We start from the raw sequence: 57313 nt of genomic DNA on the forward strand, positions 1-57313 counted from the left end.
GCGCAGGGCGGCCACATCGGCCACTGGGAGGCCACCAATGCGCTCCATCACCAGTACGCTGCGGCGGGTGTAATCCCAGATGATCTCCGGGATGTAGAGGAGGTGGCTGTCCTCGAAGTTGCGGTGGATCGCGGCGGCGTTCGCGCCCTCGCGGATCAGGTCCAGCTCGTCGGTGACGGTCTTTTCGTATTCGTCCACCACCTCGCGCGGGCGCAGGCGCTTGGCCTCGGACCAGTAGCGGTCCGCCAGGTCCGCGATCAGGTGCATCACCTCGAGATCCGCACGGATGGTCTTGAGGATGCCGGGGCGCACCACCTTCACGACCACCTCGCGCCCGTCCTGCAGCGTGGCCGCGTGCACCTGGGCGATGGAGGCCGAGGCGATTGGCGTGTCCTCGAAGGCGGCGAAGGCGATCTCGATCGGGCGTTCCAGCTCGGCCTCGATCACGGCGCGCGCCTGGTCGCTGGGGAACGGCGGTACCCGGTCCTGCAGGCGTGCGAGCTCGATCGCGATGTCGTCCGGCAGCAGGTCGCGCCGGGTGGAGAGCATCTGTCCGAACTTGATGAAGATCGGGCCCAGATCCTCCAGCGCGCGGCGGATGCGCTCGCCGCGCGTGCCTTCAGTGCGGCGGAACCAGTTCCAGGGCGCGAGATAGAGCAGGAAGCTGAGCGGGCGCAGCGGCTTCAGCGTGAACAGGATGACGTCCAGGCGATAGCGCACCAGGACCCGCGCAATGGTCCACAGCCGCAGGCCCCGGTACAGCGCGCGGCGCATCAGGCCTGCCGGTCGTCAGGTGCGGAGGCCGGTGCCTCCAGACGACGCAGCCGCGCATCCAGCCGGGCGACGTCGTCGCGCAGCGTGGCTACGTCTTCGGCGAAGGCCTCGAACGCACCGCCGGCCGGTAGCCATTCGAGCTCGTCGCGCAGGTAGTCGGCCGTGTCCTCGGCGGAGCGCCGGCCCAGGTGGCGCAGGCTGTCGCGCGCCTGGTCCAGCAGGTGGCGCAGCGGGCCGGCCGCGCCGGCGCCGGCAAAGCGCTCGAACAGGTCCTCCCAGTCGATCCCGGCGTCGCGCAGTGCGTGCTGGAGGTCGGAGAGCACGGTGGCATCGCCGGTGATGGTGAGCCCGGAGCGGTCGTCGCGCGCCATGGCGGCGGCCAGCGACAGCGGCGAACCCGACAGCTGTACATCCACCGGTCCCTCGACGCCGCCTGTAACCTGCAATCGATCCGCGGCCCCGACCAGCGACAGTGCGAGCCCCGGCGGCTCGATCGCAATCGCGATCGCACGCCCGGCCAGCCGCGCCCGGTCCTTCTTCGGGGCACTCGCCAGATGTTCGTTCAGCGTGGCCTCGATCAGGGCCGCGAACGGACTGGGCAGGGCGAAGGGTTCGGCCATGAAAATGCTACAGCTTGGTGCCGCGGTGCAGGGCGACGATGCCGCCGGTCAGGTTGTCGTATTCGACCCGTTCCAGTCCGGCGTCGCGCATCATGCCGGCCAGGGTTTCCTGGTCCGGGTGCATGCGGATGGATTCGGCCAGATAGCGGTAGCTGTCAGCGTCGTTCGCGACCAGCTTGCCCATCAGGGGGAGCATCTTGAACGAATAGACATCGTAGATCGGGCGCAGCGGCGCCATCGGTTGCGAGAACTCCAGCACCAGCACGCGCCCGCCCGGCTTGATCACCCGGCGCATCTCGGCCAGCGCGCGCTCCTTGCGGGTCACGTTGCGCAGGCCGAAGGCGATGGTCACGCGGTCGAAGTAGTCGTCCGGATAGGGGAGCTGTTCGGCGTCCGCCTGCACGAAGTCGAGGTTGCCCACATGGCCCTCGTCCAGCATGCGGTCGCGCCCGGCCTCCAGCATCGAGGCATTGATGTCGCAGACCACGATCTGCCCCTTCGGTCCGACCCGTGGGGCAAAGGCCCCGGCCAGGTCGCCGGTGCCGCCGGCCAGGTCCAGGATCTTCATGCCTGGGCGCACGCCCGTGCGCTCCAGGGTGTAGCGTTTCCAGATGCGATGGACGCCCATGGACATCAGGTCGTTCATCACGTCGTAGCGCGAGGCGACCGAATGGAACACCTCGCCGACCCGCGAGGCCTTCTCGGACTCGGGGACGCTCTGGTAGCCAAAGTGGGTCTTGCCGGATTCTTCTTTCATCAAGGTGCCGTTGTCAGTGCGTCTTGCGCTCGTGTCCGGCCTCTTTCAGCCGATCCAGGTAATCCTGCCACAGTCGCTCCTGGTTCGTGCCGAGTTCGTGCAGGTAGTCCCAGTCATAGATGCCGGTGTCGTGCCCGTCGGAGAACACGAGCTTCACCGCATAGTTTCCGACCGGCTCGATCCCGGTGATGTTCACGTCTTCCTTGCCGACCTGCAGCACCTCCTGGCCCTTGCCGTGCCCGCGCACCTCGGCCGAGGGCGAATACACGCGCAGGAACTCGCAGGGCAACTCGAAATGCGAGCCGTCCGAATACGTCAGCTCCAGGATGCGCGACTTCTGATGCAACTGGATATCGGTGGGTCGGTGCGTACTGCTCATGCGGCCTCCAGCATCCACGGTCCGGGATGGCCCCGGAAAGATCTTGCGCGACCGCCCAATAACGGCGGCCGCCAACGGACTGCGAGGATACCAGCCCTGCAGGCCAGCGTGGCATCTCCCCGCGCACCGCAGGTCTGCGGATCTTGACACCCTTTGGGTGGCGCGTCAGAGTCCGCAGCCTTATTCATGGAAAGGGAATGTCCATGACTTCGCCACGGATTGGCGTGCCCCCATCTCGTCAAGAGTCGGACGACGAATTCCTTGCGCCAGGTGCCTGGATAGGCCGCCGTGCTCTCCCGCGCCTTGCGGACGATTGCCGCGCAGAGTCGCAGGACCGCCGTTTTGCCTGGTGTTCAGCCCCAGGGTCTCCTGCTCGCATCCCCGAGGCCGCTTCTTTCCGGCCGTTCGGGAGGGTGGCCTCATGAGGTCTGCCCTGGTCACCGTTGTATTCGTGCTGGCCTGCCTGGGTGCGGTGTATACGTTGCTACCCGAGGTCCGGCATGGCGTGAACCTCTTCGCGGCCGAGTTCGTTCGGGGGTTCAAGCAAGGGTTTTCCTCGACCGCAGGTGGCGTCCCTCTTCCGGGGTGGTCTCCGGATCACTCGTCAGAGCTTTCATCCGAGGTTTCGACCGGGCGGAGTGGTTCGGAGCCGCGTTCCCTGGGCGATATCCGGGACCCGAGTATTCCGGCTGGTTCTGGCGCTGACGTTGACCTGAAGGGCTACGGCAACGTGCCGAACCTGCGCGTGGCCCTGGAGCGCGACGACAGCGGCCGTTTGCGCGAGCATGTCGAGGCCTTTCGAAACGAGACCGACGTGCAGGCGCGTGCCGCCCGCATGAACGCGTTGCTGTTTGAATGGGCCGGAGCCGCCGACGTCGATCCGGAAGACCGGGGGCCGAACATCGATGGCCGCAAGCTCGTCACCTTGGAGGCCTTCCTGGACAGGGGTTTCCGCCAGCAGGGCAGCCCCGACCCTCGCCCGGGAGGAGCATCGGAGTTGCACAAGGCCTTCGCGATCTTGAAAACGGCGATGTACGGCGAGCTCATGCGGCAGACGCACCTGGCGCCCTACTTCGATGGGATCACCTTTGCCCTGAACGCATCCGGTGCCGGCTTCGATTTTTCCGACACCACGAGCGCCCTGCAGGAAAGCTTCGAGCGAGACCCGGCTAGGGGGCTGACCGACCTGTTCGAATTCGAGCGGGCTGGCGGCGAGCGCCTGCGGGCGATGGGTTTTGACCCCTACCGCCTGATGCGTGACTGGCTGCTCGAGGCCGGGAGCGACCCAACTCTCCAGAGCGCGCTAGTGGCGCTGGGCTGGGACGGCGTGCGCATGGACGGACAGGGCACGGCCGCGCGCGAGATCGTGGTGGCGCATGAAGGTGACGCAACGCTGAAGGCCGGAGCCGGCGGTGACTGGTTGCTCGGGGGTGATCGCGACAATGTCCTGAAGCCCGGGCCCGGTGAAGATCTGTTGTACGGCGGCTCTGGCGAAAACATCTATCGCTTCGAAGTCGGTGCCGGCCATAACATCGTGGTCGAGATGCACGGAGACCGCAGCCGTAGCGTGCTCGAGCTGGGCCCGGACATCCGCCCCGAAGATCTCGATATCCACGCAGAAGACCACGAGCTGGTAATCGCCCACCGCAATGGCAAGGACAGCATCCGCATCCAGAACTGGTTTGGCGCCATCCATCCCGAGCGCCATCGTCTGTACGCCGTTCGACTTGCCGATGGGCAGAGCCTGGAGCTTCCCGAATGAACGCCACGCCAGGGCGTTCAGCGGCAACTTTGACAAGGCCGCCTGAAGCCGGCAGCCTTTAAAACCATCACTCATGGACAGGGAAAAGCCATGACCTCGCCACGGATCGGCGTAATGCCCAGAGTACCGCTTCGGTTTGTGCCGCATCGCGCTCCGATATTGTCGGCGTGGCGCACTCCCATGCGCTCCGGTGCACCGCTGGATTGGCTTCCGTTGCGTTTTAACCTAGCCGCGGATTTGCCCGGACTGGCTATTACCGCCCAAAGCCTTGGGAGGTCGCCATGGCGTGGCTGATTCCCTATGTGATCGCGTTCCTGACGGCCGTCGGGATCCTCTCCGAACGCCGCCGGGCAGCGTTCCGCGTGCGCATGATCTACGCGGTAGTGGTGCTGGCAGCGCCCCCGGCGCTGATGGCTATCGGGAAGGCCTTTTCCGGACCGGATTCCGCGGCGATCACCATTGCCGCGCTGATCCTGCTGGCCTTCGTGGTCGCGCCTTGGCTGATTGCCTGGCACTTCCTGCATCGCCATCCTCATCCCGGAACCGCCGACCCGGAGCCGAGGAGTTTCCGCCTTTCGGTCGGGGCTTGGCACCGGCACATCGTGTTCTTGGGCATCGTGGCCTTTGCTATCGTCGGCGTGATGCTGACCCACAACCCTATTACTCAATGGCTTCACGACTATGCAGGGACAGAGAGCCTTGATGGCAGCCTCCAAGACTCAACGGTTGGGATCCGCAAGGCCAACATCAATGGTGCGCCGATTGCGATTCCCTCAAATTATCTGGCCCTGGTCGGCATCGAATACAAGGACCAGAGCACCTGGGCGCCTCGTGACCCCGATACTCCCCGCCCGGACGAGCGGACGTTTGAGGACGATGCGCACGCCTTCTCGCTATACGTTCGCTGGCCGGACTTGGTGCCCAGAACTTCGGAGACACAGTCTAGTTATTGGACCAAGGACGAACCTGACGGGGACGTCTGGCTGTTAATCGGCGTGGTGGCGCTTTCCGGTTTTCTTCGCGATGGCCAGTTTTCGTATGAACTCCGCCGCGAGCATGGTGACTGGGCGCCCGTAGTCCAAGGGGTAATTGAGCGGCTCGACGAAGGTGAGCGCATAACCCGTGAGTGGGATGAGCAGAAAGGGCGTTACCGATATCTGAAAGACGTTCGGTACGAAATTAGAGGAATGGACCCCGCAACCGGGCTCCAATGGGCGGAGCCTGTGGGGCCTGGGACTGACAACTATGAATTATGGAATGAGACCCTTTACTGGAAGGGTGATCTCGATGGCGTCGTGACCGATTACTTCCGGTGCCAGACGGGCAATATGGTTAACCCTAGGTCCGTTCATAAGTGTCAATACAAGTTCACCATTCCTGAATGGGGGGTGCGTGTGGCATTTAGGTTTCCACGCGACAAGCTTCCCGAGTGGCGCAAAATGAAAAGCAGCGTGCGTGACCTTATTCTTGGATTTAAAGTAGACCCTTAATCTTTCAGTCTAGTAACTAGACCCTGCCAACAAGGAATGTGGCAAATGAGTAACGATGGCATTCATACTCCGATCACGCAGGACGAACTTGACCATGCCCGCAGCCTCTATGCGGGTGGCCAGCTCGCTGAGATGTACGATTATCTTTCTTCCTTTGGGGATAGGTATTCCATATTGGCCAATGGAGTTGTCGAGGGGGGTACATTGTCTGGTCAGGCCGCTTTGACCTTCATGGAGAAGGCAGCGGAAGACGAGGGTGTAGTTTTTGGAGGATATGAGCTTGACTTAATTCGCAGCGACATGGCGGATGAATATCTCATAACGCTCCAAGGGATTCTGGATTCATCAGACCAAGGCATCATCGAGCGCGAGATAAATCCTAGCGAGGCGCACGCTTTCCACAGTAAGGTCTTTGAAAGGAATGGTCTGGGCGCGGATGCATGGACGCTTCATATACCCTTCTCTCTTATGAGCGAGGACCAGAGAGAGGGTATGTGGCAAGCGGTTCTAGAGTCAACAGATCACTTTGGGAGGGAAGCAGCCCTTACGGTTGCTTTAGGCGCATGGATGGTTAATGCGCGGATTGGAACAGACGCCGCAGATGTCGAGAATATTAATGATTGGTGGGGAAGATTCCTAGAGGCCGAGGTGATAGCGGTGTTGGCTCTCACAGCAAGGGATCAGGGGTTGGAAGAAAGTCGTACATGGGGGAGCGATTTCCTGGAGGAAATGGGAGGGCCGGCCGGGATTTGGGAATCAGCGTGGGATTACTGGACCGGTGGTGGCTTCATTGGCGACATACGGGACTTCTTCAACCGCGGCGAGTCCCACGCCTCACCCATCATTCTGGATCTGGACGGCAACGGTATTTCCACGGTCGGTCTGGAGGCCGGCGTACAGTTCGACCACAACGGCGACGGGTTTGCGCAGGCCACCGGCTGGGTGGGGCCTGCGGATGCGCTGCTGGCGATGGATCTGACCGGGAACGAGGAGATCGAGACTGGCAGCGAGCTGTTCGGCAACGCCAGCGAGATCGAGGATGGCGTGACCGCCATGAACGGCTTCGAGGCGCTGGCCATTCACGACACCAACGGCAACGGCCGTATCGACCCGGGCGACGAGGCCTGGGGCGACCTGCGTCTGTGGCAGGACGTCAATGGTAACGGCGTGGTGGACGAGGGCGAGCTGCTGACCCTCGATGAAGTCGGTATCGGCTCCATTGACCTGGGCTACTCGGACTCCACCTACGTGGACGAGCATGGCAACGAGCACCGCCAGATCGGCCGGTTCGAGTGGGCCGACGGCCGCGAGGGTGAAGCGACGGACGTGTGGTTCATCCAGGACACCGCGCAGACCGAGGCGCGCGAGCGCCTGGACGTGCCGGAGGACATCGCCGTGCTGCCGGATCTGATGGGTTACGGCGAGGTGCATGATCTGCATCAGGCGCTGGTGCGGGACGACAGCGGGCAACTGCGCGAGCAGGTCGAGGCCTTTATGGCCGAGACGGACGTGAAGGCTCGTGAAGCCCGTATGGAGAAACTGCTGTACGAGTGGGCGGGCGTCAGTGACGTGGACCCGGAGGGCCGGGGCCGTCATATCGATGGGCGCAAGGTCGCGACGCTGGAGGCGTTCCTGGGGCGGGAGTTCCGCCAGCACGGCAGCCCGGACCCAAGGGTCATGGCCTCGGGCGAGCTGCGCGCCGGCTTCGACATTCTGCAGACGACCATGTACGGGCAGATGATGCGCCAGACCCATCTGGCGCCCTATCTGGAAGGGATGGACCTGGTCTTCGATGAAGACGGTATCCGCATCGACTTCGCGGGCACCACGGAGGCGCTGCAGCAGCAGTTCGATGCCGATCCGGCCCGTGGCGTGGCGGACCTTCTGGAACTGCAGCGCGCGACCGGCGAACAGCTCTCGCCCATGGGCTTCGACAGCCATGGCGTGCTGCGCGACTGGCTCGCGACGTCGGGCGACGACCCGGCGGTATTGGACGCCCTGGCCGACTTCGGCTGGGACGGGGTGCGCGCCGACGGTGAAGGTACGGCCGCCTCCGAGATCGTGTTTGGGGGCAACGACGGTGCGGAGCTTACCGCCGGTTCCGGCGGCGACTGGCTGCTGGGCGGTGATGGCGATGACGTGCTGCAGGCCGGCTCGGGCAACGACATCCTGTATGGCGGTGCCGGCAACAACACCTACCGTTTCGATGTCGGCCAGGGCCACAACACGATTATCGAGATGCACGGCGACAGCGGCCACAGCGTGCTGGAGTTCGGCCCGGAGATTCGCGCCGGCGATCTGGACATCCGCGCCGAGGGCAGTTCGCTGGTACTGGCGCACAGCAACGGTCGCGACAGCATCACCATCGACAACTGGTTTGGCAGCGCGGATACGGAGCGCCACCGCATCAACACCCTGCGCTTCGCGGACGGCCACAGCTTCGACCTGTCCCTGCTACAGCTCGGCTCGACCGCGGGTGACGAGCTGACCGCCGGGGCGGAGAACGCGATCCTGGTGGGCAACGAGGGTGCGAACACGCTGACCGGCGGTTCCGGCGACAACTGGTTGCATGGCGGCCGGGATGCCGACATGCTGGTGGGTGGCGAAGGCGACAACCTGTTCGTGGTCCGGCACCGGGATGATCAGGTGATCGCGGAATCGGCGGATGGCATCAACACCGTGCAGTCGCATGTGTCGTTCACCCTGTCCGACAACCTCCACAACCTGACGCTGCTGGGCCGAAGCGGGATCAGCGCCACCGGCAACGAACTGGATAACGTCCTGATCGGGAACTCCGGCAGCAACCGGCTCGACGGGGTGGCCGGCGCCAATACCATGATCGGGGGCCGCGGCAACAACACCTACGTGGTGCACAGCACCGACGACGTCGTGATCGAGCAGCCGGGCGAGGGGAACGACACGGTCGAGTCCCACATCGACTACGTTCTGCCCGAGAACGTGGAGAACCTGCACCTGCAGGGCAGCGAGGATCTTGATGGAACGGGTAACGAGCTGAACAACGAGCTCATCGGCAACACCGGCGACAATGTGCTGCACGGTGTGGCGGGCAACAACTACATCGATGGCCGTGGCGGCGCCAACATCATGATTGGCGGCGCGGGCGACGATACCTACGTGGTGCGCAGCGACGAGGACGTGGTGATCGAACAGCCCGGCGAGGGCAACGACACCGTGCACTCGTACATCGACTATGTCCTGCCGGAGAACGTGAACAACCTGACCCTGATGGGCAGCGCGGATCTCGAGGGCACGGGCAATATGCTGGACAACGTGATCATCGGCAATACGGGCGACAACGTCTTGCACGGGGTGGAGGGCGACAACTACATCGATGGCCGCGCCGGTGCCAACATCATGATCGGCGGCGCGGGCGACGACATCTACGTGGTCAACAGCGAGGACGACGTGGTGATCGAGCAGCCCGGAGAGGGCCACGACACCATCCGTTCCTCGGTCACCTACGCCCTGCCCGACAACGTGGAGGACCTGATCCTCACCGGCTCGGCCGACATCGACGGGACCGGCAACGAGCTGGACAATTACATCCAGGGCAACAACGGCGACAACGTCCTCAACGGCGTGTCCGGCGCGAACGTGATGGCCGGTGGCCGCGGTGACAATACCTACATCCTCAACAGCGAGGAGGACGTGGTCATCGAGAAGCCGAACCAGGGCACGGACACGGTGATCAGCCCGTTCGACTACACCCTGCCGGACAACGTGGAGAACCTGACGCTGGTCGGCGACGCCCGGGTGGGGCGCGGTAATGACGAGGACAACATCATCATCGGAACCGAGCGCCCCAATCACCTTTACGGCGTCAGCGGCAACAACGTGCTGGTGGGTGGCGGGCGCTCCGCCAACTTCCTGTACGGGGGAGACGGGGACAACACCTACGTGGTCAGCAACCCGGGCACGAAGGTGATCGCGCAGGAAGGTGGTGGCACGGATACCGTGAAGGCGGAGACCCACTTCCGGCTGCCCGATCACGTGGAGAACCTTACCCTGACCGGGGGCGGTGACTATTGGGGCCGGGGCAACGAGCTCGACAACACCCTGATCGGCAACGACGGCGACAATGTCCTGCGCGGCGAGGGTGGTGACAACTTCATCCACGGCGGTCGCGGTAGCAATGTCCTGTACGGTGGCGCGGGCAGCGATACCTATTTCTTCGAGCGCGGAGACGGGCACGACCGGATCGTCGAGCGCGCCCGCGACCCGGGGGAGGACACCCTGCTCCTGGGCGAGGATATCGCGGCGGACCAGCTCTGGTTCAGCCAGGACCGCCGTGACCTGGAGATCGAGATCATCGGCACCGACGACCGCATTACGGTCGATGACTGGTTTGGTCGGCACGGCGAAACCCTGGACCGGGTAGAGCTCTCGAACGGCGAGATCCTCGCGGCATCCGAGGTCAACCAACTGGTCCAGGCCATGGCCGCATTCGACCCGCCGAGTGCGGACGAGACCCGCATCCCCGAGGCGTACCGGGAGCAGCTCCAGCCCGTGGTCGCATCCGCGTGGCAGTGAAGCGGTAGCCACCCGCGGGGCCGGTCCTTCGCGGCCGCCCCGCTTTTCCAGTTCAACTCCGGCGGCCCGCTTAAGCGGGCCGCCGGTGTCTGCATGTCCCCGGCACGGATGTCGGTGACGGATCAAGCGAGGCAGCATGGATTCGCCAGGGAAGGCCGGCCCGGAGTCGCACGACGAGAACGGGGCCCTCGACACAGGACTGACCGCGCTGGCGATGCTGGCGCAGTATCACGGGGTGCCGGCCAACCCGGCGCAGCTGCGCCATGAGTTTGCCCCGGATGGTCAGCCATTCGATTTCGATCGCATCCTGCACGGTGCGCGGCATTTGGGGCTCAAGGCCAAACGCGTCCGGACGAAACGGGCGCGGCTTGAGCACACGCCGCTGCCCGCGATCGCGCAGGCTACCGACGGGCGCTTTTTCGTGTTGGCGCGCGTCGGCGAGCAGGGCGTATTGGTGCAGCACCCTGGCCGGGGACAGGCGGAGCGAATGTCCTGGGAGGCGCTAGAAGAGCTGTGGTCCGGCGAGCTGGTCCTGCTCACCTCCCGTGCCTCGCTCAGGGCGGAACTGGGCAAGTTCGATTTCACCTGGTTCGTCCCGGCGCTGGTCAAGCACCGTAAGCTGCTGGGCGAGGTGATGCTCGCCTCGTTTTTCCTCCAGATATTTGCCCTGGTCACGCCGCTGTTCTTCCAGGTGGTGATGGACAAGGTATTGGTCCATCGCAGCCTGACCACGCTGGATGTGCTGGCGATCGGTCTGCTGGCCGTGATGGTCTTCGAGGTGGTGCTGTCCGGGTTGCGCAGTTATATCCTGGCGCACACCGCCAGCCGGATCGATGTCGAGCTCGGGGCGAGCCTGTTTCGCCACCTGATCCACCTGCCCATGGGCTACTTCGAGTCGCGTCGGGTCGGCGACTCGGTGGCCCGTGTGCGGGAGCTCGAGAACATCCGCGAGTTCCTGACCGGCAATGCGCTGACGCTGGTGCTGGACCTGTTGTTCTCGGTCGTCTTCATCGCCGTGATGCTGCTCTACAGCGGGTGGCTGACGCTGATCGTGATCGCCTCGCTCCCGCTGTACGTGCTGATCTCGGTACTGATCACGCCACCACTGCGGGCGCGCCTGCACGAGAAGTTCAACCGCGGTGCCGAGAACCAGGCCTTCCTGGTCGAGAGCATCAACGGCATCGACACCCTCAAGACCATGGCGGTGGAGCCGCAGACAACCAAGAAATGGGACGAGCAGCTGGCGGGCTATGTCTCGGCCGGGCTGCACACCACACGTCTGTCGACCATCGCCCGCGAACTGATCTCGCTGGTGGGCAAGCTGGTCACGGTGGGTACGCTGTGGCTCGGGGCCCGCCTGGTCATCGAGGGGGGCCTGACCGTCGGCCAGCTGATCGCCTTCAACATGCTGGCGGCCCGCGTGGCGCAGCCCATCATGCGGCTGGCCAACATGTGGACCGATTTCCAGCAGGTGGGGATCTCCATGCAGCGTCTTGGCGACATCCTTAACGCGCCGACCGAGTCCTCGTTCGCCAACCGGAGCAACCTGCCGCGTCTGGAGGGGCGGATCGAGTTCGATCAGGTGCATTTCCGCTACCGGCCCGACGGCCCCGAGGTCCTGCGCGGACTCAGCCTGGAGATCCCGCCCGGCCAGGTGCTGGGCGTGGTGGGCCGCTCGGGCTCGGGCAAGAGCACGCTGGCCAAATTAATGGCGCGAATGTACGTCCCCGAGCGTGGGCGCGTGCTGGTGGACGGGACCGACCTGGCGGTGGCCGAGATCAGCTCGCTGCGCCGGCAGATCGGGGTCGTGCAGCAGGAGAACATGCTCTTCAATCGCTCGATCCGCGAAAACATCGCCCTGGCCAGTCCGGGCGCATCGCTGGAGCAGGTGATGACCGCCGCCCGTCAGGCAGGCGCGCATGACTTCATCCTGGAAACGCCCGAAGGGTACGACACGACCGTGGGTGAACACGGCTCCAGCCTCTCCGGCGGACAGCGCCAGCGCATCGCGATTGCCCGGGCGCTGATGAACGACCCCCGCATCCTGATCTTCGACGAGGCCACGAGCGCGCTGGACTACGAGTCGGAGCGGATCATCCAGCAGAACATGCAGCACATTGCGCGCGGGCGTACGGTCATCATCATTGCCCATCGCCTGAGCGCGGTACGCCGCAGCGACCGCATCATTGCCATGGAGCACGGCCAGATCATCGAGTCCGGGAGCCATGACGAACTGGCGGGGCGCGAGGGTGGCTTTTATGCGGGCCTGCTGCGCATGCAGCGGGAGTGAGGGACAGCATGGGCATGCTGCGCAAGGCCTGGGGTGAGCTGGGCGGACGCTATCGACGGGTATTCGCCCGCGCCTGGGCGCGTCGGCGGGAGATGGACCCGCCGCGCCGCCAGACACACGAGCATGAATTCATGCCCGCGGCCCTCTCCCTGCAGGAGACGCCCGTGCATCCACTGCCCCGGGTGATTGTCGGCGCCATCCTGTTGCTGGCGGTACTCGCGCTGATCTGGGCGACCCTGGGGCGCATGGACATCGTGGCGGTTGCCGAGGGCCGAGTGGTACCGGATGGACGTACCCAGACGATCCAGGCTACCGAGACGGCCAGCGTGCATGCCATCCACGTGCGCGACGGCCAGCGCGTGAAGGCGGGAGAGATCCTGGTCGAGCTGGATCCGACCCTGCCCGGGGCCGATCTGGAGCGCCTGGGCGTTGAGTATCGTTCCACGCGACTCACCGCCGCGCGGTCGGAGGCCTTTCTCGAAGCCCTGGAGGAGGAGGAAGGAATCCCGCTTCTCAACACCGGCTACCCCGTCCCGGAAGACGCAAGGCGGCTCGAGGAGCGGGTGCTGATGGGGCATGTTTACCACTACCGTGCACGCATCCAGCAACTCAAGGCGGAAACGGCCCGGCGTCAGCAGGAGGTGGAGGCGACCCGGGCGATGGTGATCAGCCTGGAAAACACCCTGCCCATCATCCGCCGTCGCAGCGAGGATTTTCGCCAGTTATCCGACCAGGGGTTGGCTGCGGCGCACGAGCAACTGGAGCTGGAACAGAACTACATCGAGACGACGCACCAACTGATCGCCCAGCGCGCGCGCCTGGCCGAGGCGGAAGCGGCGCTGCACGAAGTCCGGGAACAACGCGAGGCGTTGCGCGCGGAGAGTCGGCGCGAGGCGCTGGACATCCTGCACCGGGCGCGTTCGGACGCCGAGTCATTGCGCCAGGACCTGATCAAGGCGCGGCGCCTGGACGAACTGACCCGCCTGCGGGCCCCCGTGGATGGCACGGTCGAGCAACTGGCCGTGCACACGGTGGGTGGGGTCGTGGAGCCGGCCCGTCCGTTGATGGTCGTGGTTCCCGAGGACGGGGCCGTCGAAGTCGAGGCCACCCTGCCCAACAAGGACATCGGCTTTGTCCGGGCTGGCCAGGAGGCCGAGGTCAAGCTGCAGACGTTCCCCTATACCAAGTACGGCACCATCGACGGTGTGGTGACGGACGTCTCGCAGGATGCGGTGCAGGACGAGCAACAGGGACTGGTCTTTGTGGTGCGTGTCCGCCTGGAGCAGAACACCGTGGATGTCCATGGCGAGGCGGTGCGCATCGCACCGGGCATGATGGCGACAGTCGAGATCAAGATCGGCTACCGCCGGATCATCGAGTACTTCCTCGCGCCTTTGCTACGCGCCGCCAACGAGAGCCTGGGGGAGCGCTAGGCGATAGGGCGGCATCGCATGATGTAAACGTTCGTGTTGGAGTCGGTCTGCGTACTGACCGGACACGGTTAGTGATCTGTCACCGCGCTGTATGGGCGAGCTGCAAAGCGATCAGCCTCCCATTGGGTTAGTTGCGGGATTGTAGTGCCCCCAAGCGATACATGCTCGGCTTGGCTCTCATCGCTGCCCATTGTCGTGACGATGGGCTGAGTCCCTTCTCTGGAGTCACGTTGCCGCCGGTTTTTGTGCGCTGGGCACTGTTTGTGCGAAGGGAGCGATTAGCTCCAGGCGGTGCGGGCGCGGTGGTAGAAGTCGGGGTCTTCGCTGGTGGCGCCCTGCTGGGTGCAGACGGCGGCTGCGAACTGGAGGGCGCGGTCCAGGGTGGTTGCCCAGGGCCAACCGTGTTGCTGGCCGATGATGGCGACACTGGCGAAGGCGTCGCCGGCCCCCACGGCGTCGCGGAAGCCGTCGACCGCGGGGGCCGGGGCCTGCCAGTGCTGGCCATCGGTGGTGTGGATGGCTGCGCCGTCGGCGCCGTGGGTGATGATCAGGGCGGAGCGGATCGCGGCGCGTTCCAGGAGCGCCGCCGAGCGCTCCGGTGCGGCGACGTCGGGGGCCAGCGTGGCCGCCTCGTCGGTGTTCAGCTTGACCACGTCGGCCCCGCGCATCAGCGCGAGGACGTCGTCAGGCTGGTACCACGGTGCGCGCAGGTTCACGTCGACGAAACGATGTTGTGCACGGGCCTGTAACCGTTCCAGTAGCTCGCGGTTGTCCGCGCGCAGGGCGAGCGTGCCGTGATAGAGGAGGCCCGCCGTGTCCGGCAGTTGGTCCGCCCATTCCGCCGGAACGGTGTCATAGGCCTGGTCAGGGACGATGGTGTAGCTCGGTTCGCCGTCTTCCAGGGCGATGCGGACCTGGCCGGTGGGGGCCGCGGGATGTTGGTACAGCCCGCGGGTGTCCATCCCGATGCGGTTCATGCGCTCGCGGATGCTGCGGCCGTCCGCGTCGTCCCCGACTCCGCCCACGAAACAGGCGGCCTCGCCCAGCTGGTGCAGGTTCCAGGCGACGTTGAAGGGCGCGCCGCCGAGGACGCGCGTACCGTCGGGGAAGCAATCGAACAGGACTTCGCCGAAGATCAGGTGGGGTTGAGGCGTGCCGTTCATGGGTTCCCTCGGCAGTGGATCAGTCGCCGGCCCGCTCGATGCGGTCACGGCCTCGCTTTTTCGCTTGTAGCAGCGCGTGGTCGGCGGCATCGAATATCGCCTCCGGGGCGGCGGCGGGGTCGATTCCGGCCAGCCCGGCGGAGATGGTGACCTTCAGACGCGTCTTGCCGGAGCGCACGATCAGACGGTCCACAGCGTCGCGGATGGTATTGGCCTGGCTGTATGCAGCGTCAGGCTCGCGATGGATGATCATCACGAATTCCTCCCCGCCGTAGCGCGCGACGAAATCCGGCTCGCGCACGCCCTCGGCCAGGATCTCGGCGACCGCCCGCAGGACCTTGTCGCCGGCTGTGTGGCCGTACTCGTCGTTGATGGTCTTGAAGTGGTCGATGTCCCAGACCAGCAGCGAGGCCGCGCCCGATTTCTCGAGTTCCGCGGGGAGTTGCTCCAGCCGCTGTTCGAAGGCCATTCGATTGGGCAGGCCGGTGAGGCTGTCGCGACTGGCTTCGGCGCGCGCCTGCTCCAGCCGGTTGCGCAGCGCTTGCACCTGACCCTCCAGGCTGCGGCCCTTGGAGCGCAGGAGGCGGTTCCGCTCCTGCACCACCTGCAGTTCGTCTTCCTGCTCGTTCCGAAACGTGGTGACGCGCTCCACCATGCGGTCGAGACCGCGGGTCACCTCGGTGCGCAGGGTCGCGAGGTCCTCGACGTCGACCACCCGGCCTTTGATGTGCTCGACATCCCCGGAGATCCCCGCGTGCAGTTCGGAGACCGATTCCCGGGCGCGCTGGCCGCGCGCCTCGTCTTCGGACAGGGCGGTATCCACGTCCTCCAGTCGGTGCCAGATCTCGCCGACGACCTCGGTGAGTTCTTCGCGCTCCGTCATTGCCTGCTCGCACTTTTCGTGCATCACCGAGAACAGGCGTGTGAGGGTGCGTTCGATCTCTGCCTTGTCGCGCCGATCGGCGGCTCGGGTGAGGGCCTCCAGCTCGGGGTCGAGGAATTCGAAGCCGAGCAGGCCACGCTGGACGACCGCGAGGATGCCGTCGGCCAGGTCCTCTCGCTGATCGCTGGAGCGCACGGCGTCGGCCAGCTGGCCGCTCAGGCGATCCAGCCAGGCGGTGTCGCCGGGGTCGGATTCGATGGCGCGGGTCAGGTCGCGCACGGCGCCTTCCAGTGCCGGCACCTTCGCGGAGACCACCGCGAGCGATCGCAGGGCGACGCGGCGGATCGCGTCCTGCAGGGCGCGCTCCCGATCCAGCGAGCGCTCGAGCTCGATAATGGTCTTGCGCAGATCGCTATCGGACATCGGGAAATCCCGGATAGTAGGCGCGCCTATTTAAGCGCGGAAATGGGGTGGATGCCAGGGAAACACGGACTAATGTACACACTCGCGCTCGAACCCTACCCGTCTTTCGGCATCGGTTTAGTGCGCTGGATCATGAAGGGCCTGGCGCTGCGGCAGTTCGATCTCGATACCGACCGGCAGGTGGTCGGAGAGCGCCACGTTGTAGACACGCACGTCGCTGACATGCAGGTCGGGGGTCAGCAGGATGTGGTCGAACACCAGGCGCGGGTCCCAGGCGGGATAGGTGGCCGGGCAGGCCATCGGCTCCATCAGGCCGGTCCGCGCGACCAGCTGGCGCAGTTCCTCGCTGTCCTGCTGGCAGTTGAGGTCGCCCATCACGATCGCATGCGGAAAATCCTGGATGTGCTCCGCGACGTAGGCCAGCTGGGATTTCCGCGTGCGCTTGCCCAGGGCCAGGTGCAGCAGGAACAGCACCAGCTCCTCGCCGTCGCCCATGGCGTAGCGGGCCTCGATCGCGCCGCGGCCGGGCAGCGCTCCGGGCAGACGGTGCATCTCCACCCGGTCCGGCTCCAGGCGTGAGAACAGGGCGAGGGAGTGCTTGGCGAACTGCCCCAGATCGCGGTTGATCCGGTTGTAGGTATACGGGAACTGTGCGCGTTCGGAGAGATAGGAGGCCAGATCGACGAAGTTGCTGCGCAGGCTACCCCCGTCCAGTTCCTGCACACCGACGATGTCGAACTCCGAGATAAAGCGCGCCACCCGGTCGAGGTTGTCCATGCGCCCACCGTAGGGGAGCACGTGCTTCCAGCTGTTGGTCAGGTAGTGATGCAACCGGGAGGAGTGGATGCCGACCTGGGCGTTGAAGCTCAATAGCCGCAGGCGTTGGCTGCCCTGCTCGTGGTGATACCCCAGGCGTTCCGGGGTGGAGGCTTCCGGTTGTGTCGCGCCCTCGGGCCCGGTGGGCGCGGTGCGATCATGGCCGGACGCGATCGAGGTCATCGCGGGTCGTCTCCTGCTGGCGGGGAAGTCCGCGTTGTCAGAATGGACAAACCAGTTCGCCCAAACGTTCCGTCAGCTTCATGTTCTCGCTGTAGTCCACTGGGCAGTCGATGATTGTGACCCCGGGTGTTACCAGGGCCTCGCGCAGCGCCATCTCCAGGCTGTCGCCGGGTTCGATGCGCACGCCGTGCGCCCCGAACGACTGCGCCAGCTGCACGAAGTCCGGATTGCCGAATTCGACGAAGGCCTTGCGGCCATATTCGCGCACCTGCTTCCACTCGATCAGGCCGTAGGCGTTGTCGTTCCAGATCAGCACAACGAAGTTGAGGCCCAGGCGAACCGCCGTTTCCAGCTCCTGCACGTTCATCAGGAAGCCGGCATCGCCGGTGACCGCGACCACCTGGCGTTCGGGGTGGAGCTTGGCGGCGGCAATGGCGCCCGGCAGCGCAATCCCCATGCTGGCAAAGCCATTGGAGATCAGACAGGTATTGGGTAGCTCGCAGCGGAACATGCGCGCCATCCAGAGCTTGTGCGCGCCCACATCGGTGATCATGATCGCGTCGAGGTCGGCGGCGGTGCGCAGATCCCAGATCAGCTTCTGCGGCTTGAGCGGCACCTGGGTGTCGTTGCGGTGCTCGTTCATGTCGTCGATCAGGCTCTGGCGTAGCGGGCGCAGGACGGTCTCTTCGCGTGGGCTCACCTGTTCCGCCAGGCGGTGCAGGCAGGTCGTCAGATCGCCCAGTACCTCGGCGGTCACATTGTAGTGACCGTCGATCTCGGCCGGCGCGGAGTCGATATGGATCAGGGTCCGGTCGGCGTCCGGATGCCAGAAGCTGGGCGGGTATTCGACCAGGTCGTAGCCGATGCAGACGATCACATCGGCCTTGTGGAAGCCAAAATTCACGAAGTCCTGGCTTTGCAGACCGACCGAGCCCAGCGCCAGCGGGTGGCGGAACGGCAGTACGCCCTTGGCCATGAAGGTGTTGGCGACCGGAATGTTCAGGGCGCTGGCGAGCATGGCCAGGGCGCCGCTGGCGCCGGAACGGATCACGCCGTTCCCGGCCAGGATCAGCGGGTGCCGGGCCTCGTTCAGCAGGCGCGCGGCCGCCTCCAGGGAGGCTTCGGCCGGTACGGCGGCCGGGCCGGCATGTACCGGCAAGGGTGGATTCGGGCACGGCAGTGAGGCGATGTTCTCTGGCAGCTCGATGAAGCTGGCACCGGGTTTGCCGCCTTCGGCCCACTTGAAGGCCTTGCGGATCACCTCGGGCAGGATCTCGGGTTCCAGCACCTGTGAGCTGTACTTGGTGATCGGCTGGAACAGGCCCTTCAGGTCGAGGACCTGGTGCGATTCCTTGTGCAGCCGATGGGTGCTGGCCTGGCCGGCAATTGCGACCAGGGGGGCGTGATCCATGTTGGCGTCGGCGACGCCGGTGATCAGGTTGGTGGCACCGGGTCCCAGGGTCGCCAGACAGACGCCCGCCTTGCCGGACAGCCGCCCGTGGACGTCGGCCATGAAGGCCGCGCCCTGCTCGTGACGGGTGGTGACGAACTCGATGGGGGAGTCGGCCAGGGCGTCGAGAACGGCCATGTTCTCTTCGCCGGGGAGGCCGAAGATGCGTTCCACGCCCTCCTGTTCGAGGCACTCGACCAGACGCTGGGCGGTGGTCGGATCGCTCATGGCCGAACCCGTCGGAGCGGGCCCGCGTTAGCCGCGGGCACGTTCGATCAGGTAGTCGGCAACCTCCAGCATTTCGTCGTGCCCGCCGGCCATGCTGGCGGAGACGCTGGCCTCGCCATTGATGACCAGGGTGGGCACGCCGCTCACGGCGTAGTCCTGCACCGCCTCGGTGGCCTCGACGATCCGCTGGCGAATCGCGTCGGAGCGCATGGTTTCGCGGAATTCGTCGGCGTCGAGTCCGCGCTGGTTGATGAAGCGCAGGATGGCGCTTTCCGAGCGCAGCTGGCGGCCCTGATCGTGGATCGCGTCGTAGAACGCCTGATGCACCTCGTCGAGCACGCCCAGTTTCTCGGCGGTGTAGTGGACCCGGGCATGCAGCGCCCAGACATCGTTCATCGGTGCCGGCAGGTATTCGAACTGTACGTCGTCGGCCAGGCCGGGCTTCCACGCCTGAACCTTGGGCTCGAATTCGTAGCAGTGCGGACAGCCATACCAGAAGATCTCGACGACCTGGATCTTGCCGTCCTCCAGGCCGGTGTCGAGCGGCGGCTGGATGGCCCGGTAGTGCTGGCCTTCGCGGTATTCGGCCGCGAGGCTGGTACCGGTGGCGAGCAGCAGGCCGGCGCCGCCCAGGGCGCCCATGAATTCACGACGCTTCATTTACAGTTCTCCGTAGGAATGCAGGCCGGACAGGAACATGTTCACACCCAGGAACGCGAAGGTGGTGATGAACAGGCCCACGATCGCCCACCAGGCCATGGTCGGGCCGCGCCAGCCCTTGGTAAAGCGCATGTGCAGCCAGGCCGCGTAGTTCAGCCAGACGATCAGCGCCCAGGTCTCTTTCGGGTCCCAGGACCAGTAGCCGCCCCAGGCCTCGGCCGCCCACATCGCGCCCAGCACGGTGGCGATGGTGAAGAAGGCAAAGCCGATCGCGATGGACTTGTACATCACGCTGTCCAGGGTGTCCTTGGACGGGATGCGCTGGGTGATCGCGGCGTCCGGCCGCGTACGTTCCAGGCGATCGCGGATCAGGAAGGCGACGCCCAGCATGGCGGCGATGGCAAAGCCGCCGTAGCCCACGAAATTGGTGGGTACGTGGATCTTCATCCACCAGCTGTTCAGCGCCGGCACCAGCGGCTCCACGATGTGCGCATCGCGGGTGAACATGTACCACAGCAGGAAGGTGACCGCGGCCGCGATGATGAGCATCACGAAGGCGCCCATGTTGCGCGAGCCGGTGCGCTGCTCGTAGTACAGGTACATCAGCGCAGTCAGGGCCGCAAACAGGATGAACACCTCGTAGAGGTTGGCCACCGGGATGTAACCCCAGGTCGGGTCGGTCAGGTAGATCTCGCGCCAGCGCACCAGCAGTGCCATGGTCCCGGCACCCGCGCCGACCCAGGCGAAGGCGGCCCCCACGCGGGCGGGGAAATCGGAATTGGAGAACAGGCCCATCAGGTAGGCGACAGTGGAGAGATAGAGGAACACGCTCATCCACATGACGCCGGCCTGACCGGAACCGATGTAGTTCAGCCAGAAATTGGTCTCGTTGGCGGCCAGGCTATCGCCGTAAAGCCAGATGCCGAACAGCGCGAGCACCCCGACGATGACCGAGAAGGCCTGCCATGGGCGCCAGAACCAGCCCATCCAGGCGCTGGTGCCGACCGCAAGGATCAGGCCGCCGATGTCGTAGCGGTCCATGTTCTCGCCGAAGAGCGTCAGCGAGATCACCGCTACGGCGGCCATCAGTGCAAAGTAGGCCCAGTCGCGCAACTGCAGTTGGCGGAAGAAACCGGGCCGTTCGAAATCCAAGGCCTCGTGGGGTACAGACATGGTGTGCTCCTCCGGTGACGCGCGGGTCAGGCGTTCTTGTTGTGACTGTCGTCGCCAGCCGAGTCCGAACGGACTGGCTTTTGCTCGATGATCCAGCGCTTAAGATGCGCGAAACGTTCCTCGAATTCCACTTGATGGCGGTTACTGGTGCCGGCCATCACCACGTGGGTGCCTTCGCCGTCCTCGCGCCGCCGCGCCATGATCCACAGGCGCTGATAGGACACGTAGAACAGCAGGAAGATCCCGACAATCAGCATGGTGCTGCCGACGTACACCGTGCTCTGGCCCGGGGCGCGGGCGATCTGCAGGCCCGATGCCTCGCGGTGCTCGAAGTCCTTCAGGTGGAAGAAGAACGGCGACTGATACAGGCTGATCGCGTTGATCGCCGAGATCGTGTCCTCCAGGAAGCGCTGTTCCTCTTCCTGGATCGAGACCACACCCTCGTCCTGCAGGACCTCCATGTAAAGCCCCTGGAGGCCGGCGTGAAGGATGCGGACCATCAGGTCGCGTACTTCCTCGATGCGTTCGGCCGGGACGCGGCGTTCGATCTCGTTGTGCACGGCCATGTAGCCGCCCTGGGCGAACAGGCCCATCAGTTCGGCCGCGGTTTGCGCAATCGCCTGGTTCTGCGACCCCTCGACGGTGTCGTCGTCACGGGCGACTTGGCGGGCGATCTCGTTGCGCACCTCCGGGTTGTGCAGCATGGCCAGATAGGTGCGGAAACGTTCCAGCGAGTTGTCGGCATCGGCCGGCAGGAACAGGTAATGGAACTCGTCGGCCGGGCTCTCGCGCACACCGCTCAGGAAATACATGGCCCCTTCCTGCAGGGCCGGGCGCTGGTAGTTGCGGTAGTAGAGGCCATGGCCGGTGCGATCCATCAGGCGGAAGTCGAAGCTCGGGCCCATGTGCCGGTTTTCGCGCACGCCTTCTTCATTCAGGAGCGGGACCACGTTCTCCAGCTGGAAGTTGGTGAACTCGATGGTGCGGGTATCGCCATCCGGGGTCGGGATGTCCATCTCCTGGAACACGCGGCCGGGGACTTCGAGCGCTTGCAGCGCCTCGGCACCCAGCGGGATGGCGTCGATGTCCAGGCGGGTGCCGCCGTCGGCAAAACTGGCCTGGAAGATGGCATAGCCGTTGTAGATCAGCGGATAGTTGACCGAGATCGTATGCCGCAGCGGCTCGTCGCGGTTCGGATCGTGGATGATCAGGTCCGATTCGTAGGAGCTCTCGGCGCCGGTGGAAAAGCGCTCAATGCGGAACTCCTCCAGTTCGATGCGGAACGGCAGCTCCTGGACGAAATAGCCCTCCCGCATCGGCAGGAAGACCACGTTGGCCGAGGCGCCCTCGGGGATCTCCACCGAACCGCGGAAGGACGGGTTCCAGTCCGGGATCCAGGCCGAGCGCGGGACCTCGGAGATCGGCACGCTGCGGGTCTCGATCTCCAGGTTCCCCAGCCATTCGTTGATTTTGAGCAGGGTCGTGCCATCGGCCAGGGCGCCGACACAGATGACGACAATGCCGACGTGGGTCAGCAGGTAGCCCAGGCGGTTCCAGCGCCCGCGCATCGCGGCAATGACGGTCTGGCCATCGCTGTTCTTCTCGCGGGCCTTGAAGCCCTGAGCCTTCAGCACCCGATGGGCGTGCTCGACGAATTCATCCTGCGGCTGGTCGAGTTCGCCGGTGGCGCTCGAGTGAAACGAGCGCAGGGACTTTTCCTTGACCTGCAGGTTGTAGCGGCGCAGATCCTTCAGCAGTCCGGGCGACTGGCGATAGACGCAGAAGGAGGTGGAGATGACCAGGAAGGCCACCACCAGCAGGAACCAGGTGGCGGAGTACACCTGATACAGGCCCATCCCGGCGAAGATCTCGTGCCAGAACGGCCCGAAATCCATCAGGTACTCCGTATAGGGCTCGTTCTGCACCAGTACGGTGCCGATCACGGAGGCGATGGACAGCGCCACCAGCAGGGTGATCGCCAGAGTCATCGAGCCCATGAAATCCACAAGGATGCGGCTGCGCCGCGGCTTGCGGGCGGCTTTCTGGCGAGATGCGGAGGACGGGCCGGCGTCTGCGGCCTGATCGATATTCGACATTCTGAAACCTGCTTTAACCCTGGCGACTATGCGAAGCAACCCGAGGGGGTTCAATTTCCAAGACAAACTGCACGGGCGTTCCGCGAGCACTGGGTGGACCGATGGCGTGCCGAGGAGTTCGGCCGTGCCCCACCATGACGCAAGTGGCTACGAGGGCATTCCCGCAAAACGTGTATTTCTTGCGCCCAACAAAAAGGGGCGGCCGAGGCCGCCCCTTTCCTGGGTCGCTTTGCCGCCCATCCTGCGCGGCACAACTGCGGACCGGATCAGTTACCGGTCTGCAGGCCGGCCATGTACTGGGACACGGCCTCGATGTCGGAATCCGACATGTTGCGCGCGACATTGCGCATCATGCGACCGTTGTCGTTGGCGCGGTCGCCGCTGCGGAAGTAGCGCAGCTGGTCGGCGCTGTACTGCGCGTGCTGGCCGGCGACGGCCGGGAACATCGCTTCCGGGTTGCCGTTGCCGTTGGGGCCGTGGCAGGCGATGCAGGCGGCGACATTCTGCGACGGGATGCCGCCGCGGTAGATCTGTTCGCCGCGCTCGACGACTTCTTCGTCGGCGGTGCCGCTGCTGATGCTCTGCTCGGCAAAGTAGGCGGACAGGTCACGCATGTCCTGCTCGTCCAGGTTGGCAACCTGGCCGGCCATCAGCGAGTTTTCACGGCGGCCGGACTTGTAGTCTTCCAGCTGCTTGGTGGTGTACTTCGGGTGCTGGCCGGCGAGCTTGGGCCATTCCGGGTTGACGCTGTTGCCGTCAGCCTGGTGGCAAGCCGCGCAGGACTGGGAGAGTTCCTGGCCGCGCTGAGGATCGCCCGCCTGGGCCGCCGACAGCGGGAGCAGCAGGGATACGGACAGGGCAGCAAAGAGAGCGGAAAGCTTGTGGTTCATGATGGAGAATCTCCTGCTTGTAAATGCGTGCCGGGTCTCGACCCGTTCCTTGTGCCCCATGGCAGGGCGATCAACATAAGGGGCGCAGTTTATAGCACAATGCTAATTTGTACTCAAAAATAAACCGAGCCCCGCACTCGGCCAAGGACTGTATCCCCCCATGCAACCCCGATTCCGCGAGACCGCCTTCATGCGCGGGGTGGCTCAGCTATCCCAGCTCCCCGAGGATGCCGGCGTCGAGATCGCCTTTGCCGGGCGTTCCAATGCCGGTAAGTCGAGTGCCCTGAATGCCCTGTGCGGGCGCAAGGCACTGGCGCGGGTCGGGCGCACACCGGGACGCACCCAGGAGATCAACCTGTTCAGCCTGCCGCCGGCCGAGCACTGGCGGCTGGTGGACCTGCCGGGTTACGGCTTTGCCAAGGTCTCGGCCGGCAAGCGAGCCGAGTGGGACCAGTTGCTGGGGGCATATCTGCGGACGCGCCAAAACCTGATCGGGCTGGTGCTGATCATGGATATCCGCCGCCCGCTGACGGACCTGGATCGCCAGCTGCTGGAGTGGGTCCCGCTGGAGCGCTGCCGCCTGCACTGTGTGTTGACCAAGGCGGACAAGCTCTCGCGCCAGGAGGCCGATCGGCAGCTGCGCAAGGCCCATGGCGAGCTCGAGGTCATGGGCGTGGAGGCGACGCTGCAGACCTTTTCTTCCCTGAAAAACCAGGGCGTGGACGATTTGCGCGGCCTGCTCGGCGACTGGCTGGTCGACCACGAGTCCGATTGACCCACGGGCATAGGGCCGGGTGTCAGGCGTTGGGTCAGGAGGCTTGGACAAAAAGAAGCCCCGGCCTTGGGGTGGGACCGGGGCTAATTTCGGCCTCTACAGGGGGTGGAGAGGCCTAGTGCCCGCTCAGGGAGAGAAGCGGGCCGCGCTGGGCTAGAGCGCTTATGAAGTGAGAAAGCGTCGTCCGGGCAAAGTTCCGGCCGGATCCGTCTGGATTGCGATTTTTTTCACAGAATCGATTGCCCCGGCCTCACACAGGCGTTCTGCGTGAAAGGGGCGAACCTATTCGCGGCCCTCATGGCCCTCCATTCGGGCCTGCAAGGTAGCCACCAGCTCGCTTGCCGATGTCCCGTGCGGGTGGATCTCCAGGAGTTCGCCTTCGGGCCCGATCAGGTAGGTGGACGAGCTGTGATCCACCACATACCCCATGGCCGAGTCGATCTCGGTGCGCTCGTAGAACACTCCGTAGCGTTCGGTGATGGGACGTAGCTCCTCGTGGGAACCCGTGGCGGCCTGGATGGCCGGGTGGAAGTGGCCGACGTAGGTTTCCAGGCGCTGGGCGTCGTCGCGTTCCGGGTCGACGCTCACCAGTACCGCGGCCACCTTGTCCTTCAGTTCCGGGGGCAGGCGATCCAGCGCGGCGCTGATCCAGCCCAGGCTGGTGGGGCAGGCATCCGGGCAGGCGGTGTAGCCGAAGTAGACCCAGACGTATTGCCCTTCCAGGTCCGCGAGCCGGAACCGGTTGCCCTCGGTGGATACCGGCAGTTCGATCGGCCCGCCGGATACCGCATCCGCCACCGGCAGGCGTTCGTGGTCGGCCCCCTGGGGTACGGGCGGCGGTGCCGGGCGGAGCATCACGAAGACGAGCAGGGCGCCGGCCGCCAGCACGGCCAGCGCCCATAACAGGCTGCTCAGCGGAATGCGCTGCATGTCGATCTCCCTCAGGGCGTGTCGCTGTGGCTGCGGCGGGTGACGAAGCGGAACTGGACCCGGGCCGCATCGGGGTCGCCCGCGGGCATGACGGTGGCGGCCCAGGTCATGGCCTCGGTGGTGCAGATGGGCAGCGTCGTCTCGCCGGTGTAGCGGCCGTCGCCGGTATGTTCCAGTCGCGGGCGCTGGAAGCCCATGTACATCTCCACCCCGGCCAGGTCCAGTTCCAGTGCCTCCGGGTCGCCCAAGTGGGTCCGCGCGGTCGCATCCAGATCCAGGGTCAGGGCCAGGGGTTGCAGCATCGGCACCGGGCGCGGCGCGATCTCGAGGGTGAGCGTGCCGCCTGCCGGATGGGTGGCGGTGCAGGCGGCGACGTTCAGATCGCACTCGCCCGGCTGGAGAATCGTGACGTCGCCCGAACCGCCGGTGTCCAGATGGCGATCAGCCAGCACCCAGGCCGTGGCCAGCAACAGGATCGCGACCAGCCAGGGGGCGACCCGATTGAAGCGCATGGCGGGCGCGTCCGTCATTTAGTGCGCATCGTCCCAGTTGGCGCCGACGCCGATATCCACCACCAGCTCCACGTCGAGATCGGCGGCGCCGCTCATGGCCTGGCGCACGAGGTCGGTCAACGCATCCAGTGCGCCGTCGGCGACTTCGAATACGAGTTCATCGTGTACCTGCATGATCATGCGGGCATCGATTCGCGCCTCTGACAGGTCGTTCGCGACCCGTACCATCGCGCGCTTGATGATGTCGGCGGCCGTGCCCTGCATCGGGGCGTTGATTGCGACGCGCTCGGACTGCTGGCGTCGGGCGCCGTTGCGGCTGTTGATCTCCGGCAGGTACAGCCGGCGGCCGAAGAGCGTCTCGACATAGCCGTTCTCGCGCCCGCTGGCGCGCGCCTTCTCCATATAGTCGTGCACGCCGGGATAGCGATTGAAGTAGCGGTCGATGTATTCGCGCGCCTCGCCCTGCTCGATGCCGAGGTTGCGCGCCAGCCCCCAGGCGGACATGCCGTAGATCAAGCCGAAGTTGATCGCCTTGGCCGCCCGGCGCTGGTCGTTCGAGACCTGGTCCGGCTCTGTGCCAAAGACCTCGGCGGCGGTCGCGCGGTGGATGTCCTGGCCCTCGGCGAAGGCGCGCAGCAGGCCGGCGTCCTGTGACAGGTGGGCCATGATGCGCAGCTCGATCTGCGAGTAGTCGGCCGCCAGCAGCTGGTGGCCCGTCTCGGCGATGAAGGCCTGGCGGATGTGCCGCCCGGCCTCGGTGCGCACGGGGATGTTCTGCAGGTTCGGTTCCGACGACGACAGGCGTCCGGTGGCCGCGCCCGACTGGTGATAGGACGTATGCACCCGCCCGGTCTTGGGGTGGATGCGCCGGGGCAGGGTCTCGGTATAGGTACTGCGCAGCTTGGACAGCCCGCGGTGTTCCAGGATCAGGCGTGGCAGGGCGTAGTCACCCGCCATCTGTTCCAGCACGTCCTCGGCGGTCGAGGGCTGGCCCTTGGGCGTGCGCCGCAGCACCGGCAGCCCCAGGCGTTCGAACAGGATCTCCTGGATCTGCTTGGGCGAGCCGAGGTTGAACTCGCCGCCGGCCTCCTCGAAGGCCTCGCGCTCGATACGCTCCATCTCGGTCAGCAGCGCCTGGCTCTGCGCGCCGAGCTGGTCCGGGTCCACCTTTACGCCCGCGCGTTCGATGTCCGCCAGCACCGGGATCAGCGGCATCTCGATCTCGCGGTAGACGAACGCCGGGCCCTCCGCTTCCTTCAGGCGCGGCTGGAATACGGCGTCCAGTTGCAGGCAGATGTCGGCATCCTCGCCGGCGTAATCGGTGGCGATGCCGATATCCACCTCGGCGAACGGGATCTGCTTCGCGCCCTTGCCCGCCACGTCCTCGTAGTGCGTGGTCTTGTAGTCCAGGTGGCGCTCGGCCAGGGAGTCCAGGTCGTGGCGGTTGGCGCCGGCGTCCAGGCAGAAGGATTCGAGCAGGGTGTCGTCCTGGATCCCGCGCAGGGTGATGCCGTGATTCCCCAGTACGTTGCGGTCGTACTTCAGGTGATGGCCGAGCTTGCCGTAGTCCGTGGACTCCAGCCACGGCTTCAGGCGCTCCAGCGTCGCGTCGAACGGTAGCTGCGGGTCCGCATCCGGCCCGGTATGGGCGAGCGGCAGGTAGTACGCGGTACCCGGCTCGAACGCGAACGACATGCCTACCAGTTCGGCCCGCATCGCATCCAGGCTGGTGGTCTCGGTGTCGAAGGCCACGCGCTCGGCCTTGTCCAGGCGCTCCAGTAGCCCAGCGAAATCAGCCTCTTCGCGAACGGTCTGGTAGTCGCCCTTCGTCTGCGCGGGTCCGGGGTTGTCGGCGGCGGTATCGCCGTTGCCGCCCTCCAGTTCCGCGCGCCAGCGAGTGAAGCCGTAGCGGCGCACCATCTCCAGCAGGCGGTCATGGTCCGGCTCCTGGATCGCGAGGTCGTCGGGGCCGACATCCAGCGGGACATCGCGCTTGACCGTGATCAGCTCGCGCGAGGTCGGCAACCGGTCGGCGGCCGCGCGCAGGTTCTCGCCGATCTTGCCGCCGATGGCGTCGGCCTGCTCGAGGATGGTATCGAGGTCACCGTACTTCGCGATCCACTTGGCCGCAGTCTTCGGGCCGACCTTGTCGACGCCCGGGATGTTGTCGACGCTGTCGCCCATGAGCGCGAGATAGTCGACGATCTGCTCCGGGTCGACGCCGAACTTCTCCTGCACGCCGTCCGGGTCCAGGGTGACGCCGCTCATGGTGTTCACCAGCGTGATGCGGTCATCCACCAGTTGGGCGAGGTCCTTGTCGCCGGTGGAGATCACCACCGCGTGGCCGGCGCGCGCCGCCTGGTCGGCCAGGGTCGCGATCACGTCGTCGGCCTCGACACCCCCGACGCACAGCAGCGGCAGGCCCATCGCCCGGACCAGCTCGTGCAGAGGCTCGATCTGGGCCGCCAGCTCATCCGGCATCGGGGGGCGGGTGGCCTTGTATTCGGGGTAGATGTCATCGCGGAAGGTCTTGCCCTTGGCGTCGAACACCACCGCCATGTGCTCCGGCCCGTAGTCCGCGCGCAGCTTGCGCAGCATGTTGGCCACGCCAATCATCGCGCCGGTCGGGGCGCCATCCGGCGCGGTCAGTGGCGGCAGGGCGTGGAACGCGCGGAACAGGTAGGACGAGCCGTCGACCAGGACGAGGGGCGGTTGCGACATGCAGGCGGAATCCGGACAGGGAACGCGCGCCATTCTACAGGGCTGGCCGTGAGGCGCCCATTCGTGCGGGCCATTTGTATGGATACGTTTGTATGGACGCGGGGCGCCCGTTACGCTTGAGTCTCCATCCGAGGAACCCGCCGCATGAACAACCGTGAACGTGCCGAACACCCGGGCCTGCGTCCGATTGATGACTCTGCCCTGACCCGTGAAAGCTGGAAGATCTTCCAGATCATGGCGGAGTTCGTGGAGGGCTTCGAGCGCCTGGCGCACATCAAGCCCTCGGTCAGCATCTTCGGCTCTGCCCGCTTCCCCCCGGAGCATCGCTATTACCAGCTGGGCGAGACGACCGCGCGCCAGCTGTCGGATGCCGGCTTTGCGGTGGTCAGCGGCGGCGGGCCGGGCATCATGGAGGCGGCCAACAAGGGGGCCTTTGGCGGGCGCTCGCCCAGCATCGGCCTGAATATCCAGCTACCCCACGAGCAGAGTGCGAATGACTACCAGGACGTGGGGCTGGGCTTTCGCCACTTCTTTTCGCGCAAGGTGATGTTCGTGAAGTATGCATCCGCCTACGTGGTCCTGCCGGGCGGCTTTGGCACGCTGGACGAGCTGGCGGAGATCCTGACGCTGGTGCAGACCGGCAAGACCCGGCGTATTCCCGTGGTCCTCGTGGGCAGCGAGTTCTGGAAGGGGCTGCTCGACTGGTTCCAGGATACCCTGGTGGAACAGGGCACCATCGACGAGGAGGACCTGCAGCTATACTCGTTGGTAGATTCGCCGGAGGATGTGGTGAGCGCGATCTTCGAGCACTACGAGACGCGCAGCTTCGAGCCGTCCGCGGAAGAAAAGAAACGACTGATGGAGCTGTGATGATGACCCCGACCCGCCTGAGCCTGCCCCTGTCGCTGCTGGCGGCCCTGCTGCTGGTGCCCGGTTCGGCGCTGGCGCAGGAAGACCGCGAGTGGGGGGATGCCCCGCCGCCGCCGGAACTGGACGAGGCTGCCGATCCGCCGCCCCCGGTGCTGGACGAGCGCGCCCGCGAGCAGCGCTCCCTGGAAGAGGCCGACATCATCATTATCGAGCGCGATGGCGAGACGCGGCGCGAGTACCGCATGGGCGGCCAGCTGGTGATGGTCGAGGTCACGCCTGCGGTCGGCCCGACCTACTACCTGATTGATACCACCGGCGATGGCACGCTGGATGGTCGCCGCAATGAGCTGGATCCCGACTTTGTACCCCCGTCCTGGGTGATTTTCCGATGGTAATGAATGAATCCGAAATTCAGCGCTGCGGCGAGCTTGCCGACCTGGCACTGACGGCCGGTCCCGAGGGGCCGGAACTCGACGGTCGGCCGGTGCAGTGCCTGCGCCTGCCGGCTGCTGCGGCGCCGGCCCTGGAGCAGGCACTCGGTGCGGTCCCTGCTGGCTGTGGCCGTGTGATCGGCCGGGGTACGGATGATGCGGCCGGGCAGGTGGTCCTGGTGCTCGAGCGTGGCCAGGCCATTCAGGGCACGGTCGCGGCCGAGGGGCCTGGCAGCCTGGAGGCCCTGGGCGAGCGCGCGGCCGACTGGCAGGGCCGCCACACGGCCGGCGCCCTGCCCGCTGGAGACGGCTACCGCCGCGGCGTGCTGCAGCAGAGGATGCGCGAGCGTGCGGACACAATCACGTCTTCGCTGGATGCCGAATCGCGGACGATCCTGGATGCCGAACTGCATCATCAGGGGCTGTACCGTTTCGAGGACCTGCCGCTGGCGGGAAGCGTCTGGCAGACGGTCCGCATCTATCCGGAGGGCGCCGGCCTGGCCGATCTGGTCCTCCCGCCCGCGCCGGTGCCGGCCTTCTGGCAGGTCGCACGGCTCGCCCTGGCGGTCGCCGTGGATGACGCGGGGCGGCCGGATGCCGAGGGCTACCGGGCGTTGCTGTCCGGATATAACGGACGGCGGCCGTTGACCGCCATCGAGCGAGGGGCGGCGCCAACCCTGCTGCGCCTGGCTGCGCTGGACGACTGGCTTGCCGCACTGGAGGCCGGGGCCGATGGGCGCGCCGAGCGCGAACGGCTGGCGGCCCTTCAGGTAGAAGCGGCTCGCTTGCAGGGTGTCTGGGTTCGCGCCGCGGCTTGAGGGCCCAGCCGGCCCGCGCTGACGTGCGGGGCGCCTGGGCCAGTCGTTCGCAAACACAACGAGGCGGGGTCGTGGATCCGTGCCTTCCAAGGAGGAAAGCCCATGTTCCGAATCGCTGTCTGGCTGGCGTTGCCCCTGGCCGCCCTTCTCGCCCCTGCGCTCCTGAGTGCCGACGTCTATCGCTGGACCGACGATCAAGGCAATGTCCACTTCGGCGACCGCCCCCCCGAGGGGAGCCGTAGCGAATCGGTCGATGTGCGTGAGCCGATGCGGGGCGTGCCGCTGGAGGGCGCGCGTGAGATCCTCGAGCGCCCCGTGCGCCCGCGCGGTCAGCCCGAAGCGGAGGGCGCCTACCAGCGGGTCGCCATCGCGCGGCCGGGGGATGGCGAGGGCGTGCGGGCGAACGATGGCAATGTGACCGCGGAGCTCGAGATTGAACCGGCGCTTGACGCCGATGCCGGGCACCGCGTGGTCTGGTTGCTGGACGGGGAGGCCGCCGGCGAGGGGGGCTCGACGAGCGCGACATTCGAGGGCCTGAACCGCGGTGCCTATACCCTGCAGGCGCGGGTCGTGGACGAGTCGGGTCAGGAACTGGGCGCCAGCGATACCATCGAGTTCAACGTGCTGCGCATGGCCATCCCGCGCAGCCAGCAACAGCAGCAACGGCCCCAGCAGTTTCCGTCGGGCGGAGCACCGCAGGCACCGCAGGCTCCCCGGGCGCCGCAGCCGGTGACGCCTGGCCCGAATTGACGCCGGCACTCGCATAGCGCACCGAAGTGGTGCGGTTGATGCCCCAGATTGGTGCTATCATTGCACCACTCTGGGGCGTTTCGGTTTCAAGGGTGTCGGCGGCCAGGCTTCTGGTGTGACGCAGCCCTCGGCTTCAGCGTCCCGCCCGGCGATTTTCGCTTGGCGCGATTCCTGCTTGAGGCCTTTCGATGACTACGCCCGCTGCCAATCCCGGTATGACCACCCCGCCCTGGTGGGACGACCTCTCCACGGCCGTGCTGGTGACCGATGCGGAACTGCGCCTGCTCAGCCTGAACAGTGCGGCTGAGGTCCTGCTCGGGCTGAGCCGCGAACGTATCGTCGGTCACGGACTGGGGCAATGGCTCAAGCTGGACCGGAATCTGGCCAACCGCCTGCGTTCGGCGCTGACCCTGGATCAGCCGATCACGCTGCGTGCCCGTCAGATGGAGCCCCTGCGAGCCGACAGCTTCCTGGCCGACGTGATCATCACGCCACTGCACCCGGCCGGCGAGCGGCCGGGCCAGTTGCTGTTCGAACTGAACGCCATCGACCGCCACGAGCGCATCAGCCGCGAGGAACAGTTGCAGAAGCAGCAGGCGATCACCCGTGCAGTGACCCGTGGGCTGGCCCACGAGATCAAGAACCCGCTGGGCGGGCTGCGCGGCGCGGCGCAGTTGCTCGCCAGCGAGCTGGACGACTCGGGTCTCAAGGAATACACCCAGATCATCATCCGCGAGGCGGACCGCCTGCGCAGCCTGGTCGACCGCATGCTGGGGCCGAACAACATGCCGCGGCGCGAGGCCGTGAATCTGCACGAGGTCCTGGAGCACGTGCGGGGCCTGGTCAGCGTGCAACTGCCGCTGGGGCTGAAGATCCGCGGCGACTACGACCCCAGTATTCCCGACGTGCAGGCGGATCGCGACATGCTGGTGCAGGCCATCCTCAACCTGGTGCAGAACGCGGTGCATGCACTGGAAGACGGGGGGCAGATCACCCTGAGCTCGCGGATCCTGCGCCAGTACACGATCTCCGGGAAGCGCCACCGGTTGGTGGCCAAGCTGAGTGTGCGCGACAACGGCCCCGGCATCCCGGAGGAGATCCGCGAACGCATCTTTTTCCCGATGGTGACCGGGCGCGCCGAGGGCACCGGGCTGGGGCTGCCGATTGCCCAGAGCCTGATCCAGCTGCATGACGGCTTGATCGAATGCCATTCGCGCCCGGGGGCGACCTCATTCGACATCCTGCTTCCTATTGATTCCCCCCAGGGCCGGGAGGAGACGCACTGATGGAACCCATCGTCTGGATCATTGACGACGACGACTCGATTCGCTGGGTGCTGGAACGCGCCCTCCAGCGTCACGCGATCGCCGTGCGCGGCTTCGAGACCGCGGACGCTGCCTGGGCGGCGCTCGAGCGCGATCCGGTCCCGGACACCATCGTCGCCGACATCCGCATGCCGGGCCTGAACGGGCTGGATTTCCTCGCCCGCATGCAGACCCGCCCGGATCCACCGCCGGTCATCATCATGACCGCCTTCTCCGATCTGGAGAGCGCAGTGGGCGCCTACCAGACCGGGGCCTTCGAGTACCTGCCCAAGCCGTTCGACGTGGACGAGGCCGTGGCCCTGGTGCAACGCGCGCTGGAGGCGCGCCGTGCCGGGCAGGAGAACGGCCCCGCCGGTCCCGAGATCGAGGAGACCCCGATCATCGGCGAGGCTCCGGCCATGCAGGAGATGTTCCGTGCCATCGGGCGGCTCTCGCGCAGCAATATCACCGTGCTGATCAATGGCGAATCCGGCACCGGCAAGGAGCTGGTTGCCCGCGCGCTGCACCAGCACAGCCCGCGCGCCGACCAGCCGCTGATCGCGCTGAACACCGCGGCCATCCCCAAGGATCTGCTGGAGAGCGAGCTGTTCGGTCACGAACGCGGCGCGTTCACCGGGGCCAACCAGAGTCGCAAGGGCCGTTTCGAGCAGGCCGACGGCGGCACCCTGTTCCTCGACGAGATCGGCGATATGCCGTTCGATCTGCAGACGCGCTTGTTGCGCGTGCTGTCCGATGGCACGTTCTACCGTGTGGGCGGCCATACCCCGATCCGGGTGGACGTGCGCATCATCGCCGCGACCCACCAGGACCTGGAAGAACGCGTTCGCGCGGGCCTGTTCCGCGAGGATCTGTTCCACCGCCTGAACGTGATCCGCATCCACGTGCCATCGCTGCGCGAGCGCCCGGAGGACATCCCGCTGCTGGTGCAGCACTTCATGGCCGAGGTCGCTCAGGAACTGGGCGTGGAGGCCAAGACCATGCGCCCCGAGGTGGTCGCGGAGCTGCAGCGCCTGCCGTGGCCGGGGAACGTCCGCCAGCTGGAAAACACCTGCCGCTGGCTCACCGTGATGGCGTCGGGCCGCGAGGTGCACCTGGATGACCTGCCGGCCGAGCTGCACCAGCCGACCGAGAGCCGTGCCGAGCCCGGGAGTGCCCCGGTCCGTGTCGCTGCCGGCCCGCGGGACTGGACCGCCGAACTCGCCCAGGTCGCCCGCCAGCACTGGCAGCGCGGCGATCACGACCTGCTGGGCTCGGTCCTGCCGCAGATGGAACGCACGGTGATCCGCGAGGCACTGAACGCGACCGGTGGTCACCGCCAGCAGGCGGCCGCCCTGCTTGGATGGGGGCGCAACACCCTTACTCGCAAGATCCAGGAACTCGGCCTCGACGACGAGTAGGTCTTTTCACCGAGAAGGCACGAAGAAGGGCAAGGGCGATTTAACCCCAGAGATCACGGAGGACACGGAGAAAACCAGGGATGGTTTTGTTACGGGTAGGATGCCGATGAGCGCAGCGAAACGCATCGGCCACACGGGGTGGCCCGGCCCCGATGCGTTTCGCATGGCTCAACGCATCCTACCCCTCTGAAAAATTGGCGCCTTTTTCCGTGTACTTCGTGGTCAACAGGCTCTTTAGTGAACCGGCCTTTCAGGTGGTGGGATCCTGCGGAGCAGGCGGGGCGCAGGCGGAGACGGCACCGTTCAGTTGCAGGGTGCCGGTCAGGTCGCGCACGTGGGTGTAGCCGTGGCGGTCCATGTAGTCGCTGATGCCGTGCAGGATCTTCGGCAGGCACAGTGCGTCGTAGAACAGGCCCGTGCCCACGCCCACGGTGCTGGCGCCGGCGATCAGGAATTCCAGCGCGTCGGTGGCATTCATCACGCCGCCCTGGCCGATGATCGGCACGTTGTGCGGCGCGGCCACCTGGTAGACCTGCTGCACCTTCAGCAGCGCGATCGGCTTGATCGCCGGGCCGGACAGCCCGCCCTGGTTGTTGCCGATGACTGCGCGGCGGTTCTCCACGTCCACCGCCATGCCCATCAGGGTGTTGATCACCGCAAACGCGTCGGTGCCGGCCTCGATGCAGCGCCGGGCGTTCTCGGCGATGTCCGTCTGGTTGGGCGAGAGCTTGGTGATCAGCGGCTTGGAGGTGACCTTGCGGCAGGCCTCGACCACCCGGGCGGACATGTCCGGGTCATTGCCAAAGGCGACGCCGCCTTCCTTCACGTTGGGGCAGGAGATGTTGATCTCGATGGCGTCGATCGGGGAGTCGTCGAAGCGCCGGGTGACCTCGATGTACTCCTCGAGGGTGGAGCCCGACACGTTGGCGAAGAAGCGCGTCTCGTCGAAGTCCAGCTGCGGCAGGGTGTGGTCCACCACGTGGTCGACCCCGGGGTTCTGCAGGCCGATCGCGTTGAGCATGCCGTCCGGGGTCTCGTAGACGCGATGCGGCGCGTTGCCCAGGCGTGCCTGGCCGGTCGTGCCTTTCAGGCAGATCGCGCCTGCATCGCGGTTGGAGAAACCCGCCACGCGGGTGTATTCCTCGCCAAAGCCGACACAGCCGGACAGCAGCACCAGCGGCGTGTTCAAATGCAGGCCGCAGAATTCCAGGGCCAGCCGCGGATCGGTGCGCGAATCACTCATGCTTCACATCGTCCTCTATGAACCGGAGATCCCGCCGAACACGGGCAATATCATTCGTCTGGCGGCCAATACCGGGGCGGCGCTGCACCTGATCCACCCGCTCGGGTTCGAGCTGGACAGTGCGCGGGCGCGCCGCGCCGGGCTCGACTATCACGAGCTGGCCCGGGTGCAAGAGTATGACAGCCTCGACCAGTGGCGGGAATCGGTGCAGCCTGGCCGGGTGTTCGCCATGACCACGCGCGGGCAGGCTCGCTACGACGCCCCGGCCTTCCGCGATGGCGATGCCTTGTTGTTCGGTCCGGAGACGCGAGGCCTTCCGGCGTCGGTCCTGGATGCCCTGCGGCCGGAGCATCGCCTGCGCCTCCCGATGCGCGAAGGCAGCCGCAGCCTCAACCTTTCCAATGCCGTGGCGGTGGTGGTCTACGAGGCCTGGCGCCAGCTGGGGTTTCCCGGCGGCGCATGATCCCAAACTGGCGGGATGGGCACGGCCTGCGGGATTGCACTACCCTCGGAAGAAAGCACCCGCGCCGTCCGTCTTTCGAGGGCGATCGCGTCCGTACGTCCACCACGAGAGGTTTCCGATGTTTCCAGTGCTGCGTTCTTTCTGTCTGCTGGCCGCCACGGCCCTGATCTCGGCCCCGCTGGCGGCCGATGAACCCACCGGTTCCGACAACTGGTGGTGGGACGACGACTGGTGGGAGGACGGGGTCATGTACGCCGATCTCGAAAACCACGAGGTGGCGATCGAACGCATCGAATACGAGCGCGATGGCATCGGCATTCCGGCGATGGTCGCCCGTCCGGCGGACGGTGAGGACTATCCCGCAATCCTCTGGACCCATGGCCGGCGCGGCCTGGACGATCTGGCCGAACTGCACGTGAAGCGCCTGGCCGCGCGCGGCTTCGTCGTGCTGGCGCCGGATCTGTACACCGGCCGCTTTATGGAGAGTCATCCGCTGGACCATGACTACGAGCTGGAAGGTGACCTGAACCAGGGCCTGGACGTGCTGTTGGAGCGCGAGGACATCATTGGCAATCGCGCCTGCCTGCTCTCCATCACCCGCGGCGGCTACAAGGCGCTCAAGGTCGCCGTCACCTTCGAGCGCCAGATCGAGGATGTCGCCTGCTGGGCCGGCTACTACCCGCACCTGCAGGACCCGAACCTGGGCGAGCCGCACCAGGTGTATCGCTACGCCAACGAGGTCAACGAGCTCGAGATCCCGATGATGATCCTGATCGGGGACGAGGAGCAGTACCAGCGCCACCGCACCGCGCGCATGGCCGCCGACGGCCTTGCAAGCCGCGGGGGCGAAGTGCACTGGATCGAATACCCGGGCGTGGGCCGCGGCTTCGACTTCCGCAACGGCAACAACCGCACCTTCGCCGACGACCTCGCATCGCGCGACGCCATGATCCGCGTCACCCGCTTCGTCAATCAGCACCTGCGCGACTGACCTCGCTGCCGTCCGCGAGCTGGGCACCAACGAAAAAGGCCCCGCCGGGGCGTAATCCGGCAGGGCCTGGGATGGTAGACGCCCCGGCGGTCCTGGCCGTCGGGGTGTCCGTGCTACGGCCTTAGAAGTCGTAGCGCATGCCGATCGACAGTGCCGTGGCCGTCTGGGCGAGGGGGTTGGCATCGTCGGGGTTGGCACTGCGGGCCGCACTCCAGGGGCTCAAGGCGGAGTTCACGTCGTTGTCGACCATTGCGACGTTGCCGTAGAAACGCAGGTCACTGTCGACACGGTATTCGAGGCCAAGCGCATACATGGTGGCGTCGGCATCGTCCAGATCGGAATCCAGCTGGAAGGCGTGGCCGTTCAGGTACATGTTCGATGTCAGGCGGAACTGCCCGCCCAGGCCGTACACATCTGCTTCGTCGCCATTGGTAGTTTCCGAGGTCTGGTAGAAGGCACCCATGCGGAAGGCCGGCGTGATGCGGTAGCCAACGGCCAGGCGCCAGGCATCCGGATCCATCGCGCCGTCTTCCTGTTTTTCGTAGGCCAGGGCACCGGTCAGGTCGCCCATGTTGAGATTCAGCGAGGTGGAGTAGGCCTTGTTGGTCGCACCGTCCACGGTGGAGGCATCGCCGGTCTCGTTGGAGTACTGGATGTTCCAGGTCAGGCCGCCGAAGCTGGGGGTCTGGTAGTGGATGCTGTTGTTGAAGCGCTCGTCGAAACGTCCGGTCTGGGCGCGTGAGCGAGTCAGGTTGCGCATGTCGCCGACCTGGTCGCCGAAGAAGTTGGCCGGGCCACGGGCGCGCTTGAACGGGGTGTCGAACTTGCCGATGCGCAGCATGCCCCACTCGGAACCCTTCAGGCCCACAAAGGTGTCGCGGGTCGCGAAGTTTGTGCCGTTGGTGTCGAAATCGATCTGCTGCTCGATCTGGAACATGCCGACCAGCTGTTCGCGGAATTCGCGCTCGCCCTTGAAGCCCAGGCGGCTGGAATTGCTCGAGACGTTGAATTCGTTGTATTCGGCGCCGTCATCCAGGATGTCGGCGGACAGGTGGGCGCGGCCGTACAGCGTCCAGTCGGCGGTGGCCAGGGCCGGGACGACCAGGCCGGCGGCGATCAAGCTGGTCAGCAGGTGCTTGCGGTTCATGGATTTCTCCCCTATTTGCGTTTGAACGTTGGCGAGACGCGAGTGCCTCTCGACAGGGCGCAAGCATGGGGAGGCCGGGTGACGCCCCGGTTAAGCGCTGATGAAGATCCCGTTAAAAGGCCACACCGTTGCGGAAATGACACGGCTTCGAACGGAACCCGCCGCAAGGCGATGGGTCCTTCCGATGAGGAGCCGGTTTCCGGTCTACTGGAGGTCTCGGGGCGAGCGAGAGGAGGTGCGGCATTGGAAGCATCGGAGTCGACGATCCCCCGCCTGAGTGGCTGGATGCTGTGGCCCCTTCTGGTTGTATCCCTGGCAAGCGGCGCGGAGGAGGGGGCACCGCTGGTGCTCGATCCGGTCGAGATCACGGTGACGGCGCCGCGCCTGGCGACCCCGTTGGCGGATCTGCCGGCGGCGGTCAGCCGGGTCGACGAGCGTCAGGCCACCGAGGGGCGCCAGGGCCTGCAGCTGGACGAGGCGCTCAACCGTGTGCCGGGGCTGTTCGCGCAGAACCGCTACAACTTTGCCCAGGATGCGCGAATCTCGATCCGCGGTTTCGGTTCGCGCGCCCCGTTCGGGGTGCGTGGACTGCGCATCCTGCAGGACGGGATCCCCGAGACCACGCCGGACGGGCAGTCGCAGGTGGATGCCATCGATCTGCTGAATCTGCGCGACATTGAAGTGCTGCGAGGGCCCAGCGCGGCGTTGTACGGCAATGCCTCCGGCGGCGTGATCGCTGCGCGCACCCGCGACGGGCGGGATCCGCGCGGATTCGGCGGCGGCGTGTTGATGGGCAGCTACGGTTATCGTCGCGCCGAAGCGGTGGCGGAGCAGGACCACGGCACCCACCGCTATTCCCTGACCGCACATGATTTCGCCATCGACGGCTACCGCGAACAGTCCACCGCCGAGAAGCGCTATCTGCGCCTGCATACCGTCTCGGAACTGGATGCCGGCACGCTCAACTTTCACCTGCGCTACCTGGATGCGCCACGCACCGATGACCCCGGCGGCCTGACCCGCGAGGAGATGCGCGAGGACCGGCGTGCCGCGGCCCCGCTGGCCACGGCGCTGGACAGTACCCAGTCCGCCGAACAGCTGACCACCGGCCTGCAATGGGAACAGCCACTGGCCGGGGGCGAGTTGCGCCTGGGCGGCTTCTGGACCCACCGCGACTACGCGCAGCAGCTTCCATTTCCTACTGACTCGAGGGTGGCGTATGACCGGGATTTCTATGGTGTGAACGCTCAGTACGAGCACGACTTCGGGCGGACCCGAGTGTTGACCGGTATCGACCTGGAGGAACAGCGCGACGACCGGACTCGCCGCTGTACGTCGGGCACTTTCGAGCCTGGGGAGCTGGATTGCGACGATGACGAAGTGGTCGGCGATCTGGCTCTGGATCAGCGCGAACGGGCCCGCTCGCGCGGGGTATTTGTCCAGACCGATACCGCACTCGGGTCGGACTGGAACCTGGTGGCCGGCGCCCGTCACGACCGTATTCGCATGTCCATCGACGATCACTTCGTCGAGCGGTTCGACGACGGTAATGACGTCACGGACCGATCGGGCCGGCGGACCTTTGACGAGACCAGCGGCATGGCCGGGCTGATCTGGCACTTCCGGCCCGAGTATCGCGCCTACGTGAATGTGGCGACCAACTTCGAGACCCCGACCTTCACCGAGTTTGCCAATCCGGAGGGCGGAGGCGGCTTTAATCCCGAGGTGGAGCCACAACGGGCGCGCAGTATCGAGGTCGGTATCCGGCGCGAGAATCCGCAGCTCTCCTGGGAGGCCTCGGTCTACGCTACCCGGGTGCGCGACGAACTGTCGCCGTACCAGCTTGAAGGTCAGGGCGACCGGACGTTCTATACCAACGCCGGGCGCACGGCGCGCGATGGCGTTGAGCTAAGCGCAGACTGGCGGGTGAACTCGCAATGGACCCTGAGCGCCGCTGCAAGCCTCAATCGTTTCCGTTTTCGCGAATTCGAGGATGTCGAGGGTGTTCGCCATGACGGCAACCGCATGCCGGGGCTGCCGCGCGAGCAGTTGTTCGCCGAGGCCGACTGGCGCGACGGCCCCTGGTTCGTGACCGTGGACGCGCTGCATGTGGGGTCGCGTTACGCGGACAACGCGAACACGGAGAAGGTGGGACCGCAGACGACGCTGAACCTGCGCGCCGGCCGGTTCTGGCAGCAGGGCGATACCCGCGCCGAGGCCTTCGTCGCCGCCAACAACCTGCTGGATGCGGACAATGTCGACAACATCCGTATCAATGCGGCGGGCGGCCGCTACTACGAGCCAGCGCCGGGCCTGACCTTGATGGCGGGGGTGCGGATGTATTTCGGACAGTGAGAGGGGGGGAGTCGGTGCGGTTCGCTGCGCTCACGGCAGCCTGCGATCGGCGGGTCCGGAAGCATCACCGCAGGATGCGCTGAGCGCAGCGAACCGCATCCACACACGGGTCCGGCTAATCACGACGCCACGGCTCGTCCGACGACTTCCCGGGCTCGATCTCGTCCAGGCGCCCCTGCTCGATCTTGCGCAGGGTCTCCGGGTCGGTCTCGTCGTCGTCCTCCCAGGAAGATCGGCGCGCCGGGGGTAACGGGTCACGCCGGTACAGGAACCCGCCACAGACCGCGCCCACCACCGCGCCGAACAGGTGTGCCTCGAAGGACACCTTGGGACCACTGGGGAACACGCCCCACAGCATGCTTCCGTAAAGGAACAGGATGATGATGGCGAGCGCGATGGACAGCGCATCGCGGCGGCGAATCCCGATCACGACCGCGAAGAACATCAGACCGTGGGTAAGGCCGGACGCCCCGATGTGCAGCCCCTCGCGGGCAAACAGCCACACGCCCAGTCCACCCATCAGCCAGATCAGCGGCACCGCCGTGCGCGTGGCCTGGGGAAAGCCGTAGAGGGTCAGCATGCCCAGCACCCAGAGGGTCGGGACATTGGCCAGCAGGTGGCCCCAGGAGCCGTGGATGAGCGGCGAGGTGATGATGCCCAGCACCCCGACCGCGTCGCGCGGGAGGATGCCCAGGCGTGACCAGTCACCGCCGGTTAGCTCCTGCAGCGCATGGATCACGATCAGGATGCCGGCCCCGAGCATAGGCCACATCAGGGCGCGCCGAATGCGCTCGCGTTCGGCCCTGGGATCGGTCGGGGGTGCCGGCCGGCGCAGATTCATCATGCGCCTAGCCTGCCACGCTCGGGCACGAGGTCCAATCTCTCTGGCTCCCGGGCGCCGCCCCTGGCACCGTCATTGCGAGGCCCCGCAGGGGCCGTGGCAACCTCCCAAAGCTGGCACCGACTCGGGACCCGATGGCTCCGGATGGAGGTTACTCGCTGCGCTCGCCCTTCGGGCCGGCCTGCGGCCGTTCAACGCAGCTTCGCTGCTTTTGTGCCGCGTCGCCTTCGGCTCCTCGCAATCACGGTGCCGAAGGCGAACGGCGGGATTAGTGCCCGCCCGGCCCCAGGTCGGCGCCCTTGTCGTGCAGGGCAAGCTTGTCGTGGAGTTCGCCGCTTTCGCCGCGCGGGGCCTTCACGTCGACCTCCATGCCGTTGCGGCGGAACTTGCCGACGACCTTGTCGATCGCGGCCACGGCCGAGCTGTCCCACAGCGAGGCGCGGGTCAGGTCGATCTCGACGTTATGGATGCCTTCGCGGTAGTCGAAGCTGTCGATGAACTTGTCCACGGCGACGAAGAAGAGCTGGCCGCGAACGGTGTAGATGCGGGTCTTGCCGTCCTCCGACAGGTCACTCTTCACTTCCACCGCCTTGACCATCTTGCGCGCGAAGAAGATCGCGGCGAGCAGCACGCCGGCGAACACGCCCATCGACAGGTCGTGGGTGATCACGGTGACCGCGACGGTCACGATCAGCACCACGGCATCGGTGCGCGGCAACTTGTGCAGCGTGGTCAGCGAGCCCCAGTCGAAGGTGGCGATGGAGACCATGATCATCACCGCGACCAGTGCGGCCATCGGGATGATCGAGACCAGATCGCCCAGCACCAGGATGAAGAACAGCAGGAACAGGCCGGCCGACAGGGTCGACAGCCGACCGAGACCGCCGGACTTGATGTTGATGACCGACTGGCCAATCATCGCGCAGCCGGCCATGCCGCCGAAGAAGCCGGTGACGATGTTGGCGATGCCCTGGCCCTGGGCCTCGCGGTTCTTGCCGGAGGGGGTGTCGGTCAGGTCATCGAGGATCGAGGCCGTCAGCAGCGACTCCAGCAGACCAACGATCGCCAGCGCGAACGCGGTCGGGAAGATGATCTGCAGGGTCTCCAGGTTCCACGGGATGTCGGGGAACAGGAACACCGGCAGGCCGGAGGGCAGGTCGCCCATGTCGCCGACTTCCAGCGTGGGCATGCCCATGTAGTAGACGACGCCGGTTAGCGCGATGATCGCGACCAGCGGTGGCGGCAGAAGCTTCGGGTAGCCCGGGATCATCGGCAGGCCGTAGAGGATGATCAGGCCGGCCGCGACCAGCGCCCACATGGTGGTGTCGCCATCCACCAGGTAGGGCACCTGGGAGAGAAAGATCAGGATCGCCAGCGCGTTGACGAAGCCGACCAGCACGGTGCGCGGGATGAACATCATGTAGCGCGCGAGCTTGGCCCACGAGAACAGGAGCTGGATGATCCCGGTCAGGATGGTGGCCGCCAGCAGGTACTGCAGCCCGTGCTCGGCCACTAGCGTGACCGTGAGCAGGGCCATCGCCCCGGTTGCCGCCGAGATCATGCCGGGGCGCCCGCCGGCGAAGGCGATCACCACGGCCATGGTGAACGAGGCGTACAGGCCCACGCTCGGATCGACGCCGGCAATGATGGAGAAGGCGATCGCCTCGGGGATCAGGGCCAGTGCGACCACGATCCCGGCGATCAGGTCGCCGCGGACATTGAAGAACCAGACCTTGCGCTGGCGGGACAGGAAGTCTTGTATGGTCTGCTGCACGTTGCGTTCCCCAATACCGGTGCGCGCCGAAGCCGACCAGGGTCGGGATCAACGGGTGAACGAACAGGTACCAGAGACTTTGGGAGGCGCGGATCCACGCGAAGGGTTGGATCGGCGTTTCCCCGGGAAGTAGCCGGGCCCGGTTGCCACCAGTGGATGGCGCGGTTGCAAGCGGTTCGGTGCCAGTACAGACTGAGAACCGCTCAGGAAAGGCGCGAAATTGTACCACTCTATTAGTCGGCTCTGAAGTTTTCATGACCCCGGGCGCGTACGCCGGGTCGGTTTCATGCGATCACAAAGGGGATCCCCATGCTGCAGCGCGTCATCATCGCCATCGACTTCTCGCCCGCTTCGGCCTCGGCCCTGGCGATTGCCCGCCAGCACTGCCCGGGGGCGAAGAAGCGGTTGTTGTATGTGATGAAGCCGTCGGACGTGGCCGGTCCCAGCTCTGCCGGTGCGTTCAGTGGTGCGGGCTCGTCGCCGCTGAACGCGAAGGACATGCGCAATGCTGCGGAGGAGAAGGTGCGTGCCCAGATGCAGGAGTGGGCCGAGGCAGACGACGACGTCGCCATCGCCGTGGGCAGCGCCCCCGAGGAAATCTCGCGCCACGCCGAGGAGTGGGGTGCGGACATGATCGTGATGGGGACCCGTGGGCGCAGCCAGATCTCCAACATGCTCTCCGGCTCTGCCACCGAGTGGCTGGTGCGCAATGCGCGCCTGCCGGTGCTGGTGGTGCACGACGTGCCGCTGTCCGACTCGATGAAGGAAAAGCTGCCGCCGGAAGGCGCCGTCGACTGAAGCGGCTCGCAGCCCTCCCGGCATGCAGAAGGCCCGCTTTCAGCGGGCCTTTCTCGTTCCTGCGGCATGCTCTCGCGATGACGGCTGACCGGGCGTCAGCCCCCGGTCATGGACATGAAGCGCAGGACTTTCTCCGGGCGCTCGGAGAATTCGTGGCGTTCCGGCTTCAGGTTGATGGCCTGGACCACCAGGTCCTCCAGTTCCGAATCGGTACAGCCCTCACGCAGGTAGGGGCGCAGGTTCAGGCTGTGGTCGTTGCCGAGGCAGGTGTAGATGGTGCCGTCCACCGACAGGCGCACGCGATTGCAGGTATCGCAGAAGTGCTGCGAGATCGGGGTGATGAAGCCGATGCGCACATCGGTATCCGGGATCTGCATGTAGCGCGCCGGGCCGCCCCCGGGCATCACGCCGGGCACCAGGTTGTAGCGCGGCTCCAGGCGGGCACGCACATCCTGCAGGTTCACGTAATGACCCTCTTTCGCCTGGCGGCCCGTGTCGCCCATCGGCATGGTCTCGATGAAGCGCAGGGTGAAGCCGTGTTCGATGCAGAAGTCGACCATGTCCTCGACCTCCGGCTCGTTGATCCCGCCCATCACGACCATGTTGATCTTGATTGGGGCGAGGCCCGCGGCCTTGGAGGCCATCAGCCCGTCCAGCACCTTCTCCAGCTTGCCGCCGGTGATCTCCTTGAAGACCTCGGGCTTGAGCGAATCGAGGCTGACGTTGATCCGGTCGACGCCAGCATCCTTCAGCTCCTGCGCATGGCGCGCCATGCGCGTGGCGTTGGTGGACAGCGAGATATCGTCGATGCCGGGCAGGGCATTCAGACGCGCGGCCAGATCCGGGAGGTTCTTGCGCACCAGGGGCTCGCCGCCCGTCAGGCGCACACGGCGGGTGCCGAGGCGACCGAAGGCGCCCATCACGCGCTCGATCTCCTCGAAGCTGAGCCAGTGTTCCGGCTCCTCGAAGTCGCGAAAGCCCTTGGGCATGCAGTAGAAACAGCGCAGATCGCAGCGATCGGTGACCGAGAGGCGCACGTATTCGATGCGGCGACCGAAGGCGTCGATCAGGGCGTTTCCTTCCGTGGGGGTGTCGGCGTGTTCCATTGGCGGGCCTGTGACGTCGAGTGGGGCGATATGTTCCGTGGTACACATCGTAGATCATTTTGCCGCCTTTGCCACCCGAACGTGCAAATCATCTGTGGATTCGCGTCACAATAAAAAAAATCTTCACCCGATCATTCTGGTTTATCCGCAAATAGAAAAGACTCGTTGGCAGAATGTGTCCGCTCCGTCCACAATGCGCGATGCATAACTGAACCGAGATCACGAGGTCGCCCCATGAGCGCGTTGCCCGAATTCGAGAAGCACGGCGAGCAGGAGATCAAGTACACCACCTGCTACATGTGCGCCTGTCGTTGCGGTATCAAGGTTACCGTCCAGGACAACAAGGTCCGCTACATCCAGGGGAATCGGCACCACCCGATCAACAAGGGTGTGCTCTGCGCCAAGGGCAACGCGGGGATCATGAAGCAGCAGTCCCCGGCGCGCCTGCACCAGCCGATGCGCCGCAAGCCGGGCACCGAGCGCGGTGCTGGCGAGTTCGAGCCGATCTCCTGGGACGAGGCGCTGGACACCCTGTCCGCGCGCCTGCAGAAGATCCGCGAGACCGACCCGCGCAGGCTGGCGTTCTTCACCGGCCGTGACCAGATGCAGGCCCTGACCGGCCTGTGGGCAACCCAGTTCGGTACCTACAACTGGGCGGCCCACGGTGGCTTCTGCTCGGTGAACATGGCCGCCGGCGGCCTGTACACCACTGGCTTCGCCTTCTGGGAATTCGGCGACCCCGACTGGGATCGCACCAAGTACCACATGCTCTGGGGTGTGGCGGAAGACCATGCCTCCAACCCGATCAAGATCGGGCTGGAAAAGCTCAAGCGCAGCGGCGGCAAGTTCGTCGCGATCAACCCGGTGCGCACCGGCTACCAGGCGATCGCCGACGAGTGGGTGGGCATCAAGCCCGGCACCGACGGCCTGTTCGCGCTGTCGATGCTGCACGTGCTGCTGAAGAACGACCAGTTCGACTGGGACTTCCTGGTGCGCTACACCAACGCCACCCAGCTGGTGGTACAGACCCCGGGCCAGAAGGGCGACGGCCTGATCCTGCGTGACGAGGCCGGCAACCCGCAGGTCTGGGAGCTGGAGAAGGAGGCCTTCGTCGACGGCAGCCAGGTCGACATCAAGCCGGCCCTGTTCGGCGAGTACACCGCCCCGGACGGCCGCCCGGTCAAGACCGTGATGACCCTGCTGGCCGAACGTTACCTGGCGGACGAGTATTCCCCGGAGAACACCGCCGCGGTGACCGGCATCCCGGCCGAGCAGACCGAGCGCCTGGCGCTGGAGATGGCCCACGTCGCGTTCAAGGAGACCATCGAGCTCGACATCGAGTGGACCGACTCCTGGGGCCGCAAGCACGACAAGGTGTTCGGGCGTCCGGTGTCCATGCACGCGATGCGCGGCATCTCCGCGCACTCCAATGGATTCCAGACCTGCCGCGCGATCCACTTGCTGCAGATCATGCTGGGCTCGGTGGACTGCCCCGGCGGTCACCTGGCCAAGCCGCCATATCCGAAGCACATCCCGCCGGGCATCAAGCCGGCCAAGGAATGCGCCCCGAACACCCCGCTGAAGAGCCCGCCGCTCGGTTTCCCGACCGCGCCGGAGGATCTGGTCATCGATGACGACGGCAACCCGCTGCGCATCGACAAGGCCTTCTCCTGGGATGCGCCGGTGTCCAACCACGGCATGATGCACATGGTGGTGACCAATGCGGTCAACGCCGACCCGTACCCGATCGACACCCTGATCTTCTTCATGGCGAACATGTCGTGGAACTCCACGATGAACACCGCCGAAGTGATGGACATGCTGCGGTCCAAGGACGAGAACGGCGAGTACAAGATCCCGTTCCTGGTGGTCTCGGATGCGTTCAATTCCGAGATGGTCAGCTTCGCCGACCTGGTGCTGCCGGATACCACCTATCTGGAGCGCTACGACACCATCTCCATGCTCGACCGCCCGATCTCCGAGCCGGCCGCGGCGGCGGACTCCATCCGCCACCCGATCCTCGAGCCCGATCGCAACGTGCGGCCGTGGCAGGAGGTCATGGTCGAGCTGGCCGGGCGCCTGAAGTTCCCGGCGTTCACCAAGGACGATGGCAGCCGCAAGTTCTCGGACTACAAGGACTTCATCGTCAACTTCGAGAAGGAGCCGGGCATCGGCTTCCTGTCCGGCTATCGCGGCAAGGACGGCCAGAGCCACTTGCGCGGCGAGCCGAACCCGAAGCAGTGGGAGGCGTACATCGAGAACCAGGGGTTCTTCCTGTACCACCTGGCGCCGAATCAGCAGTTCTACCGCTACGCCAACAAGGACTACCTGGAGCTGGCCAAGCACGCCGGCTGGGTGGGCAAGACCGATCCGATCACGATCGAGCTCTACTCCGAGACCCAGCAGCGCTTCAAGCTGGCCGGCCAGGGCCTGTACGACGGCCCGCAACCGACCAAGCAGGAGCACAAGGACCGGCTGACCCAGTACTTCGATCCGCTGCCCATCTGGCACAAGCCGCTGGAGCAGACCCGGATCGACGAGGACGAGTACCCGTTCTACGCGGTCAACCAGCGTCCGATGTTCATGTACCACTCCTGGGATTCGCAGAACGCCTGGCTGCGCCAGATCTGCGCCCAGAACTACCTGTACATGAACCGTCAGAAGGCGGAGTCCATGGGCATCGAGGATCTGTCCTGGGTGTGGCTGGAGTCGCACAACGGCAAGATTCGCGTGCAGGTCAAGCTGATCGAGGGCTGCGAGCCCAGCACCGTCTGGACCTGGAACGCCATCGGCAAGCAGAAGGGCGCCTGGGGCCTGAAGCCGGAGGCGAACGAGTCGCAGAAGGGCTTCCTGATGAATCACCTGATCAGCGAGCTGCTCCCGAAGAAGGGCGACCCGATCGACAACATCACCAACTCCGACCCGGTCACCGGGCAGGCCGCGTGGTACGACCTCAAGGTCAAGATCACCCCGGCCGGTCCCGACGAGCAGAGCGCCTGGCCGCAGTTCGACGAGGTGAAGGCCACGCCGGGCATGTCCGAATCGCCGGACCAGCTGCGCTACCACGCGCACAAGCCCGTGCACCTGAACCGCGACATCCGCGACGTGCTCACGCGCGGTTCGCTGGACGACGAGAAAAACTGATCCGGCCCGGTTCCGCGGCGGCCTCACGGCCATCGCGGGGCTTGCCCGCACGAACGATTTGAGGGAGTACCAACCATGCGACTTGGACTCGTAATCGACATGGACACCTGCGTGGGCTGCCACGCCTGCGCGGTGGCCTGCAAGCAGTGGAACACCAGCGGCACCACGGGTCCGCTGACCGACTATCGCCCCTACGGCGAGGACCCGAGCGGCGTGTGGTTCAACCGCATCCGCCACTACGAGGTCGGGGACTACCCCAACAACAAGACCGTCAACATCCCGATGTCCTGCATGCACTGCGAGCATGCCGACTGCGTGAACGTCTGCCCGACCGGCGCCTCCTACAAGCGTCCGGAAGACGGCATCGTGCTGGTCGATCAGGACAAGTGCATGGGCTGCAACTACTGCGCCTGGGCCTGCCCGTACGGCGCTCGCGAGCTCGACCGCGAAGACGGCGTGATGAAGAAGTGCACGCTTTGCGTGGACCGCATCTACGACGAGCAGCTGCCGCCGGAGGAGCGTCAGCCCGCCTGCGTGATCACCTGCCCGGCGCACGCGCGCTTCTTCGGCGATTTCGATGACGACGCCTCCGAGGTGAGCCGCCTGGTCCGCGAACGTGGCGGCGTGAAGCAGATGCCCGAGCTTGGCTACAAGCCGGTCAACACCTATCTGCCGCCGCGGATCACCCGTTCCATCCCCACCGACGACGTGCGTGCCAACACGCTGATCACCTCGGTGAAGGACTGGGTCAACAAGATGGTGGCGCGCTAAGCGCGCCCGATCGGGGAGAGAAAACCATGCATCCGGCGTTTTCCGTCATTCTGTTTACTGTCATCTCCGGTGCGGGCTACGGCCTGTTCCTGTTGCTGGTGGCCTTCCATCTCGCGGGCATCGGTCCGGTCATGAGCCATGGCGAGCTGATCGCGCACGGGGTTGCGGCCCTGGGCATGATCACCGTCGGGCTCATGCTGTCCACCGGCCACCTGGCGAACAAGAAGAACGCCTGGCGTTCCTTCATGCGCTTCAAGACCTCCTGGCTCTCGCGCGAGGCGGTATTTGCCGTGCTGTTCTACCCGTTCGCCGCGATCTATGGCCTCGGCGTGCTGCTGCAGGGCCACGAAGTCGGTCCGTTGGCCGCAGTGGCTGGCGCCATCGCCGCCGTGCTGGCGGTGGTCACGCTGTTCTCCACCGGGATGATCTACGGCTGCCTGAAGACCATCCGCCAGTGGAACACCGCGCTGACCCCGGCCAACTACATCCTTCTGGGTGTGGCCACCGGCGCCGTCGCCTTCGCCGCCATTGCCAGTGTGTTCGGCAACGCCACCGCGATGCATGCGGGCGTGGCCATCGTGCTGCTGCTGATCGCCGGCGTCCTCAAGGGGATCTACTACTTCTGGATCTCCCGCGTGACCGGCCCGACCATCAACACCGCCACCACCTTCAACCGCGCGACCGTGCGGTTGCTGGATACCGGGCATACCGCCGGTACCTTCCTGACCGACGAGTTTGGCTACGATGCAGGCAAGAACACCACCGACACCCTGAAGATGGGCGTGTTCCTGCTCGCGTTCGGTACCCCGATCCTGGTGTTCGCCGCGATCCTGTCCGGCGTGCCGGCCATCGTGGCCTGGCTCGGCCTGGTCGCGGCCCTGGCGGGTGTGATCATGGAGCGCTGGCTGTTCTTCGCCGAGGCCCGGCACGTCGTGCGCTTGTACCACGGGGACCAGCACACCTGAGCCCCGCTGGCTGAAGTGGCACATCGAACGCCCGCCTTGCGCGGGCGTTTTCATGGGCGGCCGTCGTGGCCGCTGGCCGGCGGGCGCGGATGTCTTACTCGCGCTGCTTGTCCTGGCGCATGCCGTGGATAATGTAATAGCCCACGTAGCCAAAGAAGGCCACGATCCCCAGCAGGGTGATGATGGTCAGAATGCCGATGGGCGACTGGAACATGATTTCGGTCAGCATGAGGGTTCTCCTGAGGTCTCGTTGCACCTCTGAAGCTAGCGCTGCCCCGGGCTGTCGAATTTGATCCAGATCAAGGCAGTAGCCGATCGCCCCGGCAACCCTGTGCATCCAGTTTCGTGATGCATATACGCACGTTTGCTGCCAGTCGGCCTATCATTAGAGCGAGCTGATGCTATGGGTGGTGCGCCATTGCCGGTGCACTGCTGCGACGAGGTCCCTTTGAAACACTGGTACACCATTCAATGCAAACCCCGGGAAGAAGCCCGCGCCGAGGCGAATCTCGACCGCCAGGGGTATCGCACGTTCCGGCCGCTGATCCGCCGGCCCATTCGCCGCGGGGGGCGTCGCACCGCCGTCACCGAGTCCCTGTTTCCGCGCTACCTCTTCGCACAGCTTTGCGAGGTCGCAGAAAACTGGGCCCCAATTCGCTCCACGCGCGGCGTGCTTGGTTTGGTGCGCTTTGGCTCCAGCCCGGTGCCGGTTCCCGAGCCGGTCATCGAGGGGATCCGCCTGCGCCTGGACCCCGAGAGCGGCTGTCTCGATCTTACCCGTGACAGTGACTTCGCCCCGCAGCAGCCGGTCACCATCACGGATGGGCCGTTCCAGGGGCGCGAGGCCTTGTTTCTCGCCCGTACCGGAGAAGAGCGCGTGATCGTTCTCATGCAGATCATGAGCCAGTGTCAGCAGGTCGAGCTGCCGGCTGCGGCCGTGGGGCCTGTTGTCTGATCGGGCTGTGCGAGGGCAAGGCGGTCGTCTGCGATGTGCAGAGACTGGGGATTGTCCAGGTGGGGCGGATCGGTTGTCCCGTTCAGCGGGCCTCGGCTGGAGAAGGGGCGTCCGGCCCCGGGATCCATCCGCATAACGAAGAAGGGCCCATACAATGGGCCCTTCTTCGTCGTCATGATGGCGCGCCCGGCAGGATTCGAACCTGCGACCCCTGCCTTCGGAGGGCAGTACTCTATCCAGCTGAGCTACGGGCGCAAGGTCTGCAATGATACGGGCGCGAGCTTTGACGCGTCCAGCCATATTTGACCGCCACACTCGGTTTGTGGTCGTGGTTTGCATGATGCCCTATACTCTGCGCCCGATTTGCGCTTGATGCGCGAGGGCTTTCGAATAGCACACCACATGGCCGCTCAAGGCCGGGATCTCGGAGGGAGAGAAGTGGGAAATCAACCGATCAAGATGGACACCGGGAACAAGGTGTTGCTGTTTATTGCGTCCCTGGCCTTGCTGGGTACGGTCCTTTTCCTGGTGTCGCACCTGGCCGGCTGGCTTGCCGGCATGCAGGTGTCCCAGCCCGACACCGTGAGTGACGAGCGCGTCGCCCAGCGCATCGCGCCGATCGGTCAGGTGGTGTCCGGCCAGGTGGATAGCGCCGAGGAAGCCGCGGACCTGAGCCCGGGCGACCTCTACTCGAACGTCTGCGCGGCCTGCCATGACGCTGGTGTTTCCGGCGCCCCGCTCAAAGACGACACCGACGAGTGGAGCAACCGCCTGAACGACAAGGGCCTGGATACCCTGTTCGCCAATTCGATCAACGGCATCGGCGCCATGCCGGCGCGCGGTGGCGATTCCAGCCTGAGCGACGAGCAGATGCGCGACGTGGTCGCCTACATGCTGGACGAGGCCGGGGTCGATCACGACTATGAAGGCGGCGATAACGGCAATGGCAATGGCGACACCGCCGCCGAAGATGCTGCCGAGGGCGAAGAGCCGGTCGCCACTACCGAGACTGGCGAAGCGGCGGCCGAAGAAGAGGCCGAGGCGGTTGCAGCCATCGCGGTTGAAGATGGCGATGTGGAGCGCGGTCAGTCGGGTTACAACACCTGTATTGCCTGCCATGGTGCGCAGGGTCAGGGTACCCCGGTGTTCCCGAAGCTGGCCGGTCGTGATGCCGAGTACATTGCCGACAAGCTGGTGCGCTACCGCGCCGGCGAGACCGTTGGCGACCAGACCGCGCTGATGGCGCCGAATGCCGCCAACCTGTCGGACGAGGACATCGCCGACCTGGCCGTCTACGTGGCGACCTTCGAAGACTGATCGTCCCCGTAGGAACGGAACTAAGAAACCCCGCTCAGGTATCGCCTGGGCGGGGTTTTTGTTTGGCGGCCGCTATTGCGTACGCCAGTGGTCCAGGGCGCGGTAGCTCAGTGCCTCGGTCAGGTGCTGGGTCGCGATCGCCTCGGCATCGTTGAGATCGGCAATGGAACGCGCCACCCGCAGGATGCGGTGGTAGGCCCGCGCGGAGAGCCGGAAGCGTTCCGCAGCCTTGTCCAGCAGCTCCCGGTCAGCCGTGCCGAGGGCGGCGTACCGGTCCAGTGCCGTGCCATCGAGTGCGCTGTTCAGTCCATTCTGGCGCTCGCTCTGCACCTTGCGGGCCCGAGCGACGCGCTTGGCCACGGAGGCCGAGTCTTCCGATGCCTCGGCTGATCCGGCCAGGTCCTTGGGCGGGATGCGCGGGACCTCGATGGCCAGGTCAATCCGGTCGAGTAGCGGTGCCGACAGGCGCTTGCGGTGGCGGGCCCGCTGCTCCGGGGTGCATTCGCAGCGTTCGGCGAGGTCGCAATCGAATCCCTGTGGGCAGGGGTTCATCGCACCGACCAGCTGGAAGCGGGCCGGAAACTCGGCCTGGCGGGCCGCGCGCGAGATGTGGATGACGCCACTCTCCAGCGGTTCGCGCAGTACGTCGAGCACCGAGCGGCTGAATTCGGTGAGTTCGTCGAGGAACAATACGCCCTGGTGCGCGAGCGAGATCTCGCCGGGGCGTGGTGTACTGCCGCCGCCCACCAGCGCCACGCCCGAGGCGGTGTGGTGCGGGGACCGGAACGGACGCGCCCGCCAGTCCTGGCGCAGATGCGAACTGCCGCGCAGGCTGTGGATGGCCGCGGTCTCCAGGGCCTCGCCCTCGTCCATTGGCGGCAGGATGCCGGGGATGCGCGCGGCCAGCATGGATTTGCCGCTCCCGGGTGGGCCGACCATCAGCAGGTGATGCCCGCCGGCGGCCGCGATCTCCAGGGCCCGCCGCGCCTGGTGCTGGCCGCGCACGTCGGCGAGGTCGGGGTGAGCGGGCGCGGAAGGCTCGGGCGGTTGTGCCGGCACCAGGGCCTCGCGCCCCGCCAGCGCGGCGCAGACGGCGCTCAGGTGTGAGCCGGTGAGAACCCCGGCGCGGCTGGCGAGGGCCGCCTCCGCCCCATCCTCCGGGTTCACCACCAGCGCCCGCTCGGCGTCGGCTGCCGCAAGCCCGGCAGCCAGGGTGCCACCCACCGGGCGCAAGGTGCCGTCCAGCCCCAGCTCGCCGAGGAACTCGTGGTGGGCCAGCGCTGCGGCCGGGATCTGCTGGCTGGCGGCCAGGATGCCCAGCGCAATGCCGAGATCGAAGCGGCCGCCGTCCTTGGGCAGGTCGGCGGGGGCCAGGTTGACGGTGATGCGGCGCCGTGGAAACTCGAAGCCGCTGGTCTGGATCGCCGCCCGAACGCGGTCACGGCTCTCGCGCACCGCAGCCTCGGGCAGGCCGACGATCTGGAAGGCGGGCAGCCCGTTGGCCAGGTGGGTCTCGATGGTGACCAGCGGGGCGTGGATGCCGTCGATGGCGCGGGCGTAGGCGATGGTGACGGGCATCCTTGCCCCTCCGTCTGGGCGCCGGGCGTCCGTGCCCGGCGGGTGGATTCAGGTGGTGGTTACTGCCCGGTCTCGTCGCTCGGGCGGGCTTCCAGCGCGGCGACCCGCGCCTCCAGCTCCGCCAGGCGTTCGCGGGTACGTTCCAGCAGGGCGACCTGGATGTCGAAGTCCTCGCGCGTCACCAGGTCCATGCGTTCGAACCCGCTTTGCAGCGACGAGCGGACCTGGCGCTGCACGTCCTCCTGCATGTGGCGTACCGACTCCGGCAGGCTTTCGGTGATGCGGCGGGCAAGGTCGTCGAAGCGTTTGGAATCGATCATGCTGCAGTCTCCTGGCGCAAATGCTCGGTTGGGACCAGTGTAGCGCGGCGGGACGGGGGCGCGGCTACTGCGATGCCGACCGGCCGCCGTCCACCGGGATCACCTGGCCGGTGATGTAGGGCGCGTCCAGCAGCAGGAAGCGCACGGTACGCGCGATGTCCTCCGGGGTGCCCTCGCGCTTGAGTGCGGTGCGTTCAATCATTGCCTCGTGGGTGCCCGTGTTTTCGGCCTCCTCGGGGGCGAGGATCGCGCCGGGGGCGACGCCGTTGACCCGCACGTCCGGCCCCAGCTCGCGGGCGTAGGCCTGGGTCAGGGCCCACAGCCCGGCCTTGGCCGCCGAGTACACCGGGTAGCCCTTTAGCGGGCGCAGCGCATGGATGTCGACGATATTGACGACCGCGCCCTGCTGACGCTGCAACGCCGGATTGCAGGCCTGGGTGAGGAAAGTCGGGGCCTTCAGGTTGGAGCCGATCAGGTCGTCCCAGCTCTGTGGGGTGATCTCGCCCACGGCGGTGGCGTAGAAGGTCGAGGCGTTGTTGACCAGGAAATCCAGGCGGCCCCAGGCCGCCTCGGCCTCGTGCGCCAGGCGTTCGATGGCCTCCAGGTCGAGGAGGTCGGCCTGCAGGGCGCGGGCGCTGTCCGGGCGCTCCGCGTTCAGTTCGGCGACGAGGTCTTCGGCATCCGTGCGCGAGCCGCGGTAGTGGATCAGTACCCGCAACCCGGCGGCGTGCAGCCCGCGCACGATGGTTGCGCCGACCCGCCGCGCGGCCCCGGTGACCAGCACCACCCGTGCCTCCCCGGAAGTCGTGTCCATGCTGTCGGGTTGTACCTGCGCCACGCCTGCCCCCGGGTTGGTACCATTCGTCGTCATGATGCCGCCGAAACCTAGCACAAACGCCCCGGCCGATCCGGTGGCCGCCGATATCGCCCGGCGTCTGCACGCCTCCCTGCAACAGAGTGTCGTCGCCGGCGAGGGGTTCCTTCCGTTCGTCGATTACATGCAGGCCGCGCTGTATGCGCCGGGGCTTGGCTATTACGTGAACGGGGCGCACAAGCTGGGCGAGGGGGGCGATTTCGTCACCGCGCCGGAGCTGTCGCCCCTGTTCGGCGAGACCCTGGCGACCTGGCTGGCCCCGGTGTTGCGGGACGATCTGAACGGCACCGGGACACTGCTCGAATTCGGCGCCGGCAGCGGCCGGCTCGCGGGGGATGTGATCACCACGCTGCGCGAACTCGGGGTGGCGTGGGAGCGCTACTGGATCGTCGAGGTCAGTCCGGACCTGCGGGCGCGGCAGCAGGCCCACCTCGAGGCTGCGCTTGAACCCGCGGAGTACGCCCGGGTGGCGTGGCTGGATGCCCTGCCGGAGGCCCCGTTGCGCGGCGTGGTACTGGCCAACGAGGTGCTGGATGCCCTGCCGGTGGAGCTCTTCCGCTGGCGTGAAGGCCGGGTCTGGCAGGTCGGGATCACGACCGATGCCGCCGGCACCCTGAGCCTGGCCGAGCGCCCGGCCCCGCCCGGCCTCGCCGAGCCGGTGGCGCGGCTCCAGGCCGAGCATGGCCCGTGGCCCGAGGGCTACCTCTCCGAGTGGCGCCCGGCCCAGGCCGCGTGGGTGACCGCGCTGGCCGACTTCCTGGAGCAGGGGGTCGCCGTGATCGTGGACTATGGCTTTCCGCGCAGCGCCTACTACGCCCCGGAGCGTCACCAGGGGACGCTGGTGGGGTATTACCGCCAGCAGATGATCCAGGACCCGCTGGCCCATCCGGGCCTGATGGATCTGACCGCGAGCGTGGATTTCACCGGGGTTGCAGAGGCGGCGGACGCCGCGGGTCTCGACGTGCTGGCCTATGCTGCACAGGGCGAATTCCTGCTGGGGGCGGGGCTGCCAGGGCGTTTCGAGGCGCGCGTCGGCAGCGGCGAGGATGCCCGTGTGACCATGCAGGCCGCTCAGGCCGTGCGCATGCTGACGCTGCCCGGGGAGATGGGCGAGCGTTTTCAGGTGATGGCCCTGGGTCGCGATTGTGAACATCTGCCGCTGGACGGGATCCCGGATCGCCGGGGGCGACTGTGAGCGCTTGCCCCAACGCAATGGCGCGGACGCACAGGGGCTGCTTGGTGCGGCCCGTGAAACCCGGCATGCTTGCGCAATGATCGTACTGGGCATCGAGACTTCCTGCGACGAGACGGGCGTGGCGCTGATCGACGCGGACCGGGGCCTGCTTGCGCACCGGCTGTACAGCCAGACTGACCTGCACGCCGTCTACGGCGGCGTGGTGCCGGAGCTGGCCTCGCGCGATCATATCCAGCGGTTGCTGCCGCTGGTGCGCGCGGTGCTGGACGAGGCGGGCGTGGACGGCCACGACCTGGATGCGGTGGTCTACACCGGTGGGCCGGGGTTGCTGGGGGCGCTCCTGACCGGGGCCTCGGTGGCGCGCTCCCTGGCCTGGGGCTGGGGCATCCCGGCGCTGGCCGTGCATCACCTGGAGGGCCACCTGCTGGCGCCGTTTCTGGAGGATACCGGACTCGATTTCCCGTTCCTGGTGCTGCAGGTCTCCGGCGGGCATACCCAGCTGATTCACGCGCGTGCCCTGGGCGACTACGACCTGATCGGCGAGAGCATCGACGATGCCGCGGGCGAGGCCTTCGACAAGACCGCCAAGCTGCTGGGGCTGGGCTATCCGGGTGGGCCGGCGCTCGCGCGTCTGGCCGAGCAGGGGCGCTCGGACGCCCTGCGCCTGCCGCGCCCGATGCTCGACCGCCCGGGGCTGGACATGAGCTTCTCCGGTCTGAAGACCGCGGTGCTGACCGCATTGAAGAAACAGGTCTACCGGCCGGAGGATGTCGCCCGCGCCTTCGAGGAAGCGGTGACCGACACCCTGGTGGAGAAGACCCGGCGCGGCCTGGAGCAAACCGGGGCCCCGGCGCTGGTGGTCGCCGGTGGCGTGGCGGCCAACACGACATTGCGCGCCGGGCTCAAGGCCATGGCGCAGCGTCAGG

47 protein-coding genes and 1 tRNA gene (2 of these 48 cut by a window edge) are annotated in these 57313 nt (G+C 66.1%); 23 read left to right on the plus strand and 25 right to left on the minus strand.

Going from position 1 to position 57313, the window contains the following annotated elements; translation table 11 throughout:
• The 4 genes in view from ubiB to G315_RS0107850 are tightly spaced (at most 13 nt apart) and all read right to left on the minus strand, a layout consistent with a single transcriptional unit that may run on beyond the window.
• On the minus strand, nt 1–774 hold the 5' portion of the coding sequence (gene ubiB / locus G315_RS0107835; protein ID WP_018145028.1) for a ubiquinone biosynthesis regulatory protein kinase UbiB. 912 nt of this gene lie to the left of the window's left edge; the window shows 774 of its 1686 coding nt (coding positions 1–774); its start codon is at nt 772–774; the stop codon falls past the left edge of the window.
• Nucleotides 774–1394: an SCP2 domain-containing protein gene (locus tag G315_RS0107840; protein WP_019612254.1), complete on the minus strand. Its 621-nt coding sequence runs from the start codon at nt 1392–1394 to the stop codon at nt 774–776. The genes ubiB and G315_RS0107840 overlap by 1 nt, the downstream gene beginning before the upstream one ends.
• A gap of 7 nt (nt 1395–1401) precedes the next feature.
• Entirely contained in the window at nt 1402–2151 is a 750-nt protein-coding gene (gene ubiE / locus G315_RS0107845; protein ID WP_018168865.1) for a bifunctional demethylmenaquinone methyltransferase/2-methoxy-6-polyprenyl-1,4-benzoquinol methylase UbiE, read from the minus strand.
• 13 nt (nt 2152–2164) lie between these two features.
• Nucleotides 2165–2530 carry a gamma-butyrobetaine hydroxylase-like domain-containing protein gene (locus G315_RS0107850; RefSeq protein ID WP_018145031.1) on the minus strand — a complete coding sequence of 122 codons (366 nt, stop codon included), beginning with the start codon at nt 2528–2530 and terminating at the stop codon, nt 2165–2167.
• Nucleotides 2531–2951: 421 nt separating this feature from the next.
• On the opposite strand from G315_RS0107850, the gene G315_RS0107855 reads away from it, so the two are divergent.
• From G315_RS0107855 to G315_RS0107875, 5 genes are all read left to right on the plus strand, one after another.
• A complete protein-coding gene (locus G315_RS0107855) occupies nt 2952–4292 on the plus strand; it encodes a calcium-binding protein (RefSeq protein WP_026338844.1) in 1341 nt (446 codons plus the stop codon).
• Nucleotides 4293–4573: 281 nt separating this feature from the next.
• Entirely contained in the window at nt 4574–5782 is a 1209-nt protein-coding gene (locus G315_RS0107860) for a hypothetical protein (protein WP_019612256.1), read from the plus strand.
• Nucleotides 5783–6511: 729 nt separating this feature from the next.
• Nucleotides 6512–10333 carry a calcium-binding protein gene (locus G315_RS0107865; protein ID WP_020722866.1) on the plus strand — a complete coding sequence of 1274 codons (3822 nt, stop codon included), beginning with the start codon at nt 6512–6514 and terminating at the stop codon, nt 10331–10333.
• A gap of 136 nt (nt 10334–10469) precedes the next feature.
• On the plus strand, nt 10470–12623 hold the full coding sequence (locus G315_RS0107870; RefSeq protein ID WP_019612257.1) for a type I secretion system permease/ATPase: 2154 nt from the start codon (nt 10470–10472) through the stop codon (nt 12621–12623).
• A gap of 8 nt (nt 12624–12631) precedes the next feature.
• Nucleotides 12632–14056, plus strand: coding sequence for an HlyD family type I secretion periplasmic adaptor subunit (locus G315_RS0107875; RefSeq protein ID WP_019612258.1), 1425 nt, complete (start codon nt 12632–12634; stop codon nt 14054–14056).
• A gap of 278 nt (nt 14057–14334) precedes the next feature.
• Here the strand turns inward: G315_RS0107875 and G315_RS0107880 are convergent, their stop codons facing one another.
• The 8 genes from G315_RS0107880 to G315_RS0107915 all read right to left on the minus strand — a co-directional run bounded on the left by G315_RS0107880 (nt 14335) and on the right by G315_RS0107915 (nt 24021).
• Nucleotides 14335–15219, minus strand: a complete 885-nt coding sequence (locus G315_RS0107880) for a carbohydrate kinase (RefSeq protein WP_019612259.1) — start codon at nt 15217–15219, stop codon at nt 14335–14337.
• A gap of 19 nt (nt 15220–15238) precedes the next feature.
• Nucleotides 15239–16525 carry a GGDEF domain-containing protein gene (locus G315_RS0107885; protein WP_019612260.1) on the minus strand — a complete coding sequence of 429 codons (1287 nt, stop codon included), beginning with the start codon at nt 16523–16525 and terminating at the stop codon, nt 15239–15241.
• A 117-nt stretch (nt 16526–16642) separates the two neighbouring features.
• Nucleotides 16643–17524 carry an endonuclease/exonuclease/phosphatase family protein gene (locus tag G315_RS0107890; RefSeq protein WP_018145044.1) on the minus strand — a complete coding sequence of 294 codons (882 nt, stop codon included), beginning with the start codon at nt 17522–17524 and terminating at the stop codon, nt 16643–16645.
• Between the two features lie 37 nt (nt 17525–17561).
• The gene (locus G315_RS0107895) at nt 17562–19202 is read right to left on the minus strand and encodes an acetolactate synthase large subunit (RefSeq protein ID WP_018145045.1); all 1641 of its coding nucleotides are present in this window, start codon (nt 19200–19202) and stop codon (nt 17562–17564) included.
• Nucleotides 19203–19229: 27 nt separating this feature from the next.
• Entirely contained in the window at nt 19230–19862 is a 633-nt protein-coding gene (locus tag G315_RS0107900; RefSeq protein WP_019612261.1) for a thiol:disulfide interchange protein DsbA/DsbL, read from the minus strand.
• Entirely contained in the window at nt 19863–21035 is a 1173-nt protein-coding gene (gene ccsB / locus G315_RS0107905; protein WP_018145047.1) for a c-type cytochrome biogenesis protein CcsB, read from the minus strand.
• Between the two features lie 26 nt (nt 21036–21061).
• Nucleotides 21062–23131 (minus strand): cytochrome c biogenesis protein ResB, encoded by a 2070-nt coding sequence (locus tag G315_RS0107910; protein WP_018145048.1) that lies wholly within the window; start codon nt 23129–23131, stop codon nt 21062–21064.
• Between the two features lie 266 nt (nt 23132–23397).
• Nucleotides 23398–24021: a cytochrome c gene (locus tag G315_RS0107915; protein ID WP_019595158.1), complete on the minus strand. Its 624-nt coding sequence runs from the start codon at nt 24019–24021 to the stop codon at nt 23398–23400.
• 160 nt (nt 24022–24181) lie between these two features.
• On the opposite strand from G315_RS0107915, the gene yihA reads away from it, so the two are divergent.
• Complete coding sequence (gene yihA / locus G315_RS0107920; RefSeq protein ID WP_018175968.1) at nt 24182–24796, plus strand: ribosome biogenesis GTP-binding protein YihA/YsxC; 615 nt, start codon at nt 24182–24184, stop codon at nt 24794–24796.
• Nucleotides 24797–25078: 282 nt separating this feature from the next.
• Here yihA and G315_RS0107925 read toward each other — a convergent pair whose 3' ends face one another.
• The 3 genes from G315_RS0107925 to polA are packed head-to-tail and all read right to left on the minus strand — an operon-like array spanning nt 25079 to nt 28959.
• Complete coding sequence (locus G315_RS0107925; RefSeq protein ID WP_019612262.1) at nt 25079–25726, minus strand: SCO family protein; 648 nt, start codon at nt 25724–25726, stop codon at nt 25079–25081.
• Nucleotides 25727–25737: 11 nt separating this feature from the next.
• Nucleotides 25738–26256, minus strand: coding sequence for a hypothetical protein (locus G315_RS0107930; protein WP_019612263.1), 519 nt, complete (start codon nt 26254–26256; stop codon nt 25738–25740).
• Nucleotides 26257–28959, minus strand: coding sequence for a DNA polymerase I (polA, locus tag G315_RS0107935; protein WP_019612264.1), 2703 nt, complete (start codon nt 28957–28959; stop codon nt 26257–26259).
• 144 nt (nt 28960–29103) lie between these two features.
• Here polA and G315_RS0107940 point away from each other — a divergent pair, with 144 nt between their 5' ends.
• The 6 genes from G315_RS0107940 (at nt 29104) to ntrC (ending at nt 34550) form a co-directional block, all read left to right on the plus strand.
• On the plus strand, nt 29104–29829 hold the full coding sequence (locus tag G315_RS0107940) for a TIGR00730 family Rossman fold protein (RefSeq protein WP_018145054.1): 726 nt from the start codon (nt 29104–29106) through the stop codon (nt 29827–29829).
• The gene (locus G315_RS0107945) at nt 29829–30224 is read left to right on the plus strand and encodes a DUF2782 domain-containing protein (RefSeq protein ID WP_018168881.1); all 396 of its coding nucleotides are present in this window, start codon (nt 29829–29831) and stop codon (nt 30222–30224) included. The genes G315_RS0107940 and G315_RS0107945 overlap by 1 nt, the downstream gene beginning before the upstream one ends.
• Complete coding sequence (locus G315_RS0107950; RefSeq protein WP_019612265.1) at nt 30224–31078, plus strand: hypothetical protein; 855 nt, start codon at nt 30224–30226, stop codon at nt 31076–31078. The genes G315_RS0107945 and G315_RS0107950 overlap by 1 nt, the downstream gene beginning before the upstream one ends.
• Nucleotides 31079–31180: 102 nt before the next feature.
• Nucleotides 31181–31828, plus strand: a complete 648-nt coding sequence (locus G315_RS0107955; protein ID WP_019612266.1) for a DUF4124 domain-containing protein — start codon at nt 31181–31183, stop codon at nt 31826–31828.
• A gap of 188 nt (nt 31829–32016) precedes the next feature.
• Nucleotides 32017–33114: a nitrogen regulation protein NR(II) gene (glnL, locus tag G315_RS0107960; RefSeq protein WP_038034744.1), complete on the plus strand. Its 1098-nt coding sequence runs from the start codon at nt 32017–32019 to the stop codon at nt 33112–33114.
• Nucleotides 33114–34550, plus strand: a complete 1437-nt coding sequence (gene ntrC / locus G315_RS0107965) for a nitrogen regulation protein NR(I) (RefSeq protein ID WP_018145059.1) — start codon at nt 33114–33116, stop codon at nt 34548–34550. Before glnL ends, ntrC begins: the two co-directional genes overlap by 1 nt.
• 250 nt (nt 34551–34800) lie before the next feature.
• Here ntrC and G315_RS0107970 read toward each other — a convergent pair whose 3' ends face one another.
• Nucleotides 34801–35793, minus strand: coding sequence for a dihydroorotate dehydrogenase (locus tag G315_RS0107970; RefSeq protein ID WP_018168885.1), 993 nt, complete (start codon nt 35791–35793; stop codon nt 34801–34803).
• On the opposite strand from G315_RS0107970, the gene G315_RS0107975 reads away from it, so the two are divergent.
• Nucleotides 35792–36256, plus strand: a complete 465-nt coding sequence (locus G315_RS0107975) for a tRNA (cytidine(34)-2'-O)-methyltransferase (protein ID WP_019612268.1) — start codon at nt 35792–35794, stop codon at nt 36254–36256. The two genes, G315_RS0107970 and G315_RS0107975, sit on opposite strands and share 2 nt — an antisense overlap.
• A gap of 118 nt (nt 36257–36374) precedes the next feature.
• Nucleotides 36375–37247: a dienelactone hydrolase family protein gene (locus G315_RS0107980; protein ID WP_019612269.1), complete on the plus strand. Its 873-nt coding sequence runs from the start codon at nt 36375–36377 to the stop codon at nt 37245–37247.
• A gap of 121 nt (nt 37248–37368) precedes the next feature.
• On the opposite strand, the gene G315_RS0107985 is transcribed toward G315_RS0107980, so the two are convergent.
• Nucleotides 37369–38394, minus strand: a complete 1026-nt coding sequence (locus G315_RS0107985; RefSeq protein ID WP_019612270.1) for a porin — start codon at nt 38392–38394, stop codon at nt 37369–37371.
• Nucleotides 38395–38679: 285 nt separating this feature from the next.
• Between G315_RS0107985 and G315_RS0107990 the strand changes: the two genes are divergently transcribed.
• Complete coding sequence (locus G315_RS0107990; RefSeq protein WP_081624467.1) at nt 38680–40749, plus strand: TonB-dependent receptor; 2070 nt, start codon at nt 38680–38682, stop codon at nt 40747–40749.
• Nucleotides 40750–40864: 115 nt separating this feature from the next.
• On the opposite strand, the gene G315_RS0107995 is transcribed toward G315_RS0107990, so the two are convergent.
• Nucleotides 40865–41593: a rhomboid family intramembrane serine protease gene (locus G315_RS0107995; RefSeq protein ID WP_019612272.1), complete on the minus strand. Its 729-nt coding sequence runs from the start codon at nt 41591–41593 to the stop codon at nt 40865–40867.
• 265 nt (nt 41594–41858) lie between these two features.
• The gene (locus tag G315_RS0108000; protein WP_019612273.1) at nt 41859–43364 is read right to left on the minus strand and encodes a SulP family inorganic anion transporter; all 1506 of its coding nucleotides are present in this window, start codon (nt 43362–43364) and stop codon (nt 41859–41861) included.
• 309 nt (nt 43365–43673) lie between these two features.
• On the opposite strand from G315_RS0108000, the gene G315_RS0108005 reads away from it, so the two are divergent.
• A complete protein-coding gene (locus G315_RS0108005; RefSeq protein WP_018145067.1) occupies nt 43674–44162 on the plus strand; it encodes a universal stress protein in 489 nt (162 codons plus the stop codon).
• A gap of 95 nt (nt 44163–44257) precedes the next feature.
• Here the strand turns inward: G315_RS0108005 and moaA are convergent, their stop codons facing one another.
• Entirely contained in the window at nt 44258–45268 is a 1011-nt protein-coding gene (moaA, locus tag G315_RS0108010; protein ID WP_018168892.1) for a GTP 3',8-cyclase MoaA, read from the minus strand.
• A 234-nt stretch (nt 45269–45502) separates the two neighbouring features.
• Between moaA and G315_RS0108015 the strand changes: the two genes are divergently transcribed.
• From G315_RS0108015 to G315_RS0108025, 3 genes are all read left to right on the plus strand, one after another.
• Complete coding sequence (locus tag G315_RS0108015) at nt 45503–48412, plus strand: molybdopterin oxidoreductase family protein (protein WP_019612274.1); 2910 nt, start codon at nt 45503–45505, stop codon at nt 48410–48412.
• 75 nt (nt 48413–48487) lie between these two features.
• A complete protein-coding gene (locus tag G315_RS0108020) occupies nt 48488–49183 on the plus strand; it encodes a 4Fe-4S dicluster domain-containing protein (protein ID WP_038032074.1) in 696 nt (231 codons plus the stop codon).
• Nucleotides 49184–49209: 26 nt separating this feature from the next.
• Nucleotides 49210–50148 carry a DmsC/YnfH family molybdoenzyme membrane anchor subunit gene (locus G315_RS0108025; protein ID WP_018168894.1) on the plus strand — a complete coding sequence of 313 codons (939 nt, stop codon included), beginning with the start codon at nt 49210–49212 and terminating at the stop codon, nt 50146–50148.
• Between the two features lie 94 nt (nt 50149–50242).
• On the opposite strand, the gene G315_RS14800 is transcribed toward G315_RS0108025, so the two are convergent.
• Nucleotides 50243–50377 (minus strand): hypothetical protein, encoded by a 135-nt coding sequence (locus tag G315_RS14800; protein WP_018937428.1) that lies wholly within the window; start codon nt 50375–50377, stop codon nt 50243–50245.
• A 174-nt stretch (nt 50378–50551) separates the two neighbouring features.
• Here G315_RS14800 and rfaH point away from each other — a divergent pair, with 174 nt between their 5' ends.
• Nucleotides 50552–51103, plus strand: coding sequence for a transcription/translation regulatory transformer protein RfaH (rfaH, locus tag G315_RS0108035; RefSeq protein ID WP_018950939.1), 552 nt, complete (start codon nt 50552–50554; stop codon nt 51101–51103).
• A 178-nt stretch (nt 51104–51281) separates the two neighbouring features.
• Here rfaH and G315_RS0108040 read toward each other — a convergent pair.
• Nucleotides 51282–51358, minus strand: a tRNA-Arg gene (locus G315_RS0108040).
• 183 nt (nt 51359–51541) lie between these two features.
• On the opposite strand from G315_RS0108040, the gene G315_RS0108045 reads away from it, so the two are divergent.
• Nucleotides 51542–52420 carry a c-type cytochrome gene (locus tag G315_RS0108045; RefSeq protein ID WP_019612275.1) on the plus strand — a complete coding sequence of 293 codons (879 nt, stop codon included), beginning with the start codon at nt 51542–51544 and terminating at the stop codon, nt 52418–52420.
• A gap of 72 nt (nt 52421–52492) precedes the next feature.
• Here G315_RS0108045 and G315_RS0108050 read toward each other — a convergent pair whose 3' ends face one another.
• The 3 genes from G315_RS0108050 to G315_RS0108060 all read right to left on the minus strand — a co-directional run bounded on the left by G315_RS0108050 (nt 52493) and on the right by G315_RS0108060 (nt 55105).
• On the minus strand, nt 52493–53998 hold the full coding sequence (locus G315_RS0108050; protein ID WP_019612276.1) for a YifB family Mg chelatase-like AAA ATPase: 1506 nt from the start codon (nt 53996–53998) through the stop codon (nt 52493–52495).
• Between the two features lie 59 nt (nt 53999–54057).
• Nucleotides 54058–54318, minus strand: a complete 261-nt coding sequence (locus G315_RS0108055) for an accessory factor UbiK family protein (protein ID WP_018145076.1) — start codon at nt 54316–54318, stop codon at nt 54058–54060.
• Between the two features lie 64 nt (nt 54319–54382).
• Nucleotides 54383–55105, minus strand: a complete 723-nt coding sequence (locus G315_RS0108060; protein WP_026338846.1) for a pteridine reductase — start codon at nt 55103–55105, stop codon at nt 54383–54385.
• 82 nt (nt 55106–55187) lie between these two features.
• On the opposite strand from G315_RS0108060, the gene G315_RS0108065 reads away from it, so the two are divergent.
• Together G315_RS0108065 and tsaD are read left to right on the plus strand one after the other, a co-directional pair.
• Nucleotides 55188–56387: a class I SAM-dependent methyltransferase gene (locus G315_RS0108065; protein WP_038034759.1), complete on the plus strand. Its 1200-nt coding sequence runs from the start codon at nt 55188–55190 to the stop codon at nt 56385–56387.
• Nucleotides 56388–56463: 76 nt separating this feature from the next.
• A protein-coding gene (gene tsaD / locus G315_RS0108070) for a tRNA (adenosine(37)-N6)-threonylcarbamoyltransferase complex transferase subunit TsaD (RefSeq protein WP_019612279.1) crosses the window boundary here: on the plus strand, nt 56464–57313 show its 5' portion. The gene runs 173 nt beyond the window's last position; only the first 850 of its 1023 coding nucleotides appear in the window; it begins with the start codon at nt 56464–56466; its stop codon lies off the right edge, out of view.

The sequence above is a fragment of the Thioalkalivibrio sp. AKL7 genome (assembly GCF_000381705.1).
GTDB lineage: Bacteria > Pseudomonadota > Gammaproteobacteria > Ectothiorhodospirales > Ectothiorhodospiraceae > Thioalkalivibrio > Thioalkalivibrio versutus.

Excerpts from the sequence above, each read along its gene's own strand:
- G315_RS0107840 (WP_019612254.1), bottom strand. The coding sequence starts at position 1,394 with ATGGCCGAACCCTTCGCCCTGCCCAGTCCGTTCGCGGCCCTGATCGAG.
- ubiE (WP_018168865.1), bottom strand. The coding sequence starts at position 2,151 with ATGAAAGAAGAATCCGGCAAGACCCACTTTGGCTACCAGAGCGTCCCC.
- G315_RS0107850 (WP_018145031.1), bottom strand. The coding sequence starts at position 2,530 with ATGAGCAGTACGCACCGACCCACCGATATCCAGTTGCATCAGAAGTCG.
- G315_RS0107855 (WP_026338844.1), top strand. The coding sequence starts at position 2,952 with ATGAGGTCTGCCCTGGTCACCGTTGTATTCGTGCTGGCCTGCCTGGGT.
- G315_RS0107860 (WP_019612256.1), top strand. The coding sequence starts at position 4,574 with ATGGCGTGGCTGATTCCCTATGTGATCGCGTTCCTGACGGCCGTCGGG.
- G315_RS0107865 (WP_020722866.1), top strand. The coding sequence starts at position 6,512 with ATGGGAGGGCCGGCCGGGATTTGGGAATCAGCGTGGGATTACTGGACC.
- G315_RS0107870 (WP_019612257.1), top strand. The coding sequence starts at position 10,470 with ATGGATTCGCCAGGGAAGGCCGGCCCGGAGTCGCACGACGAGAACGGG.
- G315_RS0107875 (WP_019612258.1), top strand. The coding sequence starts at position 12,632 with ATGGGCATGCTGCGCAAGGCCTGGGGTGAGCTGGGCGGACGCTATCGA.
- G315_RS0107880 (WP_019612259.1), bottom strand. The coding sequence starts at position 15,219 with ATGAACGGCACGCCTCAACCCCACCTGATCTTCGGCGAAGTCCTGTTC.
- G315_RS0107885 (WP_019612260.1), bottom strand. The coding sequence starts at position 16,525 with ATGTCCGATAGCGATCTGCGCAAGACCATTATCGAGCTCGAGCGCTCG.
- G315_RS0107890 (WP_018145044.1), bottom strand. The coding sequence starts at position 17,524 with ATGACCTCGATCGCGTCCGGCCATGATCGCACCGCGCCCACCGGGCCC.
- G315_RS0107895 (WP_018145045.1), bottom strand. The coding sequence starts at position 19,202 with ATGAGCGATCCGACCACCGCCCAGCGTCTGGTCGAGTGCCTCGAACAG.
- G315_RS0107900 (WP_019612261.1), bottom strand. The coding sequence starts at position 19,862 with ATGAAGCGTCGTGAATTCATGGGCGCCCTGGGCGGCGCCGGCCTGCTG.
- ccsB (WP_018145047.1), bottom strand. The coding sequence starts at position 21,035 with ATGTCTGTACCCCACGAGGCCTTGGATTTCGAACGGCCCGGTTTCTTC.
- G315_RS0107910 (WP_018145048.1), bottom strand. The coding sequence starts at position 23,131 with ATGTCGAATATCGATCAGGCCGCAGACGCCGGCCCGTCCTCCGCATCT.
- G315_RS0107915 (WP_019595158.1), bottom strand. The coding sequence starts at position 24,021 with ATGAACCACAAGCTTTCCGCTCTCTTTGCTGCCCTGTCCGTATCCCTG.
- yihA (WP_018175968.1), top strand. The coding sequence starts at position 24,182 with ATGCAACCCCGATTCCGCGAGACCGCCTTCATGCGCGGGGTGGCTCAG.
- G315_RS0107925 (WP_019612262.1), bottom strand. The coding sequence starts at position 25,726 with ATGCAGCGCATTCCGCTGAGCAGCCTGTTATGGGCGCTGGCCGTGCTG.
- G315_RS0107930 (WP_019612263.1), bottom strand. The coding sequence starts at position 26,256 with ATGACGGACGCGCCCGCCATGCGCTTCAATCGGGTCGCCCCCTGGCTG.
- polA (WP_019612264.1), bottom strand. The coding sequence starts at position 28,959 with ATGTCGCAACCGCCCCTCGTCCTGGTCGACGGCTCGTCCTACCTGTTC.
- G315_RS0107940 (WP_018145054.1), top strand. The coding sequence starts at position 29,104 with ATGAACAACCGTGAACGTGCCGAACACCCGGGCCTGCGTCCGATTGAT.
- G315_RS0107945 (WP_018168881.1), top strand. The coding sequence starts at position 29,829 with ATGATGACCCCGACCCGCCTGAGCCTGCCCCTGTCGCTGCTGGCGGCC.
- G315_RS0107950 (WP_019612265.1), top strand. The coding sequence starts at position 30,224 with ATGAATGAATCCGAAATTCAGCGCTGCGGCGAGCTTGCCGACCTGGCA.
- G315_RS0107955 (WP_019612266.1), top strand. The coding sequence starts at position 31,181 with ATGTTCCGAATCGCTGTCTGGCTGGCGTTGCCCCTGGCCGCCCTTCTC.
- glnL (WP_038034744.1), top strand. The coding sequence starts at position 32,017 with ATGACTACGCCCGCTGCCAATCCCGGTATGACCACCCCGCCCTGGTGG.
- ntrC (WP_018145059.1), top strand. The coding sequence starts at position 33,114 with ATGGAACCCATCGTCTGGATCATTGACGACGACGACTCGATTCGCTGG.
- G315_RS0107975 (WP_019612268.1), top strand. The coding sequence starts at position 35,792 with ATGCTTCACATCGTCCTCTATGAACCGGAGATCCCGCCGAACACGGGC.
- G315_RS0107970 (WP_018168885.1), bottom strand. The coding sequence starts at position 35,793 with ATGAGTGATTCGCGCACCGATCCGCGGCTGGCCCTGGAATTCTGCGGC.
- G315_RS0107980 (WP_019612269.1), top strand. The coding sequence starts at position 36,375 with ATGTTTCCAGTGCTGCGTTCTTTCTGTCTGCTGGCCGCCACGGCCCTG.
- G315_RS0107985 (WP_019612270.1), bottom strand. The coding sequence starts at position 38,394 with ATGAACCGCAAGCACCTGCTGACCAGCTTGATCGCCGCCGGCCTGGTC.
- G315_RS0107990 (WP_081624467.1), top strand. The coding sequence starts at position 38,680 with ATGCTGTGGCCCCTTCTGGTTGTATCCCTGGCAAGCGGCGCGGAGGAG.
- G315_RS0107995 (WP_019612272.1), bottom strand. The coding sequence starts at position 41,593 with ATGATGAATCTGCGCCGGCCGGCACCCCCGACCGATCCCAGGGCCGAA.
- G315_RS0108005 (WP_018145067.1), top strand. The coding sequence starts at position 43,674 with ATGCTGCAGCGCGTCATCATCGCCATCGACTTCTCGCCCGCTTCGGCC.
- moaA (WP_018168892.1), bottom strand. The coding sequence starts at position 45,268 with ATGGAACACGCCGACACCCCCACGGAAGGAAACGCCCTGATCGACGCC.
- G315_RS0108015 (WP_019612274.1), top strand. The coding sequence starts at position 45,503 with ATGAGCGCGTTGCCCGAATTCGAGAAGCACGGCGAGCAGGAGATCAAG.
- G315_RS0108020 (WP_038032074.1), top strand. The coding sequence starts at position 48,488 with ATGCGACTTGGACTCGTAATCGACATGGACACCTGCGTGGGCTGCCAC.
- G315_RS0108025 (WP_018168894.1), top strand. The coding sequence starts at position 49,210 with ATGCATCCGGCGTTTTCCGTCATTCTGTTTACTGTCATCTCCGGTGCG.
- G315_RS14800 (WP_018937428.1), bottom strand. The coding sequence starts at position 50,377 with ATGCTGACCGAAATCATGTTCCAGTCGCCCATCGGCATTCTGACCATC.
- rfaH (WP_018950939.1), top strand. The coding sequence starts at position 50,552 with ATGGGTGGTGCGCCATTGCCGGTGCACTGCTGCGACGAGGTCCCTTTG.
- G315_RS0108050 (WP_019612276.1), bottom strand. The coding sequence starts at position 53,998 with ATGCCCGTCACCATCGCCTACGCCCGCGCCATCGACGGCATCCACGCC.
- G315_RS0108055 (WP_018145076.1), bottom strand. The coding sequence starts at position 54,318 with ATGATCGATTCCAAACGCTTCGACGACCTTGCCCGCCGCATCACCGAA.
- G315_RS0108065 (WP_038034759.1), top strand. The coding sequence starts at position 55,188 with ATGATGCCGCCGAAACCTAGCACAAACGCCCCGGCCGATCCGGTGGCC.